Below are 57,671 nucleotides of genomic sequence, written 5' to 3'. Positions count from 1 at the left end.
CTGCCCTAAATAACGTATCACTAACAGTTGTCGAATATTGGTAATGCTGATCAACTCGCTGGCGTCATGTTGAGAAACGACCTCTCTAAGCTGCTCAATCAGTAGTGTTCTTTGCTCGCTATTGACGTGTTCGCTAGGGGCATAAGCTAGAAATGTGCCAAACACAGTATTGCCAGCTAATCCAGCCGCGTGATGTTGAATATTACTGACGGGTTCAATCAAAACTTTATCGTGATAAATCAGAATGCCATCTCGATAAAGGTTATTGAGCTGGGTAAAGCGACCTTCGGTAAAGAAATCATTTGAGCTGGGCAGACCTAAACATGTCATATCCCAACCACAATAAACGCTAGAGTTTTGCAACCTAACCTCAACATTATTCACCCCATTTGCGAGGTTATACACTATGGTTTCGAGGGGGAAATGCTCACATTTAGCATTATCACTTAAGTTAATTTGCGTGATTTGAGTTTGTTTAGGATCACCAATAGATAAATCAGTGCGAGCCCGATAAAAACGATTTGCACCTGGCGTTGTTACCAAGGTATGAGCGTTTTTTTGCACATCGATTTTCACCTGCAACTCGTCGCCAGACACTATGCCTGCTGGTGGATGTAACAAGTATAAATGTGCACAATCTCTGCCTTCTGGATAAAAGGCTTTTTGAATAGTCAGAGGCCCACAACGTTTGGTTTTTGTCAGTTGGGTACCGTAAGGTGAATATCCCAACTGCAATTCCAAGCTGGCAAACCACTGACTTTTTACTATGTCTATTGCTGCTTCGGTCATCGGTTACCTAAATTAGAGCGCTTCAAATACTAATAAGCACTGTTTTAAACGGCTAAATACTGCCCCACTAATTCATCTGTTAGCCCAGTCATAGGGCCAGACGAGATCACTTGGCCTTTTTCCATCAATACAAACTCTTCACCTACTGCGCGGGCAAAAGGCAATTTTTGTTCGACCAAAATAATGGTCATGCCTTGTTCTTTATTCAATTTCAGTAATACATCACGGATTAACTGCACTATATTGGGCTGAATGCCTTCATTTGGTTCATCCAAAATAAGTACATCAGGATTAAGCACTAAAGCTCTTCCAATGGCGAGTTGCTGTTGCTGACCACCAGACAAATCGCCGCCACGTCTATGTAACATTTCCTTTAATACCGGAAACAGTTCAAATACATGTTCGGGTATGGTTTTGCTGGTTTGACGTTTGCAATTCAAACTGACCGTCAGGTTTTCTTCTACTGTTAACTGCGGAAAAATATGCCGCCCTTGGGGCACATAGCCTATACCAATATCTGGGCGTAATTCAACTGAACTATTGCTGATATCCTTGTCACCAAAAGTCAGTTTGCCAGAGCTAATAGGTAACAATCCCATAATGGTTTTTAGTAAAGTAGTTTTGCCTACACCGTTACGGCCCATGATGCAGGTGCGAGATCCTGGCTTTATGGCTAAGTCCAAGTCCCATAATATCTGGGTGCCACCGTATTTTTGATTGACTGCATTTAAGGTAATCATACTAGCCCTGCTCCTCACCTAAATACACCCGGATAACATCGGGATTGGCTTGAATTTCTGTCATTGAACCTTCTGCCAATACTGAACCTTGATGCAATACCGATACCTTTTTGGCGATGGAGCGCACAAAAGCCATATCGTGCTCTACCACCACTACTGAATGTTCGCCTGCTAAAGAGGTCAGTAATTCCGCAGTGCGCTCGGTTTCTTGGCCTGTCATGCCCGCGACGGGTTCATCCACCAGTAATACCCTTGGTTTGGCCGCGAGTAACATACCGATTTCTAGCCATTGTTTTTGCCCGTGAGATAATCTTCCCGCAGGATAGTGGCATTCAGCAACCAAGCCAATGGTGTATAGTATTTCGCCGATGCGATCTTTTTGTTCGCCACTTAACTTGTGAAATAAAGTGGTCCAAATACCTTTGTCACCTGTTAGGCTGAGTTCAATATTTTCAAACACCGATAATTCTTCAAATACTGTGGGTTTTTGAAATTTACGGCCAATGCCGGCCCTAGCAATTTCAGACTCATCTAATTGTAATAAATCGACTTTTTGTCCGAAGTTCACCTTGCCAGTATCGGGGCGGATTTTGCCCGTAATAACGTCCATTAACGTGGTTTTACCTGCTCCATTTGCGCCAATTAAGCAGCGCAATTCGCCGTCATTAATGTATAGGTTTAGGTTGTTCAGTGCTTTAAAACCATCAAAACTTAGATTGACGTCTTCTACATATAAAATGACTCCGTGGCGAGTATCGGGAACAATGTTTTCACTAGCCGTCAATGGAGATCCTGCTTTATCAATACTCATGATTTTGCCTCCACTGGGTCAGCTGTTTTAGCAAATTTCTGTTTGATACTAGGTATTAACCCTGCAATGCCTTTAGGTAGCAATAAGGTCACTAATACAAATAATCCGCCGAGGGCAAATAACCAAGCTTCGGGCATAATGGCAGTAAAACGCGTCTTAGCGTAGCTAACAATAATTGCGCCGATAATTGCGCCGTATAGAGAATTTCTGCCACCAACCGCTACCCAGATAACCATTTCTATTGAGTTGAGAGGAGAGAACTCACCGGGATTTATGATGCCCACTTGCGGTACGTATAACGCGCCTGCTAGGCCGGCTAACATGGCAGATACAACAAATATCCATACTTTATAGTGTTCGGGTTTATACCCCACAAACCGTACCCGGTTTTCAGAATCACGAATGGCAGTCACCACTCGGCCCATTTTTGATTTAACGATAAAATGACAAACACAATAAGCTAACCCTAAGGCAATAGCCGTGGCAATAAACAGACCCAATTTAGTGCTAGGTGATTGTAACGAGAAGCCAAAGATTTCTTTAAAGTCGGTGAGGCCATTGTTACCACCAAATCCCATTTCGTTGCGGAAAAAGGCTAACATTAATGCGTAGGTCATCGCTTGGGTCATAATGGATAGGTAAACCCCGCTCACCCGCGAGCGAAACGCTAAACTACCAAAAATGAAGGCCAACAACCCTGGGCCCAAAAACACCATACATACCATCCAAACTATGCTGTCTGATCCTACCCAAAACCAAGGTAATTCTGTCCAGTTTAGAAAGACCATAAAGTCGGGTAATTCAGGATTGCCATAAACCCCACGATCACCAATCTGACGCATGAGGTACATGCCCATGGCATATCCGCCTAAGGTAAAAAATGCACCATGTCCTAAGCTTAAAATTCCGCAATACCCCCAGACTAAGTCAACGGCTAAAGCAAGCAAGGCATAACATAGATATTTGCCTAATAAGCTAACGGTATAATCGCTCACATGTAGAGCGGATGACTCAGGAAAAATCAAATTACCTAAGGTCACTAGTAAAGTGGTGATAAATAACAGGCCAATAGTAAGATGTAGTGGATCTTTACTTTGAAACAGTGACGTTTGTTTGCTGTCTTCAGTGATAGAGGTATTCATTAGTCTGCAGACCGCCCTTTTTGTGGAAATAGTCCTTTGGGACGTTTTTGAATGAACAACACCAAACCAACTAGAACAATGATATTGGCTAATACTGAGCCTGTTAGGGGCTCAAGGAATTTGTTAGTCAAGCCAAGTGACATGGCTGCCACCAAAGTGCCCCATAAATTGCCTACCCCACCAAACACCACTACCAAGAATGAATCGATGATATAGGCCTGACCTAAGTTAGGCCCAACGTTGGTTAATTGGCTTAAAACCACGCCGGCTACTCCGGCAATGCCCGAGCCAAGACCAAAAGTAATCGCATCTACCCAATCACTTTTAATACTCAATGCCCTAGCCATATCACGGTTTTGGGAAACAGCACGCACATGTAATCCTAGGGAAGTTTTTTTAAGGATCATCAACAATGAAATAAACACAAAAATAGAAAATAGAATGATGTATAAACGATTAAAAGTGAGAGAAAAAATAGGGTTTATTTGCCATGAACCACTCATCCATTCAGGGCTAATGACTTGGCGATTAAGCGGTGAGAAAATAGTTCTAACCAGTTGCTGCAAAATCAGACTTATGCCGAAAGTTGCCAGCAGTGTTTCAAGAGGTCGACCTTTTAAAAAGCGTATTACCCCACGCTCGATAAGGATGCCTACACTGCCCGACACCAAAAATGCCGCGGGTATTGCAATGAGTAATGAATATTCAATTATTGAGGGAAAGGCTAATTGAATAACGTAAGTGGTATAAGCGCCTAACATGATCATTTCGCCGTGGGCCATATTGATTACCCCCATTACTCCAAAGGTAATGGCGAGCCCTATGGCTGCTAATAGCAATACTGAGCCTAGACTTAGGCCAAAAAACACGGTTTCTACTGCGCTATAGAAGCTGGCACTATTTTCAATTTCATCCAAAGTGTGGCTTAAAGCGTCTTTAAGAGTTTGCTGCTGCGTTGTTAATTCTTTTTCAGGCAGGTTTGCTAATAAACGAACCACTTCATTTTTGACTGTCGGCTCCAATGAACCACTGAGTTGCTCTAACGCCTCAATTTTTTGTTCAAATTTACCAGCCTTAAGTTGCTGCAGGGATAAGGTAGTGGACATCAGCGTTTTCACGTCTTGGTCTTTTTCGTGGTTGATCAACTCGGTGATGATAGCTGCGGATTCTTTGCTTGGAGAGCTGAGTAATTGCTGCACGGCTTTTAGCCGAATTTGTTTGTTAGCGTCAGTTAAGTCTATTTTGGCAATGACACTGCGCAAACTGCTGCGTAATTTGTTATTGGTTTTGATTTTAGATAGCTTAGATTTTTTGACATCTGTAAGCGATTGTTGGGTCAATACATCGGTTAATTGATAAAGCTTATTTTCAGCAACCTGAGCTCGAACAACTTGTTTATTAGACTTCAAGAAATATAGCTCACCGTCGAGCATGAATTGTAATAAATTACGAGTTTGCGGCTGTTTTGTTTGGGATATTTTCTCTAAGAGCGGCGCCATTTTACGCAGTTTGGTGTTGGGTAGCTGATTAACCAAAGCGCGCAATTCTGAATTGGCTTCAACATCTATGTCTGTTTGCAACGCATCACTTTGTGCAGAAATGACCAATAACAGCATTAATAAAAATATTCGGTGCATTACCTGTTCCTTGCTAGGTGTTTGGTATGAACTAAAAAAGTTCGACTTCCCCTGAAAAAACGAGAAGCCGAACAACTAGGGACTGTATTAATTAAAAATTATCAGTCACCGTCCTTAGACATAAACCTTAGAAATTTTGACCTGAACATTTGGCTGTTTTGACATCAAAGTTTCCACAACTAACGGGAGCCGTCCAATCAGAAACTAGATTTTTAGAGCTAGGTAAAAAGTCTGACCAAGCATCACCAATTACTGTGTCTGGGGTTTCCCATACCACTTCGAATTGACCATCTTCTTGGATTTCACCAATAAGGACTGGCTTAGATAGGTGATGGTTAGCATTCATGACGGCAGTACCACCAGTTAAGTTAGGCACAGCCACACCAATCATAGCTTGTTCAACCGCATCTACGTCTGTTGTACCGGCTTTTTCTACTGCTTTTACCCACATTTCAAAACCGATATAAGTCGCTTCCATTGGATCATTAGTGACGCGTTTGTCGTCCCCAATATACTTTTTCCATTGTGCAATAAAGGCATCGTTGCTTTCAGATTCAACACTTTGGAAATAATTCCAAGCGGCTAAGTGACCTACTAAAGGTTTAGTGTCGAAACCAGATAATTCTTCTTCACCGACTGAGAAAGCTACGACTGGAATATCTTCTGCAGAAATCCCTTGGTTGCCCAGTTCTTTATAGAAAGGAATGTTGGCATCACCGTTGATAGTTGATACCACAGCAGTTTTCTTGCCTTGTGAACCAAACTTTTTGATATCTGACACTATGCCCTGCCAATCAGAGTGACCGAAAGGTGTGTAGTTGATCATGATGTCTTCAGCTTTCACGCCTTTTGCTAATAGGTAAGCTTCAAGAATTTTGTTGGTGGTACGCGGGTAAACATAATCTGTCCCTGCTAATACCCAACGAGTCGCACCTATATCATTCATCAAATAGTCAACAGCTGGAATGGCTTGTTGGTTAGGCGCTGCGCCCGTGTAAAAAACATTTTTAGAAGACTCTTCGCCTTCGTATTGTACTGGGTAAAACAATAAACCATTAAGCTCTTCGAGCACTGGTAATGCTGACTTACGCGATACTGAAGTCCAGCAACCAAAAATGACGTCTACTTTGTCTTTGGCTAATAATTCACGGGTTTTTTCTGCAAATAATGGCCAATTTGATGCAGGGTCAACCACTACAGGCTCAAGCATTTTACCTAGTACTCCGCCCTTTTTGTTTTGTTCTTCAATCATCATTAACACAGTGTCTTTCAGTGTGGTTTCACTGATGGCCATGGTGCCTGATAAAGAATGTAGGACACCTACTTTGATGGTGTCAGCAGCGATGGATACTTGTGTAACTAAGCTGCTAGCAATGATTGAGCTAGCAACTATGAGTTTTGTAAATTTCATGACTTTTTCCTATTTAGATTGTCGTTTTTATTTTGAATAAACGTAAAAGAATCCGATTTAAAAGGTGATAAGGGCTTCAACGGCTAAGTAGTTAACATCTACGTCGTTTATTTCATCCATTCGGTATTCAAAAACCATTAATAAGTTGTCGTTTACAGAGAAGCTTGGGGAAATGGTGATACCAGACGCATCTTCAAAAGAAGCGCCAGTGGCATCTTCAACTTCATAATCGTGGTAACGAGCGGTTAGGCCAAAAGAATCGAAAGCGTAATTAGCCATCAATAGAAAACCATCAGCTTCACTTCCGGCGAAAGCTGTATCTTCCGATGAGTTGTATTCAACTGCTAAGGTTAAAGCATCAGCTGAGTAAGCAGCCCAAGTGTTAATCATCTTAGTATCGCCATCTACAGAGTAAAAACCTTTAACTGTAAAGTTTTCAGTAGGCATAAAGGCCACCATAGTTTCAATGCCTGGATGCTCTGTATCTGTTGATTGAGGGCCTGCTAAATCGTTAACTACAGATACTGCGACTGCAAATTTGTCACCGCTATATAATGCAGACACGCCTTGTTGATAGTAGCCGTAGAAATACTGGGCATAACCTGTACCTGAGTACTGGAACAATCCAGTAGGCTCTTCTGTTTCCCAGCCTGAATAACTTAAAAAACGACCTGCTTTGATACTAAAGTTGTCGGATATGGCGTAAGAAATAAAGGCTTGCTCAACATCTACTCCTTCAGCGGCGTTTTGGTATTCAACATCAACAGTCGCGGTTAATTTATTGCCAAAATCATAAGCAAAATTTAATTCAACCTGATCAATGCCAGAATCATGAGTCGAACCCGCTCCATCTACACCGATAGATAAGTAAGACATATCAATAAAACCACTAACACTTAGGTTGTCTGCTGACAATTCAGCTTGTGCGGCAGTTATTGTGCCTAGTAACAGAGCAGCTGCTACAGGCGTGAATTTAGTGCAAAATTTCATATGTATATTCCAAGTGTTTTAAAGTTTAAAATTGAGTTTGGGTTATCTTTTTTGAGTGATAACTCTGCAACTGCTAGGTTTTTTGTAGCGGTGTTAAGTATCTATGCTTTGGTCAACAACAAATATGGGCAGAAGTGCGCAATGGACTACGTCAAACTACGCATATTCCTGCGCTTTGAAGTTGTGTAGACTTTAAATAACCTGTGTATAGATAAGTTGCACTTATCGCCGCCACGCTTGAGATAAAAAACCCCCTTCATGCAATCCAATAAAAAAATTCTGGCCACAAGAAGAACCTATAACAAGCTTGTTGCTAACGAGATGATGGAGGACTTTGCCTTACGTTTTACCGCTAAAAGGGCACGTATTTGGTCTTTAGGCCGCATAGCCAATACAGCATTGGGAATAGTGTCTTTTCTGGTTTTAGAGGCGATTGGTGGGGCAATCACTCTAAATTTTGGTTTTGCTAATTCAGCCTGGGCAATTTTATCGGTTATTTTTGTGGTGTTTTTGACCGGATTACCCATCAGTTATTACGCGGCTAAATATGGTGTCGATATTGATTTATTAAGCCGTGGAGCAGGCTTTGGTTATATTGGTTCAACGATTGCTTCACTTATCTATGCGTCCTTTACCTTTATTTTTTTTGCTCTTGAAGCCGCCATTATGTCTATGGCGCTGCAAATTTTATTTGGTATGCCTTTATCCATAGCTTACGTTGTCAGCGCGTTAGTGGTCTTGCCTTTGGTAACCCATGGGATTGCCTATATCAGTCGTTTTCAGGTGTGGAGCCAACCGTTTTGGGTGGTATTACAACTGACTCCTTTGTATTTTGTTTTCACTCATCCTGATAGCGATTTACAGCAGTGGTTAGGATTCACTGGTGCAGCAGGAGAGCAAGGGCAAGGGTTTAATCTTTTATTATTTGGCGGTGCGTCGGCTGTAGTGTTGTCGTTAGTGGCACAAATCGGTGAGCAGGTAGATTTTTTACGTTTTCTGCCAGAAAAGCCCAAACAGGGTCAATGGCGATGGTGGACAGCGCTTATTTTGGCAGGTCCAGGTTGGATTATATTTGGTGCCTTAAAGTTGTTTTTAGGTTCATTTTTAGCCTATTTTGCTTTAGCGCAGGGGGTGTCGGTGGACTTAGCGGATGATCCGGCACACATGTATAACCTCGCCTTTAGTCTAGTATTCGACAACCCGACCTTAGCGGTAATTGTGGCCTGTACGTTTGTGGTGATATCGCAGCTTAAGATTAATGTGGCCAACGCTTACGCTGGATCGTTGGCTTGGTCTAATTTTTTCTCCCGTGTTACCCGCAATCATCCCGGTCGTGTGGTGTGGATGGTGTTTAATGTTGCCATCGCTTTGTTGCTCATGGAGCTAGGTATTTATCAGACAATTGAGAGCATGTTGTCGGTCTATTCGGTGATTGTTTTGGCCTGGTTAAGCTCAGTAACTGCTGACCTATTAATCAATAAACCTTTGGGAATAAGCCCACCCCACATCGAATTTAAACGCTCAGGTCTATATGATATTAACCCTGTTGGCGTAGGTTCTATGTTAATAGCCACTTTTTGTGGATTTACTGCTCATTTTGGTTGGTATGGTGAGACCGCTAAGGCTTTAGGGTCGTTTATTGCTTGTGGGTTACCTTTTATTACAGTACCTCTTATAGGTTATTTAACCAAAGGCCGTTTTTATCTTGTAGACAATCAACAGGTTCCCATCATTCAAAGTACTCGTTGTCATATCTGTGAGAATACCTTCGACCATGAAGACATGGCCTATTGCCCCGCTTATCAAAAGCCAATCTGTTCTTTATGTTGCTCTCTAGATGTACGTTGCGGCGACCAATGCCGGCCAGAAGGCACTATTTCCAATCAATCTCAGCATTTCTTTCAACGTTTTTTGACCACCGATTTACTCAGAGTCATGACCACTCCAATGGCCCAATTTATAGGCGTAACACTGAGTTTGAGTGTAATAGGAGCGGGTATTTTGTTTTTGATTTATTTGCAGGTACCAGTAGATGATGTAGCTGTTAAACAAGTCTTTGCTACCACGTTGGTTAAGATATTTTTCCTATTGTTGATCATCATTGGTGTAGTCAGTTGGTTGTTTATTTTAGCGCGTATTGGCAATCGTTCGGCGCTTAAAGAGCTGCGTTCCTTAGCCAACGCATTGGTGAAAGAAAGCAGCGCCCATGAAAAAACCTCGTTGGCCTTGCAAGATGCAAAAGTAAAAGCCGAAACGGCAAATGAAGCAAAAAGTCGCTATCTAGCTGGGCTAAGTCATGAGCTAAGAACTCCACTGAATGTGATGTTAGGTTATGCCCAGTTACTCAGTCAAGATGACACTTTTCCACAGGCTCAACGTGAAACTTTGGGTATTGTTAAACGCAATGGTGAGCATCTTGCTGATCTGATAGAAGGTTTATTGGAAATCTCAAAAATCGAAGCGGGCAGGCTTACCTTGCAACGTGATGAGATCAATTTAAAGGCGATTTTACAGCAGCTGATTGATATGTTTCAAATGAAGGCTGCACAAAAAAACATCGAATTTATTTATCAGCCTTGTTCAAACCTTCCAGATTATGTAGCGACGGATAAGCAACGCTTCAGGCAGATATTAATTAACCTCATTTCTAATGCTATCAAATACACAGAGCGGGGCTCAGTGACATTAAAGATAAGTTACCGTAACCAGGTCGCAAACTTCAGTGTGATTGATACTGGCATTGGTATATCCGAACAGGATCGTGAGTCTATATTTAAACCTTTTGAACAGGTCAGAAATGCGCATACTCAGGCGATTGGAGGTGCGGGGTTAGGATTAACTATATCCCGTTCATTAACTGAGTTGATGGGCGGAGAAATCACCGTTAAAAGTACTCTAGGACAAGGATCTACCTTTAATTTTAGATTAATGCTGGTGGAATTAAATAAAAATGAAAATGCACCAGAATACACCCAAGCCAAAGCAATTGGTTATAAGGAAGAGCCGAAAACAATATTGGTAGTTGACGATGAGCAACACCAACGACAATTACTTGCAGACCTTCTCAGGCCCTTAGGATTTGAGGTTTTGCTAGCAGAACATGCAGCTAAAGGGTTGGAGATGCTAACGGAATATCAAATTTCACTAATTATTATGGATGTAAGAATGCCAAATATGGATGGTTGGCAAATGGTCAAAGAAGTCCGAGACCGTGGTTATGTTATGCCTGTTTTAATGGTCTCAGCCAATGCCCGTGATACTCAAAGTAATATGGCTGGCGAACATTTTCACAATGGATATATGGCCAAGCCTGTTAATTTGATTGCACTATTAGGAAAAGTTGGGGAGTTGATTAACATACAATGGCAATATGCAGAAACTGTAGAAAACCAAGGTGTCACGGCTGAACAAACTAACAACTCAAAAAATCCGGTTACGAATCATCAATATAAAATACTAATTTCATTGGCAGAAATTGGCTATCTATCTGGATTTAAAAATAAATTTGCAGAATTGCATACCCAATATCTATTTCCTGTGGAAGTCACCTCACAAATTAACGAATACGTTGCTTTGTGTAATTTTCCAAAAATTATCGGTTACCTTGAAGAATTGTGTAATGAATAACAAAATGAACAATGTGGTGTTGGTAGTAGATGACTCTCCTGAATCCTTGGGCATGCTCAATGTGGCTTTAAACAATCAGGGCTATACCGCTCTTGTCGCTCTGAATGGCGCTCAGGCACTTTCTATCGCCGAAAAAATTGAGCCTGATGTTGTGTTGATGGATGCCGTTATGCCGGAAATGGATGGATTTGAAACCTGTCGCCGATTAAAACTTCAGCGGCCTAATACTCCAATAATATTTATGACCGGGCTCACTGATGTCGAAGATGTAGTGAAAGGTTTCGAAGCTGGTGGGATAGATTATGTGACTAAACCTATTTCACCTGATGAAGTCATAGCGCGGATTAAAACCCATATTCAAACTGCAAAATTGGCGCTAAGTGCACAAGATGCTTTAGATCACGCAGGCAGTAATGTGTTCTGCGTGACTGATCAAGGGCGGTTATCTTGGGCAACACCCAGAGCGCACCAGCTAATCGATGATTTTGCTGGCGACGATATGAGCCCATGGGCCACGTTGTCCGACTTATTAAAAGGTTGGTTGACAACAGGCGGCCGTCAAAACCTAAAGGTGAAGTGTTTTGTGACATCTTTTGAAATTATGTATGAGCGTCAGCAAAACGATAAACATATGCTTAAGGTGGTTGAGGAGAAAATTGAAAAAGCGCCTTTAGACTTGCAGCAACATCTACCCATCACTAAGCGCGAATCTGAAGTGTTATATTGGGTGTCTTACGGTAAGACTAACTGGGAGATTTCACAAATTTTGTCTATGAGTCCACGCACAGCAAATAAACATCTCGAACAAATTTACAAGAAATTAGGGGTCGATAATAGAACATCTGCCGCGGCTATCTCGATTCGAATATTGGAGTCATAGAGATAACAGGTTGGACTTGTGGTGGCAGTTAGTTTCTTTATACTGCGCCTCAACAAAGTGAGGGTTAATGAGCGACATTACACAGCTTCTGCAAAACAACAAAGAATGGTCGGAAGAACTAAAAAGTTCCGACCCCGAATTTTTTAACGAGTTATCCAAGCGTCAAACACCTGAATATTTATGGATAGGCTGTTCTGATAGCCGTGTTCCTGCGAATCAAATTGTTGGCCTGATCCCCGGTGATATATTTGTGCATCGTAATGTAGCGAATCTAGTGGTTCACACTGATTTTAATTGTTTATCTGTGTTGCAATATGCAGTAGATGTGCTCAAAGTAAAACACGTGATTGTATGTGGCCACTATGGCTGTGGTGGTGTGGAAGCGGCGCTGCAAGATCAACAATTTGGCTTAATCGACAACTGGTTGGGGCATATTAAAGATATTGTTTATAAACACAGAGAAGAACTCTCGAGTCTCAACGAGCACGATAAGTCGGCTCGGCTTTGTGAGCTTAACGTGCTTGAACAAGCAGATAACGTTAAACGCAGCAATATTGTAAAAGACGCGCTGAAGCGTGGTCAGCCTCTGCAAGTTCACAGTTGGATTTATAGTTTACGTAATGGACGTTTAAAGGATTTATCAAAGGTAACAAAACAGGAGTAAGTTGATGTTCAAGTATTTCCTAAGTGGGTGTTTTTTGTTCATTTCAACCTTTAGTTTTGCTGAACAACAAACATGGTATTTTGTACGCCATTTTGAAAAACAGAAAAGTGATAATCCAAGCCTAACCGAAACAGGTAAAGCAAGGGCTTTAGCACTATCCGCGTTTTTTTCTGACAAATCACTGAGCAAAGTTTATTCGACTGACTACAATCGAACGCAAGAGACCGCGACTCCAGTTGCGGAGCTAAAAAGTTTACAAATAGAATCCTACGATCCCAGAAAATTAGCTGAGTTTGCTACCGAGTTAAAAACTCAAAATGATATTCTTGTGGTAGGGCACAGCAATACCACACCCGAATTGTTGGGATTAATGGGTGGCCCTAGCATCAAAATTGAAGAGACTGAATATGGCACACTCTATGTGTTGCAAAGCAAAGATTCAGTTCTAAGTTCAACAAGTTTTGAAATTTCCTTGAAATAGTATTTAACTTTTTCTACTTACCCTTGTTATACCCAAACCACCTCAAAATGTGCATTTTGAGGTGGTTTGGGTATAGAATATTGGCATTAATTTGTTTTAGGACGTTTTCTAGTGAATGGAATCATTCGTATCGGCTTTTTTGCTGCGCTAATTTTTACCTCTTGTTTTACCAACTCAAAAGAATTACCACTTGAAAGTTTTAGCCAACTTCCCAGTTATATTCGACCCAACCTGTCTCCTAGTGGTAATAAAATAGCCTACATTAGAAACTATCAATCACCTGAAATCGCAGTATTGACTACTGTTGATTTATTGACGGGTAAAAAGCAGTACATAGTCAAATCTGATAACGAAGAACGAAAAATTCGTTGGTTTACTTGGGTGAATGAAAAAACACTGATAGTCAGCATAGTATTTGCCGCAAAAAGATATGGTACAGATACAACTGAAACTCGTCTTTTGGCAATCGATATAGATGGTGAAGAGCCAGTACAAAGGCAAGTTGTGAAGACGAAAAGAGGCATTTACGATGATGGTCATGTTTCTCAGTTTCAAGATTCCGTTGTATCCTTTTTGCCAGATGATCCTGAACATGTGTTGATGGAATTGGACTTAGACGTCGCTAATTTGCCTGGCGTTTATAAGATCAATGTTAATTCAGGTAGGCAGTCACGTATTATCAAAGGGAAAATGTCAGTAAGAAGCTGGATGGCCGATCGCCAAGGTAACTTACGTTTAGGTGAAGCATTAAGTTATAAAACTGGCGAAGCTGCTATTCGAGTACGAATAGGTGATGATGAAAAGTGGCATAAAATGTTTGAGCATAATGCCCTAGAAGAGCCCGGCATTACCCCACTTGGATTCGCTAAAGACCCTAATTTTCTGTATTACAATGCTTATCAAAATGATAAAAAAGCATTATTTAAAATCCACCTTCCTAGTAAAGAAACCACTTTGGTTTTTGCTGATGAAAACTATGATGTTGATGGTTCATTAATTTATTCGAAAAAAACCAATGATGTAATCGGTGTTTTTCACTCGAATAGTGAAGACGGACGAATTTATTGGGATGACTCAATTGCAAAGTTTCAACAATCGTTAAACGCAGCGTTGCCAGATAGTGATGTTTATTTAGTTGATTTTAGCCAAGACGAGAATGTCTACTTGCTGTACACAGAAAACGACTACACACCAGGTGTGTATTATTTAGGTAACCGCAAAGATAAGTCTGTGACACCAATTTTAGAGCAATTCCCGGCATTATTGCCAGAAGTTCTGACCGAGCATAAATTTGTGACTTATCCAGCTAGAGATGTTACTGAGCTTGAAGGTTACTTAACATTTCCGCTAAATGTAGATGGGCCTGTATCAGCAATTTTACACCCACATGGAGGACCGGGCGCTCGGGAAAGTGACGGGTTTGATTATTGGACCTCATTTTTTGCTAACCGTGGATACGCCGTGTTTAGATCTAATTTTAGAGGTTCGACGGGATACGGTTACGAATTCGCTCAGAGTCAAATGAAGGGCTGGGGTTTAACAATGCAAGATGACTTGACCGATGCTGCTAATTGGTTGGTTGAACAGAAAATTGCGAAGCCTAACAGTATGTGTATTGTTGGAGCGAGTTATGGTGGTTATGCAGCTGCTATGGCTGCAGTTAAAACTCCCGACTTATTTCAGTGCGCAATTAGTTTTGCTGGGGTAACAAACTTGAAAAAATTGGTCTCAAGAAGTCGAAGGTACACCAATAGTAAATTTGTTAAAAATCAAATTGGTGATGATTCGGACGACCTTGAGGCGCGCTCGCCTTATTATCAAGCTGAAAAAGTTAAAATTCCTATGTTGTTTTTGCACGGTGAAGATGACCGAATTGTCGATGTTGAACAAAGTCGTATGATGGTTGACGAATTACAAGACTTAGATAAACCTGTGGAATACATAGAGTTTGAAAGTGGTGATCACTATTTGTCTATTCAAAGAAACAGGCATGCTGCGTTTAAGGCGATGGATGCTTTTTTGAAAAGGCATTTAGCAGACTAAATGCTTTTATAAGCACCGAGTAAAACAGTTAGCTAAAAATTCTAAGCACTTGCAATAGGCAGTGCTAAAATCCTCAGCCTTAAAAATCACTGGTACCAACATGTCATCCAATCACAATTCTACTTCAAACCAAACAAAGCCTGATATTGGCTTATTTGAGTTTGTTGCGCTTATGGCATTGATGACGTCTTTGGTTGCTTTGAGCATAGATGCAGTTTTGCCTGCAATGTCTCAAATTGCTGCTGATTTAGAAATTACTGATCCCAGGCAAAGTCATTTAATCGTCTCGCTATTTTTTATTGGTATGGCTTTTGGTCAGCTCTATTACGGACCTTTATCTGATGACAAAGGCCGGCGTTACGCCATACTTTCTGGTTTGATAGTGTTTGCCATCGGCTCAATCGTTTGTATGAATGCCGAATCGTTAGAGGTGATGTTAGTTGGCCGTGTTATTCAAGCTTTTGGTGTATCAGGGCCAAGAATTGCGACATTAGCCGTGATCAGAGATAAGTATGAAGGCGAAGCCATGGCAAGAGTCATGTCTTTTATCATGATGGTTTTTATACTTGTGCCTATGTTGGCGCCTATTTTTGGTCAAACAATTTTGTTTTGGTTTTCATGGCAGCATATTTTTTCATCATTTTTGCTTTTTGGTTTATTAACGGGCTTATGGTTTTTTATTCGCCAACCAGAAACGTTACCTAAAGAAAAGCGTCTACCTTTTAGTTGGTCGCAATTGAGGATTTCTAGTAAATTTATTCTGACCCATAAACTTGTGATGTTTTATACACTCTCGGCTGGCATTATTTTTGGTGCCTTTTTGGCTTATATCAGTTCATCGCAAACTATATTCCAACAAATTTATGATACCGGTGAATTGTTCCCTATGTATTTTGCCATGTTGGCTTTCTCAATAGGTTTGGCATCTTTTATCAATGGTACATTAGTCATGCGTTTGGGCATGCGTAAATTGTGTACTTGGGCAATGTTAGGTTGGTTACTGTTTTCTACATTGCTAACCGTTTTATGTTTGGTTAATGATGGCGTTCCGCCTTTGTGGCAGTTTGTTTCTACCTTGTTTTGTGCCTTTTTCTGCATTGGAATTTTGTTTGGTAACATCAATGCAATGGCTATGCAGCCTTTGGGTGGGATGGCTGGATTAGGCGCGGCTATTATTGGATCATTAAGCAGTATAGTTTCAGTGCTTACTGCTGTTTTGGTCGGCAGTTTTATTGAGTCTTCGATCACACCCGTAGCTTTAGGGTTTTTAGGTTTTGGCTGTTTGTCTTTTACGTTTTATTGGTACGCAAATAAATCCCGTTCAGAACTTTAAATTCATAATTTGTTCATCTTTTATTCAGCACCTTATGGTTATCTTTAAGCTGAATCGACGGTTTGATTCTTATACATCCCTTCATTGTTTGATTTTGCGCGTCTTGTAACAAGCATTACCATTTATTGGTGTTTACTTGGCGCTTTTTTATGTATACGCCAATACATCGTATAAATCTTATTTCACTAAGCGGATATTAGGTCTAGAGATTTGATTCTCTAAAATGTCGACTAGCTTTGACGATCTGTAACCATTTTTTACTCTGTCGTAGCCTATGTGTTTCATTCCCAATTGCTGACAAAACTTGTAAATAGTCATGAAGTCATCTTTACCCAAATTTTCATTGGTGTTGGATAAATGTGAATCGATAAACATTTGATGACCGTTCGCAGTTAGGCTAGCAATGGCAGAGTATGGGTCTCCATAATTTTTAGACTTTAGTGCTCTGACCATTTTAACTTCAAAGAACCAATCATCTATTTGAGAAATTCGCGTTATTGAGTTGTCCATATTTAATCCCAGTGTGTAGAGGTATTAATTAGGTTTTGCAACTCGTAGGCCAAAGTCGCAGCCCACTATAATGGCGAGATATAGATTGCAGGCGCTTAAAAGAGTCTTGTTTTTGCAACAGTGATGATATTTATGGTGGCCGTCAGCTAAAAGAGCTTGGGTTATGTTTGTTTTTTATACAAATATATCTGAAGACCTTTAGAATTAATGGTTTTGAGGTGTCTCTATTTGCATACGTGGCGCTTTGGGAAACTTTTTTTAGGTATAAAAAAGCCCAGCCAAATTGGCTGGGCAAGAGGGCTTTTATCAAGCACCTTACGACAGAAATCGTTTTAAAATATCAATATGTAGAGTCGCTTATGCTGACGCGACAATTGTTTTCATATCAGTCATATAACCACGTAGCTTAGCGCCAACTGTTTCTACACCGTGTTCTCTAATAGTTTTGTTGATATCAACAAGTTTTTTGTTATCAACACTGTTAGTCGCAGTTGTATAGGCCTTACCAATAAGGTCAGTACCAATACTAGGCATCAGTTTTTCAGCTAAAAGTGGGATAGCTGCATTGGCGAATAAGTAGTTACCGTATTCAGCTGTATCTGAAATCACAACGTTCATTTCGTATAAACGTTTACGCGCGATAGTGTTCGAAATTAATGGTGTTTCATGCAATGACTCGTAGTAAGCAGACTCTGGTAAAATACCCGCTTCAACCATGACATCGAAAGCGAGTTCAACACCAGACTTGATCATCGCCACTAAAAATACACCGTGGTCGAAATATTCTTGTTCATCAATGTTGCCATCAAATGTAGGTGACTTTTCAAAACCTGTTTGGCCGGTTTCTTCACGCCATTTAAGCAAGTTCGCATCGCCATTGGCCCAATCTTCCATCATAGTGCGAGAAAATTCACCGCTGATAATGTCGTCTTGATGTTTGCCAAAAAGAGGACGAAGTAATTCAGTTAATTGTTCAGATAATTCAAACGCTTTTACTTTAGCTGGGTTAGAAAGTCTGTCCATCATATTGGTGACCCCACCAATTTTTAATGCTTCAGTAATTGTTTCTAAACCGTCTTGGATCAATTTACCTGCATAACCCGCATCGATGCCATTAGCGACCATTTTTTCGTAGCCTAAAACTGCAGCCACTTGTTGCATACCACATAAAATAGTTTGCTCACCCATAAGGTCAGACTTCACTTCGGCAACAAAAGAAGATTCAAGCACACCTGCACGATCACCACCAGTTGCAGAAGCTAATGCTTTAGCAATATCCCAACCTTGACCTTGAGGATCGTTTTCTGGATGCACAGCAATTAATGTAGGTACGCCGAAACCACGTTTGTATTCTTCGCGTACTTCAGTGCCTGGGCATTTAGGTGCACACATCACAACTGTTAAGTCAGCGCGAATTTGTTGACCTTCTTCAACAATATTAAAACCGTGTGAATAACCTAAAGTCGCGCCTTTTTTCATAAGAGGCATAACCGCTTCCACTACGCTTGAGTGTTGTTTGTCTGGCGTAAGGTTATACACAATGTCAGCAGTAGGGATAAGTTCTTGATAGGTGCCAACGGTAAAGCCGTTACCACTAGCACGTTGGAAAGATTCACGCTTTTCATCGATTGCTGCTTGGCGCAATGTATAAGAGATATCTAGACCAGAGTCACGCATGTTCAAACCTTGGTTCAAACCTTGTGCACCACAACCTACTATGACAATTTTTTTGCCTTTCAGAAAATCACAACCTGTTGAAAACTCAGAACGCTGCATAAAACGACAACGACCAATTTGGTCAAGTTGCTGACGTAAAGATAATGTATTGAAATAATTTGCCATGGGTAAATTCCTAGTCTTAGTTAAGTGCAAGTTAGTGAGTCACTTGCGATGCTCGGATAATAGAGCTAAACCTATGTTGTTTAAAATGATATATTTGAAATATTATGTTGCATAAAACGCAACAGTATTGAAAAAAGGCAATTAGATGGATATTCGCAGCTTAGAATTGTTTCAACATTTGGCCAGTAGTTTACATTTTAGTAAAACTGCGGAATCAATGTTTGTCAGCCCTTCTACTTTGAGTCGTTCAATTCAAAGGCTTGAAGAGGAATGCGGTACTACTTTATTCGCGCGGGATAATCGTAAGGTAAAACTCACTGCTGCTGGTTCAAAACTTCTGGGTTTCTCTCAGCAAATTTTGACTGAATGGAAAAAAGTAAAATGGGAGCTACAACAGGAGCATCAGCAGTTACAAGGTGAGCTGAGTTTATTTTGTTCGGTGACTGCAAGCCAAAGTCATTTGCCCGGTTTATTGGATAATTTTCGACATAAATATCCACAAGTTGAAATTAAGTTGAGTACCGGAGATCCAGCGTTGTCAGTCAGTAAAGTGATGCAACAAGAGGTTGATGCGGCCATTGCTATTTACACGCCTGATTTTCCTGCTGAGTTGGAGTTTCTGTCATTGGGTGAAATACCGCTGTTACTCATAGCCTCCAAAGACACCTTGTTAAATCGTTTAGAACAAGTGGACTGGCGTCAACATTCGTTCATTTTACCCGAGTCGGGTCCATCCAAGCGTATTGTGCACCATTGGTTTGCTGAGCAAGGCATAAGACCTAGAGTGTATGCCACAGTGGCTGGCAATGAAGCGATAGTGAGTATGGTCGCCCTAGGTTGTGGCTTGGGCATAGTTCCCGAGGTTGTGTTGGACTACTCCACTATAGGTCAAAAAGTAAATCGCATTAAATTAGATGATATTGAGCCTTATCAGCTGGGTTTGTGCTGCCTGAAAAAAAGAGCAAAAGAGCCAGCCATCCAAGCGTTGTTTAATTGTTAATTTGTCCAGTTGCCTACCATACCAATATCCAGCGCCATGGCTTCTAAATCATCGATATAAAACATAGTAGGCGGAAGATGACCGCTTGGTGCATTCATCGTAAATGATGAACAATATCGTTCAGTCGCTCAGTTCTGCGCATGCTGAAAATACCTTAATGTAATAAGTTTCATCATTTACGCCACCTTCGATGAGTCTCCATATCTTAATCAAATTAATCAATTTATCTTAACCATGGGTGCCCTAAGTGTAAGCTCTCCTCCACCTTTAACTGACGCAGTTACGTTACCTTGGGCAGAAAACTGGAGGTCTGCAGTTTGTTTAATATTATTTCCACTTACCGTTACATCGCCCCCCGATGACCCAATATTTATTCCGGTTTTACCTTTGATTGATACCTGCTGTTCGGCTTCGATATTGATGGATTTAGGACTTTTAATAGTAATGCCATCACTGGACATTACGATGGAGTTTTGGTCTTGATCCTGAATCGTGATTTGTTTATTTTTGTCGTCTAGAACCAGCTTGTTTTTAGCAGGAGTAATAGCAGTAAGCACTTTGTTCTCATCATCAAACTGTAGTTGCAATTCACTTTTAGTAATGATCGCCTTGATGCTATTTTTTTCGTTTGTCTCAAGGGTTGAGAAGGGTTTAATTTTACTTGAATACATACTGCCTAAAATAATCGGGTAACGTGGATCGTCATTGAGAAAACCGACTATGACTTCGTCTCCGACTTCCGGAATGAAGAAGGCGCCTTGGCCGTTGGTTGAATAAAAATTACTTAACCTGGCCCACAGGCCATCACCGTTTTGGTCAAACAATGGCAAATTAATTTGAATTCTGAATTCGCTTTCCGGATCGTCAAATATTTTTTCCACTGTAGCACAGTGTAATCCATGAATGCCTGGTAAATGGCCAGATGCTGGAGGGTGAATAGCCTCTGGCTCCTGCGCGAACCCATTGGCTTCTAAACCAAATTTAACATCAGTAAACCAGTTGCCTTCGCTGATATCATGATTAACACCACTGACAAAGTAATCGCCGTTGAACCGTTCTCCCATTCTTTCAATTGTAATGTAATTACCCGGCTCAACTTTACTACTTCCTTGAATCTTGACTTCGCCGGTTATTTTCGACAATTCACTCTTGAGAATTTGCCCCTTGGCCCAGTTGCTAAGACTTTCACTGTCTAGTGCCGCTGAGGTTTGCAACTGAAAGTCATTTAGGCCGACTACTTGAGATAGAGAGTCGCTACTGATATTACCGGCACCAGCTAAGTTATTAGTAGCTTCAGCACTAACAAGTTGTTGGGTTTTGTAATCCCAGGCTGTCGCCTTAACCTGATTAAACTGCGTCAAACTATTCATCTGGGCATCAAAATTGTACATATTGACACCATAACTTATGGTCAACACTGAAGTAGTATCAGCTGTGGGTGAAAACACACACACCTTATTATTTAATGTGGTAACTAGTAGACTATTGACTTCAGCACGTGTGAGCATAAAGTCCCAGTCAGTAGCATAATACTGTTGAAGGATTGGTAAGGTTACGGTGGTAGTGGTGACATCAGCAGATATGTCACTATAGTTGCCAATCAGTGTGCTGATTACATCTGAATCTGTAGTTTCAACGAAGCTGACACTTTTACGCCCTATTGTCATTTTTACCGCTTGGTCTTTGCATTCTATATTTAGGTATGGTCCCTCTTCAGGTTGAACCTTTAATGCTTGTTTGGTAATTACTCCTTCGAAAATCAACTCACTGTCGACACCGTAACCAGCTTTAATGGTAATAGCATTTCCAGGTAAAAAAATGTCCGAAGAGCTAACTTTAAAATTTTCTTCGCTAGCACTGCCATCCAGAATTTGGATGTTCGCACAGCTAATTTTGTTTACTCCTTTTTCTGTGGTCACTGAAGCAACTTGACAGTTATCAGGGATTAGGCTGTCCTTGACGTAGATGAGCATTTTTACTTGATCACAGAATCCTAGTTGGCTCTTATCATTCATAGCTTAGCCTCTTAATTTGATGGGTCGTTAAAACCGCTGTAAATAGCAATTGCGTTCTCGACTGTAGATACTTAAATTTATTGAAATCATTAAATTGCGCCACTTGCACCATATAGTTGATAGTGGGGCTATAGGCTTGTTCAGATAGTTGGGTTATTGGATTATGTGGCTCTCACCATGTTTTTCTCCTGGCCTGTATCTAAAATAGATTCATAGATAAACGTACATTTCACTTGAGACGTACGGTTTACTTTCACGAAGCACCTTTTTCAAGCTGTCTGCTTGAAGTTTTGGCAGTATTTTTAGCAAGACTTTGTTCTATAGGTGCCACATCTGAGTTTCCAGGATTGTTGACAAGTAACAGTGGCGTTTTAACCCTTTCGCTCAAGGTAAAACGTCTATTACCAGAAGTAAACAATAAAGATGGCTCACCGTAGTGTGTAAATAAATTATGAGGATAAATTAAAATTTGCCTCAAGGTTGAGTCAGAGTAAAGTTTGCTTTAGTTTGACAGTTCGTTCTGGGTTACTGACGAACCTGCCTTTCGAGTTTTGTTTAACCGTTAGTTAACTGTGCCAACATTCTATCAAAAGCTCGATAATTAAGGGCTTCGCCTAGGTGTTGCCTATTAATGTCTGAACAATGCGCCAAGTCAGCGATAGTGCGCGCGACTTTGAGAACTCTGTGGTAGGTGCGTAAAGATAATCCCAGTTTTTCTACCGCCTGCTTTAAAAATAGCTGTTCTGTTTTTTCTAATCTGCAATATTGTTCCACTTCTTTACTACCGAGTTGGGCATTGGTTTTACCGCAGCGATTTATCTGTAATTGATAAGCTTGAATGACTCGCTCTCGCACAACCTGACTGCTTTCACCACGGCTTTTCACTTGTTCAGAAAAGTCATTGCTGGGCAGTTTGGGCACATCAACCTGCAAATCAATCCGGTCTAGAAATGGGCCAGAGATACGATTCAGGTATCGCAATATTTGTTCACAGCTGCTGCGCCCGTCGTTTAGGCTACCTGTTGGGCTGGGATTCATTGCGGCAACCAGCTGAAACCTTGCAGGGAATTGGGCTTGCCTAGCGGCTCTGGATATACAGACAGACCCTGACTCTAGTGGTTCACGCAATACATCCAACACTTTTCGATCGAATTCTGGCAGTTCATCGAGAAAAAGCACCCCATTGTGCGCCAATGAAATTTCACCTGGCCTAGGAATACTGCCTCCTCCAACCAAAGCAACGGCTGAGCTGGTGTGATGTGGATGGCGAAATGCTCGTTGTTTCCATGTGGCAGGGTCTACAGGTTTACCTACGATTGAATGAATAGCTGCTGATGCTAAAGCTTCTTCATCTGTCATGGGAGGTAGAATGGTGATTAAGCGACTGGCCAACATGGTTTTACCGGTACCTGGTGGTCCAGTAAAAAGTAGGTTGTGGCCTCCGGCTGCTGCTATTTCCAAAGCTCGCTTTCCTGCAGCCTGGCCGACCACGTCTTGTAGGTCATTGTCATATGCCACTTGTTGTTCTGAAGACTTAGCTTGGTATAAATCAAGCGTGCGTTGCCCTGCGATATGGTGAAATACATCTAATAGTTGATTGGCGGGCACAATCTTGGCGAGTTTTATCAATGATGCTTCCGCTGCATTTTCACTGGGTAATATGGCTATTCGTTTAGCTTGTGAACATGCATAAGTAAAAGGTAATGCACCGGTAATTGCACGTATTTCTCCAGAGAGTGCGAGTTCACCTACCAGTTCTATATTTTCTAATTGATTACTGGTTAGTTGGTTACTCGCAGCGATAATGCCTATCGCAATAGCTAAATCAAAACGCCCTCCTTCTTTAGGTAAGTCAGCTGGCGCTAGATTGACTGTGATGCGTTTTGCAGGAAATTCAAAACCAGAATTAATTAACGCGCTGCGCACTCTGTCTTTGGCTTCTCGAACTGAGGCTTCGGGTAAACCGACTAAGTTAAAACAAGGTAAACCATTAGCTAAGTGCACTTCAACGGTAATCAGAGGGGCGTCAATGCCAACGCTGGCTCTTGAATAAACAACGGCTAAAGACATGAAGCAACTCCTTTTGCATACAGGGTAAGTCTTAAGGCTAGCTAATCATTATAAAATTGCGAGTTATTCATCCTTGACTGAATCATGGGGGTTAAAGACAGGAAGGTGCCAGTTCCATTTCATAGCACCTAAGCGGCAGAATAAAGTGATGCAGAATCCAATTATCATGCAACTTACGGTACTTAAACCTAGCTGTATGCCTAAGATGTAACTTGCTCCTCCAAGAATACAGGCAGTGGCATATAGTTCGCCTTTTAGCACCATAGGAATTTCACGGCAAATCACATCTCGAATTAATCCACCAAATACACCTGTCATTGTGCCTAACGCAATAGCAATAAGAGGATTTGCGCCGTAAGTGAGTGCCTTTTGTAGGCCCATTACATTAAAAAAGGCTAAGCCAATAGCATCGGCAAAAAATAGATAGCGAAGTGGGAAGGTATCTTTGCTACGCAACCACATGATTGTGGAAAAGGCCGCGAGGATAATCACATAGAAAAAGCTTGGATCTTGTACCCAAAATACCGGTAAATCTAAAATCATGTCGCGCAGTGTTCCGCCACCAATCGCAGTTACAGATGCGAGCACAACAACCCCAAAACCATCCATGTGTTTTTTATAAGCCATCAGTGTGCCAGCGATTGCAAATACAGCTACCCCCGCTAAATCAACCCAATGTAACCAAGTTTCCATAAGCCCTCTAAAATTGATGTGTTTAGTATTCGATGTATATGGGTATATAACCCGCTAAAAAGGCATATAGCAATGCTTGATCAAAATATCAGCTTCATGCTATTTCTATATCCAGTGATGATAAATAAAACTTGTGATGTGATGCCCTATTCTTTTTTGCGCAATGCAGTGACAATTTACTTAGCCCAAGGGCTAGTGATTATTTTATTGCGGGGATAGTGCTTACGTCTAGTAAGAATTCTAAACCCTTCGCACGAAAGTTCGAAGGGTTTTTTGTTAATGGTACTGCTTGTTAGTAGGGTGGCCATAACAGTTAACTCAATCAGTTTAGATAATTAATTAAAGAGTAAAGACCATGCCAAAGTTACGATCAGCCACAAGCACCCAAGGACGAAATATGGCGGGGGCTCGCGCCCTATGGCGTGCCACTGGTATGAAAGATGGAGATTTTGGGAAGCCTATTATTGCTGTATCCAATTCATTCACTCAATTTGTGCCTGGGCATGTGCATCTAAAAGATATGGGCCAACTTGTAGCGCGCAGCATAGAAGCGGCTGGTGGCGTAGCAAAAGAATTTAATACCATAGCTGTGGATGATGGCATTGCTATGGGTCATAGCGGCATGTTGTATAGTTTGCCTTCTCGCGAGATTATTGCCGATTCAGTTGAATATATGGTGAATGCTCACTGCGCCGATGCCATAGTTTGTATTTCTAATTGCGACAAAATCACTCCCGGCATGTTAATGGCTTCTATGCGTTTGAACATACCGGTTATTTTTGTTTCTGGTGGGCCAATGGAAGCGGGTAAAACCAAGTTGTCTGATCAAATCATTAAATTGGATTTGGTAGACGCTATGGTCGCAGGTGTAGATGAGAATGTAAGCGACGCAGAGAGTGATCAAGTTGAACGTTCTGCCTGCCCAACTTGTGGATCCTGTTCAGGCATGTTTACCGCTAATTCAATGAACTGTTTGACTGAAGCTTTAGGTTTGTCATTGCCAGGTAATGGTTCAATGTTGGCAACACATGCCGATCGTGAAGGTTTATTTAAACAAGCAGGCACACAAATAGTAGAATTATGTCGTCGTTATTATCAAGAAGACGATGAGTCAGTATTACCGCGCAATATCGCCAACTTTAAAGCCTTTGAAAACGCGATGACGTTAGACATCGCTATGGGTGGCTCAACCAATACAATTTTGCATTTAATCGCCGCTGCTGTTGAAGGTGAAATACCTTTCACATTAGACGATATCGACAGGTTATCTCGTAAGGTACCGCATTTATGTAAAGTCGCCCCTTCGACTCCTGAATATCATATGGAAGACGTGCATCGGGCTGGTGGTGTACTGGGTATTTTAGCGGAGATAAATCGTGCAGGATTATTACATGCTGATTCGCCACACGTATTAGGTAAAACCATAGGTGAAGTGATAGCCGAGTGGGATATTACTGATCCGGCTAATGAATATGCATTGGAATTTTACAAAGCAGGGCCTGCAGGTATTCGCACCACTAAAGCTTTTAGTCAAAATTGTCGTTATCCAAGTGCCGATACTGACCGTGAAAATGGTTGTATCCGCAATCGCGCTAATGCCTTTAGCGAAGAAGGCGGCTTAGCCGTATTATTTGGTAATATTGCCGAAAATGGCTGTATTGTTAAAACTGCTGGGGTTGACGAATCTATTCATAAGTTTACTGGTCGAGCGCGTATTTTCGAAAGCCAAGATGAAGCGGTAAAGTCTATTTTAGATGATCAAGTGATAGCCGGCGACGTGGTTGTGATTCGTTATGAAGGCCCTAAAGGTGGTCCGGGTATGCAAGAAATGTTGTATCCCACCACTTATCTTAAAGCTAAAGGTTTGGGCAAACAGTGTGCATTGATTACTGATGGCCGCTTTTCAGGTGGTACGTCAGGCTTGTCTATTGGGCATTGTGCACCTGAAGCCGCCAGTGGTGGTGGTATTGGTTTGGTAGAAGAAGGCGACACTATTCTTATCGATATCCCAGCCCGTAAAATAGATATTGATATCAGCGAGCAAGCACTACAAACTCGCCGTGAAAAGATGGATGCTAGTGAAAAACCATGGAAACCGGTATCTCGTGTGCGTAAAGTCTCACTTGCCCTTAAAGCTTATGCTTTATTAGCCACCAGTGCTGATAAAGGTGCGGTGCGAGATGCATCGAAATTGGAAGATTAAATGACCCGTACAGCCAATGAATACCTAAAGAGTATATTGTTATCACCCGTTTACGATGTGGCGGTGAATTCTGATCTACAAAAGTTAGAAAAACTATCTGCTTCTTTAGGTAATGAAATTTGGCTGAAACGAGAAGATCAGCAACCCGTTAAATCCTTTAAGTTGCGCGGCGCCTATAACAAGTTAAGCCAATTATCTGATGAGCAACTCGCCAAAGGTGTGGTGGCATCTTCTGCTGGTAACCATGCCCAAGGTGTGGCTTATTCAGCTAGGAAAAAAGGTATCCATGCAACAATTGTGATGCCTGCTACAGCACCAGATATAAAGGTTGAAGCAGTACGTGATTTTGGCGGTGAGTTTGTCAATATAGTGTTGCATGGCACTAGTTTCGATCAAGCAAAAGAAGAAGCCTTACGCCTGTCTAAAGAGCACGGTTATACTATGGTTTCGCCTTTTGATGACGAAGACGTGATTGTAGGCCAAGGCACCATTGCCCGTGAATTACTTGAACAAAATCCTGATTTAGATACCTTATTTATTGCTGTTGGCGGAGGTGGATTAATCGCAGGTATTTCGGTGTTTTTGAAGCAACTTAAGCCTGAGCTAAAAATCATCGCCGTAGAGTCTGATGAGTCAGCTTGTTTGCAGGCGGCGATGTTAGCAGGTAAACCTGTACCGCTAGACCATGTGGGGATTTTCGCCGATGGTGTAGCGGTTAAAATTATTGGGGATGAACCTTTTCGTTTATGCCAACAATACGTTGACGAAGTTATCTCAGTTAACACTGACGAAATATGTGCAGCGATTAAAGATATATTTGATGACACTCGTGTTATTGCTGAGCCAGCTGGCGCTTTGTCGGTTGCTGGTATTCGCAAATATCTTAAATCACATCCTATGCAAGGCAAAAAAATTGGCGGGATTTTATGTGGCGCTAATATTAATTTCCATACCTTGCGTTATGTTTCTGAACGTTGTGAGTTAGGCGAACAAAAAGAAGCGGTGATTGCGGTTAAAATACCAGAGCGTACCGGTGCGTTTAGGGACTTTTGTGCATTGCTAGGTGGACGAGCCATCACCGAATTTAACTACCGTTATTCTACCGATCGCGAAGCCCACATTTTTGTCGGCATCAAGCTAAAAGGTGGTCGTGAAGAATTAGCCCAACTGACCGAATCTCTCACTAGCAATGGTTATAGTAGTTTCGATTTATCTGAAAACGAAATGGCTAAGTTGCATGTACGCTATATGGTAGGTGGTAGGCCACCTAGTCTACTCAACGAAAAATTATTTTCCTTTGAGTTTCCAGAGCACCCAGGTGCATTAATGAAGTTTTTAGATACTTTGGGTGAAAGATGGAATATTACCTTGTTCCATTATCGCAACCACGGGGCTGCTGACGGTTTAGTATTAGCTGGCTTTGATATAGCTGATGCTGATCGTAGCGAATTTGATAAACACTTAGCCAAATTGGGTTATTTGTATGAAGAGCAAACCGATAATCCAGCCTATAAGTTTTTCTTGTCTGATCTGAATGGTGTATTTGAGTCATAAATTCAGAAAATAGTTAATGCTATAGAAGCGCGGGATTGCCCAATGACAGTGGTTGATTACTAAACTATTTAGGATTTAGGTTACACCTTAGTCGTTTCTATCTTTTTTAAGGCTTTTTTAGTGGTCTTCTGACGTTTTGTTTTAGCCTTATTATGGACTGTTAATTTTGCAAACACTCGCACAGCTAAAGTCCGGTAAATTGACCGGTGTTTCCCGCTTAACTTTGTCAGAAAACCTCACTGTTTTTCCAGTTGAAATTTTATCACTAGCTGATTCGTTAGAAATTTTAGATTTATCCAATAATCAATTAAAAGTCTTACCTGAAGAAATCAAACAACTGCATAAGCTTAAAATTATTTTTGCCTCGAATAATCTTTTTGAGATTTTGCCTGAGTGCCTTGGGCAGTGTGAAAATTTAGAAATGATTGGCTTTAAAGCGAATAAAATTAAACAGGTACCAGCGCCGTCATTACCAGCCAGGCTGCGTTGGTTAATTTTAACCGACAACCAGATAACTCGTTTGCCAGATTCTTTAGGCGAACGGCCAAGATTGCAAAAGTTAGCTTTGGCTGGCAATCAGCTTACTGAATTGCCCGCTAACTTAGCGCAATTAAACAATTTAGAGTTGATCAGGATTTCAGCTAATCATCTCACTCAGTTTCCAGATCAATTGTTATGCTTGCCTAAGCTCGCATGGTTAGCATTTGGTGGTAATCCATTTAGTCGAATCAAAAGCGAAGTTCAATCCATACCCAACGTAGTTTATTCAAGCCTAACCTTGCACAACTTGCTTGGACAAGGAGCGTCAGGTGTGATCTCAAAAGCGGTATGGAATATACCTACTGATGATTTGCCAGATGAAGTTGCAATAAAAGTATTTAAAGGGGAATTGACCAGTGATGGTTATCCAGAGGATGAGTTGCAAGCGTGCCTAAAAGTAGGCGGTCATACCAATTTAATTAAGTCTCTGGCGCAGATAAATGAAAAAGATTGCTTAGCTTTGATCATGGAGCTTATCCCAGAACATTATGACAATCTTGGTTTACCACCAGACTTTGACACTTGCACTCGTGATACCTTTAAAGCCGGTTTTACATTATCGGTTGAGCACATCAGTAAGATAGTCGAACAAATGCAGTCGGTATTTACACACTTACATCAAAAACAGGTTTGCCATGGCGACTTGTATGCACATAATACTTTATTCGACCAAGACGCTAACATCATTTTCGGCGACTTTGGTGCGGCATCTATGTATCACATGTTAAATGAAAATCAGCAGGCGCAAATTCAAAAAATAGAACGACGGGCGCTGAATTATTTTATCGAGGATTTGTTAAGTGTGTGTGTTGAAGAAGATAAACCCAGCAATCAATATATGCTCTTAACTGGGCTTTTAGATTCTTAAGGTCACTGAGCAGATATAAGTGACTGGTCGCTATATCTGCTGTAAACGCTGGGCAATCTCAGGTGAAATCAGGTTAATCACATCCGCTTTTAATGCTTCGCTTTGCTCTGAGTGACGCAGTTGGCCATCGTCACCAGCTTCTATCAAGTCGTTCTCTTTTAGTGCGTTGATAAAGGCCCCAAGTACTTTTTTGTCGAAAAATTCGGGTGAGTTAATACCGTGAAGCGCGGCCAATCTTTCGGCAAAAAGAGCGCTTTTCTTTTCTAGCTGTGGACGACTGACTTGTTCTTGACGAGACAATAAGGTTAATACCACTGCATAACGATGCAAAGTTTCCTGAATGCTTCGATTAAGTAACCATGCAGAGTAAAACTCTTCACAATTAGCCGCCGGTGGCTGGATGTCAGAGTCATTAAGTTCTAGCAAGCCCATGGCTAACATTTTATCCAGCAATAACTCGCTATAGGATGCTGCTTGCTCAGCACTCATATAGATAAATAACTCACGTTTTAATAGGGGGTACAGTTTTTCAACTAACTGTAAAACTTGCTCTTTAGCTATACGTTTGTGCGCAAATACAATGGCTGAAATGAGCCCTGGTAAGGCAAATAAGTGCAAAATATTGTTGCGATAATAAGTCAGCGCGACGGCGCTTTTACTTTTAATCGAAATTATTTTGCCGAAACTGTCTTCAGACACTTCAAATTTTTTCAGTTTTAGGGTGTTTTCTAATAATTTTTTTCCAGAGATTTTAGGCAGTGTAGCAAGATCACTGTATGGCGCATCACTCAACAACTCATTAAAATGGTCAATTGCTTGTTCTAATTCAGACTGAGCCATAGCATGTTTTTTGGCTGACAATAGACAGATTGCACAAATTGACATGCCACTAACAGCAGCTGCTTGGTTGATTCTACCCATTACATCGTTTGCAAGTTCATTAACCACCGGCGTTAGCCATTTGGGCTTTTTGTCACCATTAGCTTCTTGTTCTTTTCGCCAATCGGGTGCTTGCTGGTCAAGGTAGTTAGTTAAATTGATCGGTTCGCCAAAATTCAGAAAGCCGTAACCATAATTTTTAAGTTTTTTAATGGCCGAAAATATTTGGAAAAAGGATTCTTTTTTCTTGCCTGTGCCGTTTAGTTCTTTGAGGTAACTCGAAACTTCCATCACATGTTCGTAACCAATATAAACTGGCACTATGCTCACTGGGCGATTAACCCCTTTGGCTAACGCCTGTAATGTCATAGCCAACATGCCAGTTTTAGGAGGTAGTAAACGTCCGGTGCGACTTCTGCCGCCTTCAGGGAAATACTTCACCGAATACCCTTTATTAAATAGCAATTCAAGGTACTCCCTGAATACGGCGGTATAGAGTTTATTGCCGGCAAAACTACGACGCAAAAAGAACGCTCCTGCTTTGCGTAATATGCCTCCCACGGGTCGAAAATTTAAATTAATTCCTGCAGCAATATGTGGAGTAACCAATCCTTGGTGGTAAATCACGTAAGTTAGCAATAAATAATCCATGTGACTGCGGTGACAAGGTACATAGATTATTTCGTGGCCGTTTTGCGCTAAGGCGCGCACTTTGTCTGCGTGTTTTACTTCAATACCGTTATAAATTTTGTTCCAAACTTTCCCAAGTATGCGTTCTGCTAATCGGATCAGGCCTTCGCGATAATCTGCGGCAATTTCATTAATATATTTTTGGGCTTGTTGTCTGGCCTGTTGATGAGTGATTTTTTTAGTCCGAGCCTCGTCGACAATTGCCCGTCTAACTGATTTTGCGCCGAGTAAACTATTACGCAACTCTTGCCTATCTAAAAGAGTTGGCCCCGTTATACTTTGCTGTCGACGATGAAAGTGCGTACCAGCCAATCGTATAAATTTATGCGCAAGTTCTTCCTCATTGCCCTTTAGGTTAGCCATTGTTTTTGAAGACACAGCTTTGCTATAACAAACAAAATTGTCGCGACCTAAAAACAGCACAATAAAAAATTTACGTAACCAACTGGGTGAGACCTGATTGGCGATGAGATCTGACCAACTGGATGATTTTTTACCAGGCGCGCGTCCCCAAAAAATTGAAACTGGGATAATTTGTATATCCAATTCAGGGTTGTGATGATGCAATTTAAATAGGCTGGAAATATCATCTGCGATATGAGTACTTTTAACGCTCTTTTTCAAAACCGAACGGGGTTCTTGCAAAAATAAGCATCTGCGGTGATCTTGGCCATCTAGCGAGATTTTTCCGGTGGGTTTTGGTAAACCAAGCGCATCAGTAGACATTTTTAATGCTAAAAGATCGGTAACTGAGTGGGTACGCAGCAGATAAATAATGTTTTTAGATTTATCGATCCCTAATTCGCTTTCTAAATCAACGGGAATGCTATTGGCTTTTACCAGCCACTTTACCGGAACTGTAATGATTGCACGGAGTATATTATCCAGCCACACCATGAAGATATTTACCTTAACTAATAAAAACCGGCGCAGCATAACATGGCGCTAAGGGTTTTGCGTACATGTGAAGTCACAGCAAGCATAAATAGCAGCCTTTAGAGCAAACTGTTAGCCCTTAAAATTATGGTCTGCCATTTATAGTTTTTTAATACTTTGATAGAACGGAATATAATTTACATAAGGTTAGCTTGTTTCACTACAGAACTATTTAATACTAAAAAGTTCGATTTTTGGCCTTGGGTTCAACTATTTTAAGGTCATGAAATAGTGCCTCTTATGCCTACATAATAGCTGGGTAGCAAAATTTATTTTAGCTATTCGAATTCCATACACTCAAACTTTAATTAAGTTTATTTGAGATCTAGTAATAACTGTATATACTCACACTAACTGTATAGAAAAACAGGCTGTTTATGCGTCCACTAACTGCACGACAAGAAGAAGTACTTCAACTAATCAAAAATACGATGTTGGATACTGGTATGCCACCTACTCGCGCAGAGATTGCTCGGGAATTAGGTTTTAAATCTGCTAATGCTGCAGAAGAACATTTAAAAGCGTTAGCGCGTAAAGGGGTCATTGAAATATTGCCTGGCACCTCTCGCGGTATTAAATTGAATACACCTCTTGAGGACCAGCTAGAAGAACTTGGTTTGCCATTGATTGGTCGTGTTGCTGCTGGTGAACCGATTTTAGCCCAAGAACATATCGAGGGACATTATCGAGTGGATCCTAGCTTGTTTAAACCCAGTGCTGACTTTTTACTGCGAGTAGATGGTATGAGCATGAAAGACATTGGTATTTTGGACGGCGATTTGTTGGCTGTTCATCGCACAACAGATGTGCACAATGGTCAGGTTGTTGTCGCTAGAGTAGATGAAGACGTGACAGTGAAGCGACTCGAGAAAAAAGGCCGACAGGTTTTGCTACATGCAGAAAATGAGGCGTTTTCTCCAATCAAGGTTGATTTGGCAACCCAGCCTTTCAATATTGAAGGCATCGCAGTAGGAGTTATTCGTAACGCCGATTGGATGTAATAAAACTGCGGCGCGTTATTTTAGAATAATGCGCTATTCCATTTTCACCTCTTTTTACCTTTTATATTGTCTTTTACCTCTTTATTTCCTTTATTTTTCATTTATTAACAATTTTGTGTTTAAAAAATAATCAGTTGGTTGTAAGTTAAATAAAAAAGCTAGACTAGACGCTATTAAATGAGCGACCCTTAACATCCCAGTAGCAAAAAATAACAATAAATTAACTAGGCGTTAACTCAAGTAACAGTTTTTACTGTTTTGGAGTGAGTGTTTTAGTGAAAAATAAAAAAGTACGTTTAACGTATATGAGGTGCCATGTGAAGAGAATTTTGTTCAAAGTTGGAACTATGCTAACTGCATTGATGACAGCGCCAGTGTTTGCAGAAACGAATGATCAAATTGAGCAATACCAGCTAAACATGACTAAAGGCGTGACAGACATCAGTGCTGGTGTTTATGACATGCATATGTTGATGTTTATAATCTGTGTAGTGATTGGCGCTGGTGTGTTTATCGCTATGTTTATCTCTATGTATTTCCATAGGAAGTCTAGAGGTGCTAAGCCTGCTAATTTCCATGAAAATGTTCAAGTTGAAATTGCTTGGACTGTTATCCCCTTTATCATTTTGATTGTTATGGCTATTCCAGCAATGAATTTACTGATTGATATGGAAGATGCAAGTGAGCCTGATGTGACCGTATTGGTGACCGGCTCTCAATGGAAGTGGCATTATAAGTATATGGATAATGACGTTGAGTATTATTCAAAAATGGCCACCCAAGCTGAACAAATTTCTGGAAAATTAGCAAAAGGCAAAAACTACTTACTCGAAGTAGACCGTCCTCTAGTTATCCCTACCGGCAAAAAAGTGCGTTTTCTTATCACCTCAGATGATGTTATCCATGCTTGGTGGGTACCAGATTTTGCAGTGAAACAAGATGCTAACCCTGGTTTTATTAATGATGCTTGGGCAATGGTCAATGAGCCTGGGGTATATCGAGGTCAATGTGCTGAGCTTTGTGGTAAAGACCACGGCTTTATGCCTATTGTAGTGGTTGCCAAAGAGCCAGCTGAATATGATAAATGGATTTCAGAACAACAAGCTATTCAGGATCAAGCGAAAGCCGAAGAACAAAGGCTTTTAGCTATGAATATGACAATGGAAGAATCCATGGCCATTGGTGAAAAAGTATATAACGCCAACTGTGCCGCTTGTCATATGCCAAACGGTGAAGGTTTGCCGGGAGTATTCCCAGCATTAAAAGGCAGTCAAATTGCTCTTGAAGACCAGCCTAAACACATCGATGTTTTGATAAACGGTGTGACAGGTACTGCTATGCAAGCCTATGCAAAACAATTAACTATGTCTGAAATTGCCGCAGTTGTGACTTACGAGCGTAATGCTTGGGGTAACAATACTGGCGACTTAGTACAAGCTAAAGACATCAATTCAGCCATGAACGGACAATAGGAGAAGGTGACCATGACAACAGCAACTGAAAACACTCACACTGATGATCACCATGATGATGGACACCATGAACATCATATTCCACCAGGCATAAAACGTTGGTTATACACCACTAATCATAAAGATATCGGTACCTTGTACTTGTGGTTTGCCTTCATCATGTTTTTGATTGGTGGCGCAATGGCGATGGTAATTCGCGCCGAGTTATTTCAACCCGGTTTACAGATAGTTGATCCTAACTTCTTTAATCAAATGACCACAGTTCATGGTCTGATTATGGTTTTTGGAGCAGTCATGCCGGCCTTTACGGGTTTAGCTAACTGGTTAGTGCCCATGATGATAGGTGCCCCAGATATGGCATTACCTAGAATGAATAACTGGAGCTTTTGGATTTTACCTTTCGCTTTTCTTATTCTTTTATCATCTTTGTTTATGGAAGGCGGCGGCCCTGCTTTTGGTTGGACTTTCTACGCTCCCCTTTCGACAACTTACAGTAATGATGGTACGGCACTGTTTGTGTTCGCGGTTCATATAATGGGTGCTTCATCCATAATGGGAGCGATTAACGTTATTGTGACTATTTTCAATATGCGTGCGCCAGGTATGACTTGGATGAAAATGCCGTTGTTTGTTTGGACATGGTTAATTACCGCATTTTTGTTGATTGCAGTAATGCCAGTGTTGGCAGGTGCGGTCACTATGGTACTGACAGATAAATTCTTCGGAACCAGTTTCTTTGATGCTGCTGGTGGCGGTGATCCGGTTATGTTCCAACATATATTTTGGTTCTTTGGTCACCCTGAAGTGTACATAATGATATTGCCAGCGTTTGGTATTATCTCGCAAATCATTCCAACCTTTGCTCGTAAGCCACTATTTGGTTACGCCTCTATGGTTTATGCCACTGCTTCTATCGCATTGTTGTCATTTATTGTTTGGGCGCACCATATGTTTACAACAGGTATGCCGGTAGCGGCTGAGCTGTTTTTCATGTTTGCTACTATGCTGATTTCAGTACCTACTGGGGTGAAAGTCTTTAATTGGGTGGCGACTATGTGGCGCGGCTCTATGACGTTTGAAGTGCCAATGTTGTTTGCAATCGCCTTTATAGTGTTATTTACCATAGGTGGATTGTCAGGGTTAATGTTGGCAATAGTGCCAGTGGATTTCCAATATCATGATACTTACTTCGTGGTAGCACATTTCCATTATGTGTTGGTAACAGGTGCGATATTCTCGATTATGGCGGCTGTGTATTATTGGTTACCCAAGTGGACTGGAAAAATGTTCCATATTGGCTTAGCTAAATGGCATTTCTGGTGCTCATTGGTTTCGGTTAATGTGTTGTTCTTCCCTATGCACTTTGTTGGCTTAGCTGGTATGCCTCGTCGTATTCCAGATTATGCATTACAGTTTGCAGACTTTAATAAGTGGATCAGTATTGGTGGTTTTGCCTTTGGTTTATCACAACTTATCTTCTTAGCATTGCTTATTAAAGCCTGTAAAAAACAAGGTGAGCCTGTGTCTGCCCAAGTATGGGAAGGAGCCGAAGGTCTAGAGTGGGAAATTCCTTCTCCAGCGCCTTATCACAGTTTTGAAACACCACCTGTTGTTAAATAAGGCAAAAGTCAGTTTTTATGAATAGTCCAAGCTCACAAAGCAAAAACAATAAAATGGTGGTTAAGTTATTAGCCATCGTTGTGGGCATGTTTGGTTTTGGTTTTGCTCTTGTACCACTTTACGACGTGCTTTGTGATGCGTTAGGTATTAATGGCAAAACGTCAGACGTCGCTGCCGTGTATGAATCGGTAGAAATTGACGAAAGCCGATTGATTACTGTTGATTTTATTACTCGCAGCAATACAGGTATGCCATGGGAGTTTCGAGCCGAAACTAGGCAAGTTAAAGTACATCCTGGACAATTAAACCAAGTTGACTTTTATGTGCGAAACCCAGCCAAAACTGCAATTGTGGGCCAAGCTGTTCCATCGGTATCGCCTGGTCCAGCGGCGATATATATGAATAAAACTGAATGTTTTTGTTTCGAACAACAAACGTTACAAGCAGGGGAGGAATTGTTGATGCCTATGCAATTTTATGTCGATCCTCAACTGCCTGAAGATATTACTTATTTTACTGTGCAATATACTCTATACAACGTCACTGCTTCAGCAGATGTTGTTGCTATGAATTGAGAACGAAGGAGAACACAATGTCAGAAAAAGAATACGAAAAGTACTATGTTCCCGCTGAAAGTCCTTGGCCTTTTATGGGCGCTGTCGCTTTATTTTTAATGGCGGTTGGGGCTGGAAATTTTGTAATTGAAAGTACCCGTGGTAAAGAGGGTTACGGCGCTTACATATTAGGTGCTGGCTTTTTAGTTTTAATATTTATGTTAGTTGGTTGGTTTAGAAATCAAATACACGAATCCATGAGCGGCATGTATAGTGCGCAATTGGGGCGTTCATATCGTCAGGGTATGGCTTGGTTTATCTTTTCTGAAGTGATGTTTTTTGGTGCGTTCTTTGGAGCATTGTTCTACGCAAGGTTTATTTCAGTACCTTGGTTAGGCGGTGCGTCTAATAACGATATGACTGGCGAAGTCTTGTGGCCAGCATTTGAAGCTATCTGGCCTTTAGTTGTTACTCCTGATGGAACAACAACAGAAGCTATGCCTTGGACAGGTCTACCTTTATACAACACTATATTACTGCTTAGTTCATCGGTCACTTGTCACTTTGCTCATGTAGCTCTTGAACAAAATAATCGTGGTAAATTGAAGTTAATGCTTGGACTAACAGTATTGCTTGGCTTTATATTTGTTGGATTACAGATACAAGAATACGTGCATGCCTATAATGACTTGAATTTGACATTAGAGTCTGGTGTTTATGGTAATACTTTCTTTCTATTGACAGGTTTTCATGGATTTCACGTTACCCTAGGTGCGATAATTCTCCTTATAATGCTAATGCGAATTATGAAAGGACACTTTACCCCAGACAATCATTTTGCCTTTATGGCCGCTAGCTGGTATTGGCATTTTGTTGATGTGGTTTGGGTGATATTATTTGCTGTTGTTTATATCTTTTAGCAACGTTTCAATTGTTTTTATGAGCCACTGCATTGCAGTGGCTTTTTATATTTATTAGTGTGGAGTTGGATTAGGTGTGATTAGTCCAGTCGCTACAGCAAGCAATATAAGGCCAACAATAATGGCCGATGTTAGAACCCTTCGACCAATAAATTTACTCATAGGGGGACTGTCGGGATCGTTTTTGAGCATTATCATCATGGCTTTAAATAAGTTGAACACCATAAATAATAGTAACCCGCCAACAAGTATTTTGATTAACATCTATTTACTCCTAAAGATATTTTGAGTTGTTATGTGGACTTTTTTAACACGTTTACCCGTTGTCGCTACCTTAATAACTTTTATCTGCGTTGTCATTATGTTTGCTCTAGGTAATTGGCAATTACAAAGAGCCGAACAAAAAACAGAGCGTTTATTGGCTATGGAACGCAGTGCTAAAACTGAGCAAGTTGGTTTACAACAAATTTTAAGCGGTAATATTGGCGAAGTACTGGATATGCCAGTTAACTTTGAAGGTGCGGCGGAATCAAATCGATATTTTTTATTGGATAATAAGATCCAACAAGGCCGAGTGGGTTACCAAGTTTTAGTGCCATTGCAAACAAGCTCAGGCACAGTAATTGCCAACTTCGGGTGGGTAGCAGCAACCAATAGCCGAGACATCTTGCCCAGTATTCTTATTGAAGCGGAAAAAGCACATTATGCGGGAGTCATATCCTTACCATTGAATAATGCCATGGTAAAAGAAACCGCGCTGGTTGATGGTGAGTGGCCAAAAGTGTTACAACAAACAGATCTCAAGGTTATTCAGCAACACTATAAACAGGAGGTATTACCTTTTGTGGTGTTATTAAATGCACAGGAAACTTCAAAATTTGTTAGAAATTGGCAGCCTGTAGTAATGGCACCAGAAAAACATATGGCTTATGCCGTACAATGGTATTTGCTAGGATTTGCTGCGCTAGCAGTATTTATTATTGCTCAAAGAAATAAGTTAAAAAGGAACAAGAAGTGAGTACCACTAAAAAAAACAATAAAATGATGATGTTGCTCCTAGCTGCGGTTTTTATACTGCCCGTATTACTGGCTAAGCTAGCATTAGATAATGGTTGGTTTAACCAAGCTGCTACCAATAAAGGTGAGCTAATATCGCCACCAGTAGACATGACTACCTTGCAAACATCAAAGCACGAACCCAAGTGGAAATTAATTTACGTATTGCCTGAAACATGTGCCGTGGATTGTGAGAATGCTTTATACAGCATCGCTCAAGTACGTAGCGCTTTAGGCAAAGAGAGTGACCGAGCTGAGGTGGTAGTCATCATCCATGAAAAGAGTAATCTTGCACAGCTAACCTTACTCAAAGAAAAAACAAACATTCGTTTATTGAATACTGACTTAAAAAGTCTGCAACAAGTGTTTAAAGAAAACCCTACAGATGGTATTTTCATAGGTGATACGCTAGATAATGTGATTTTACGTTACCCATTACACATCGATAAAGAGCAGGCGATACTGCATAGTCGAGATATTTTGTCGGATATGCGCAAGGTGCTAAAATTGTCGCGTATTGGCTAGAGGATACTTAAATGAAGAAGCTGGTGCTGTTAAGCATTCTATTAGCTATGGTTGTCATCGTACTTGGCGCATACGCGCGACTAACTGATGCCGGCTTGGGTTGTCCTGATTGGCCAGGATGTTATGGGCATCTCAGTTTTTCCCAAACCACCGAAAATATCGAAACAGCCCAGCAAGCGTTCCCTGATCGGCCTTTTGAAGAGCACAAAGCTTGGAACGAAATGATCCATCGTTATTTCGCCAGTGCTTTAGGTTTTCTGATATTAGTCATTTTTATTAACAGTCTGTTTAGCAAAGCTTATAACAAACCGGTAAAACTGCCGCTTTTTCTGGTGTTTTTAGTTTGTTTTCAAGGTGCGTTGGGCATGTGGACTGTGACTCTCAATTTATTACCGGCTGTGGTGATGGGGCACTTATTAGGTGGTTTTACCGTACTATCCTGTTTGTTTTTATTGTATTTGAGGTTAACCCCATACCGAATTCCTGGTGGTGACGCGAGGATGCGTCAATTTGGTAAATATGCCATTTTGGGCATTATCATATTAACCGGCCAAATAGCTTTAGGAGGCTGGACATCGGCCAATTACGCAGCGTTAGCTTGTACTGAGTTGCCTATTTGTGAAGGTGCTTGGTATGAACGCTTAGACTTTGCGGGTGCTTTTAGTATACCAGTGGCAGAAAATTATGAATTTGGTGCCCATGATTATGATGAGCGAATGACGATGCATATAGTGCATAGAATCGGTGCATTGATCACATTTTTGTACCTATGTTGGTTAGGTCTCAGGTTATATGCCGCCGCGAGCTCAAACATTATTAAAAAAATGTCAGCTTTAATGGTCTTGGTTATGGGAGCACAAATAATTTTAGGTGTAAGCAATGTTGTGTTCAGTTTGCCGGTTGCTGTAGCCGTGCTGCATAATGCTGTAGCGGCGTGTTTGCTGTTGGTGTTAGTGACTATTAGTTACACGCTGTATCGTAAAACTTAGGAGAAACAGGTGAGTAAGGGTGTGACCGCTGGTCAACAAAACAATCAATTTAATTTATGGTCTACTTGCCAAGATTATTATGAATTAACCAAACCCAAAGTAGTGTTATTACTGTTATTAACTGCTTTGGTTGGTATGTGTTTAGCCAGTGATAGTTGGATCGGTTGGCAAACTTTTATTGCTGGATTAACCGGTATTGGTTTTTTATCCTCGGCAGCCGCAGTGGTCAATCATGTCGTTGATAGAAAAATAGATGGCAAAATGGCGCGCACATTTAATCGCCCAGTAGCCAAAGGTAAAGTATCCCCAGAAAAGGCCCTGATTTTTGCCACAGTGTTAACTGTTGTTGGTTATATTGTGCTCGAACTATGGGTTAATCGTTTAACGGCATTGTTAACGCTAGCCGGGTTGCTAGGGTATGCGGTGGTGTATACCATGTATTTAAAGCGAGCGACACCGCAAAATATTGTGATTGGTGGTTTGGCTGGCGCAATCCCTCCTCTTTTAGGTTGGACTGCAGTTACCGGGGAGATTCATGCGCACGCGTTATTGCTGGTTCTTATTGTGTTTATTTGGACACCGCCACATTTTTGGGCGTTAGCCATTCATCGCGAAAAAGACTATGCAAAAGCAGAAATTCCTATGTTACCAGTGACCCATGGTATCGATTTCACTAAAACCTCAATTCTGCTGTATACGGTGTTACTCTGTGTGGTGTGTCTGCTGCCGTACTTAATCGGTATGACCGGTCTGATATATCTAATTGGTTCCACTTTGCTAAACGCTGGTTTTTTGTATTACGCATGGAAATTAAAATTTACTGCAACCGAAAAAACCGCCATGCAAACCTTCAAGTTTTCAATTATTCATCTGATGGTACTGTTTGTGGTGCTTTTGGTAGATCATTATGTGCGGTTTTAGCTATGAGTAAATTACAAGCAGGACTGATTGCATTTATTGCGTTAATTATTGGTGTTGTAGTGGCAATCACTATTGCGCCGCCTGGTAATGATAAAGAAACCGAATATGTTAGTTTATATCCCCAAGCTAGAGCCTTGCCAGATTTTCAACTAGTCGATCATAATAAACAGGTATTCACCCCAGAAAATTTAATGGGACATTGGAGCCTGGTTTTTGTTGGTTACACGTATTGTCCAGATATTTGCCCAACTACTTTGGCTGAGTTAAAAGGTATTTATCCAGAATTACAAAAAATACCAACAGACTCACCTATTCAAATTGTATTGCTATCCGTTGATCCTAAGCGTGATACACCAGAGCGTTTAAATGAATATATCAATTTTTTCCACCCTGACTTTATTGCAGTAAGTGCAGAACATTCCCAGTTATTTCCGTTGGTGCGCGCTATGGGTATGATGTATTCAATGTCAGAAAGCACGGATAATCCTAACTATTTAGTAGATCATAGCTCGTCTGTGGTGGTAGTGAATCCTAAGGCCCAAGTAGTTGGTCGTTTCAAGCCTGATTTTGTTGTTGGTAAGTTACCTATTAGCGAAGGGCAAAAAATACTAGCTGATATGCCAGCGATTGTTTCACTATAAACTGTAATTAGATGAAGATCAGGCAAGCAACGCTCGGTGATGTAAAAGCCCTAGCGCCGCTTATTTTTTCTTCTGCGCCTAGTGCTCTCGCTGCTATTTTTGACATTAACGACGAATTGTCGGCCTCACATTTTCTACACTCCAGCCTTTCAACTGAAGACGGTCAATACGGTTTTGCAAACCATTGGCTGGTTGAAATTGATCATCAAGTAGCCGGATGTATAAGCGCTTGGCACAGTCATTTACCTGATTCCTTCCATCAAGCGACGTTGCACAAGTTAACCGGTTTTTATGGTATCGCCCATGCATTATCTGTAGTTCAGTCTAGTCAAACCTTGCAAGACTGTTTTCCTAAACCGCAAGAACATGAATGGTGTATAGGACATTTTGCTGTATCTACAGAACATCAAAGAAAAGGTGTTGGAACTGCATTATTAGATTTTATGCACAAACAGGCATTAAGCTGTGGTAAGTCTGAGTTATGCCTTGATGTTGAAAGCATCAATACCCAGGCCATTGGTTTTTATCTAGGGCACGGGTTTGTAAAGAAACAAGAATCAGGTGTCAGTTCAAGAATGCAAACTTTAGGCATAAGCTCCCACTTTCATCTAAACAAACTAATCTAACCAGTTTCCGTCAGCAGTTGGTACAAAAAAGGGTTGTGAATACCAATAGAATCTTCCTTTGTTACGCATGCTAGGGGCAGTGCAGTTGACTCTATGTCTGCCGGGTTGAGTGATTGAATTTATTTCCACTGAAATGCTATTTTGCATTAATGACTTGTTAAGAACCTGACCATTCTGAAAGCAGTTGATTTGTTGTGGGGCAATGTCTGCAGTTTTTACACTAAAAGTCATAATTTGCTGTTGAAAAGGTAGTTCAACCTTTGGATCTTTGAAGGAAATGTCAGTCACTGGCATTGCTAAACTATTTAATTTGACTGCTAAAGTTTTGATATTACCGTACACCCCTGCGGCTGGGTATCGTGGTAATGCAGAAAAGTCACTGTATGAAGCTATGGCACCGCTATGCTGGGCAAATCCAATGAAACCTTGTGAGCTTATCCGCGTTTTTAATTGTTCATCAAACTCTCCATATGGGTAAGCAAAATATTTAAGGCTGTATCCAATGTTTTGCTCCAAAATTTTCTCTGCTTCTTCAATATCTTGCATAGTACGATTAAGCCAATCTTGCTGAGACTCCCCAACATGTTTACTGAGCATGTGAGCATGCTGTTTTCCATGATTGGCAAAACTCGCGTTTTGCATGGCCATAAGTTTTACTTGTTGCCAATCTAGTTGGTAATCCACTTCGCCAATAAGAGGTGGGTTCACAAAAATGGTATACGGAAATGCAAATTCTCTAAGAATCGGGTGGGCATTGTTATAAATATTGGCATAACCATCATCAAAGGTGATGACGACCGTTTTTTCAGGTAACGGGTTTTTGTTTTGTAGGGCTTCGATTACCTGTTTTAGAGGCAATACATTATGATTTTCTGCCAAATATTGCATATGTTGACGAAAGGTATCAGGTGAAACTGAGGTTAACTTTGGGGTGGTATCACTGACATGGTGATATAACAATATTACTGCATTGTCTGTTGCCCAAGTATTTATGCTAAACAGCGCACATGTTAAAGTCGCAACAATACTAATCCAATTTTTCCGCATGTATTTCCTAATGATTACTAAATGAAAAACAGCCCTACTTTATCAAATTTCTTGCAGATTAGTCTGCATCAAAAGATTATTGTTATTGCGATACCGATGATCTTAAGTAACGTCACAACTCCTTTGATGGGATTGGTTGACACCGCCGTGTTAGGCCATATGCAAGGATCGCATTTTCTGGCTGGGGCATCAGTTGCGGCATTGATTGTCACCCAACTATATTGGTTGTGTGGCTTTTTGAGAATGACCAGTACAGGTTTAAGCGCACAAGCTAAAGGCAGTCAAGATCCCACACAGCTCAGCCAAAGTTTGTTTCAAGGTGTCCTAATTAGCTTCGTGCTGGGTTGTTGTTTACTGTTAGTGAAAGACGGCATTTTGGCCTTGGGTTTATTCTTTGCAGATGCGACTCCCGTCATTCAAGGGGTGATATCTGAGTATTTCTCAACCCGAATCTGGGGAGCGCCTGCAGCAATAGTTAATCTAGCTCTCATTGGCTGGCTAATAGGCCAGCAGAAAGCTAAACAAGTATTGCTTATCCAAGTCTTAGCCAATCTATTGAACTTGGCGCTTAATCTTTGGTTTGTTTTTGGTTTGGGGTTAGAGGTGTTTGGCGTGGCCCTTGCTAGCGTCGTTGCTGAGTATTTTATTGCGATAGTGAGTTTGAGCGCCGCGTTAAACATTATTGGCAAACCATTAATCCAAAAAAAGTGGTTTTCACTGGCCTATTTACGACCTTTGTTATCCCTTAATGGCGATACCTTTATTAGAAATCTCATCTTACAAGCTTGTATCGCCTTTCTTATTTTTAAGGGGGTGGGTTTTGGTTCTACTTCAGCTGCAATTAATGCCATTTTAATGCAGTTTTTTACCCTAATTGCCCTAGGGTTAGATGGTGTGGCGTATGCCGCTGAAGCATTAGTTGGAGAACAAAAAGGCCAAAAAAATTCCAAAGGTATCATTCATGTCACGTTGCATGGGCTGATATGGTCTAGTGTTGTCGCTTTGCTGTACACCTTGGTTTTTGTGGTTTGGGGCAGCGAAATTATTGGCATAATTACGGATCAAGCGACTCTGCAAATAGCCATGAAAGACTACTTAATATTTGTCTATTGTTTGCCCCTAATTGCCCACTGGTGTTTCTTTTTTGATGGCGTTTTTGTGGGATTAACACGGGCCAAAGCGATGCGAAATAGTATGTTGCTTTGTGGTTTGGTTGTTTACTTCCCTGCTTTTTGGGTGTTTTTAGCTCATGCAAATCAAGGTCTATGGATGGCGATGTTACTATTTTTACTGACCAGGGGCATAAGCTTGGGGGGGTACTTTATTTATCTTTGTCGCTATCATCGCTTAACGAGTTAAGCTTAAGACTCGAAGGTGGCGGTTTAAAGCTGGCGGTCATGCGGTGCGCCAGAATACCTAGATACCCTCTGATGGAATATAAGCTACCTACTGCCAATATAATTAGGCCGGGAATTTGGATAATCGGCGCTATTTTTGCGCCAATTAAAATAACCACTGCGCCTAAGCAAAATATGCCTAGGCCTCGTTTGAAAAAAGCCCAACTTTTATTTGGATCATTGGCAAACCGCTGCAACCAGTTAATGTTCGTATCCTTTGCTGAGCTCTTATTAAATAGGCAATTTAGTAGTAAGAGTGTTCGCCTGCTTGGTGTTCGGTCGCATCTTTAACCGCGGTTAATTCACCAGAAAACTGTTCTAACATTTGTTTTTCGATGCCGTCTTTTAAGGTGACATCTACTTGTGCACAACCGTTACAGCCGCCACCAAATTGTAATACCGCTTCTTTTTCTTTGGTGATTTCGACTAAGGTTACTTTACCGCCATGGCTAGCAAGTTGCGGATTAATTTCGGCCTCAATCATATAACTTACACGTTCAGCTAAAGGTGCATCGCTATCCACTTTTCGGGCTTTGGCATTCGGTGCTTTAAGTGTTAGCTGTGAGCCCATTTGGTCTGTAACAAAATCAATTTCTGCTTCTTCAAGAAATGGCGCGCTTTCTAAATCGACTACTGCATCAAAACCATTAAATTCCAACACTGTGTCTGATTCTTCTACCGCATCTGGTGGACAGTAAGATACACCGCACTCTGCGCTAGGCGTGCCAGGGCTAACCACAAACACTCTGATGTTAGTATCGGGCTCTTGGTTTGCTAGCAGCTTACAGAAATGTGCTTGTGCTGTTTCTGAAATGTTTATCATGGGCTATCTACCTCTAAAATATGTCTTGTTAGATAATAACAAAATTACTTGACTAAAACACTCAAGTAATCGTTTTTGCGTATTAATTCGAACTAAAACGTGCGACCATTTTTACAAATGTTGACTGACTGGACTAATTTTTATGAATTTAGTATTTCGAATGTTTATTTTTTGCTTGTTGATCATCAGTACCAAAGCAGCATCTGTGGTGGATACCGCATATTTACCTGTAAATACTCAATATAAAACTGAGATTACTACGCCTACTCAAGCATTAGGTTCATCAGTGGGCGAATGGCACGTTCGTCATGATCAAATTGCCAGCTATATGCAAGTGCTAGCTGCACAATCAGACCGCGTCAGTTTAGTTGAAACAGGTCGTACTCATGAAAATCGCCCACTTTATCTATTGGCTTTTAGCTCTGCTGAAAATCAGCAAAATCTAGCCGCGATCCAAGCCAGACATATTCAAAACTTAGGTCAATCTACTGATAAAAATGCCCCGCTCATTGTATGGATGGGTTACAGCGTACATGGTGATGAACCATCAGGTTCAAATGCTGCTTTATTAATTGCATATTATCTCGCTGCCGGTGAAAGCGAATTAATAAACCAATTGCTTAAAGACAATATTATATTGCTCGATCCAAGTGTGAATCCAGATGGACTCTCGCGATTTGCTCAGTGGGCCAATATGCATAAAAGTAAGAACTTGGTGTCTGATCCAAATCACCGTGAGCACAAGCAAGCTTGGCCTTCAGGTCGCACTAATCACTATTGGTTTGATTTAAACCGAGATTGGTTGCTGTTGACTCATCCAGAGTCCCGGGCGCGTATCAAGCAATTTCATCAATGGCGTCCTCACGTATTAACCGACTTTCACGAAATGGGCACTAATAGCACTTACTTTTTCCAGCCCGGTATTTCTTCTAGAAAAAACCCATGGACACCGTTAAAAAATGTTGAATTAACAGCCGCAATAGGGGATTTTCATGCAGCAGCGTTAGATAAAACTAAACAGCTGTATTTTACTCAAGAAAGTTTTGACGATTTTTATTATGGTAAAGGTTCAACTTATCCCGATGCCCACGGCAGTATTGGAATATTGTTTGAACAAGCCAGCAGCAGAGGACATTTGCAAGACTCAGTTCATGGCCCGTTAAAATTCTCCGACACTATACAAAATCAAGTGACAACATCCCTATCAACTTTTACGGGTGTGTTAGCGCATAAAAAAGCCATTCTTGACTATCAAGTTGACTTCGCCAAACAAACTAAAGAGTTAGTCAAAGATGATGATTTAGCCGGGTACATATTGAATGAGAAATTTGACCAATCCCGTTTCTCAAAAATGTTAAGCATTTTAGCCTCACATAAAATTCAATATTGGCCATTAAGCAAGGATATAAAGGTAAATGGACAAAATTTTGATTCATTGAATAGTATATTTGTACCACTCGATCAGCCTCAATATCGACTGATAAAATCACTTTTCTCAACCCGTAAATCATTTGACGATAATACCTTTTACGATGTGTCGAACTGGAACCTTCCCTTAGCATTCAATATCCAATATCAAGCGGTTAAAAGATCACCAAAGCTAGACAAACAGGCTGTTAACAAATCCAAACCTGTTAATCCTAAATTGTTGCCTGGCGCTTACGCTTATGCTTTTTCTTGGCAAGATTATCAAGCGCCTAAACTATTACAGCGTTTATTGGCGAATAAGGTGAAAGTAAAACTTGCTGGTGATGCGTTTTTTGCGCAAACCGCACAAGGTGGTATGAGCTTTTCAGCAGGAGCGGTGATTGTGCCAATCGCCTTAGAGCAGCCTGAAAATTTGTTAGGTATCATTGTGCAACAGAATAAGGAACTAAATATTCCAGTTCATTCGGTTACGTCTGGATTAACTCGTCAAGGTATTGATTTTGGTAGTCGTAAAATGCTTAACATTACACTGCCTAAAGTATTGTTAGTGGGAGGGCGAGGTACCTCTCAATATGAATTGGGAGAAGTATGGCACTACTTAGATCAGCATGTTGATATGCCTGTTTCAATCACTGATTTAGATCAACTGGGTCAACTTACTTTAGATAGTTATAGCCATATGGTGTGGGTTGAAGGCAGGTATAAAAACGTACCTGAAAAAACCGTCAAAAAAATTGAAAGCTGGTTAAATTCAGGCGGCGTACTTATTGGCCAAAAGTCTGCGGCCAACTGGTTTTCTGATAAACAATGGCTAAAAGCTGACTTTATAAGTAAAAGTGAGATTAAGTTAGCGTTTGAAACAACAGGTTTAACTTATAAAGACCAAGAAGCGCTTACCGCTAAACAAAGAATAGCTGGGGCAGTATTTGAGACTGAGTTGGATTTAAGCCATCCATTAGCTTTTGGTTTTACGTCCTCTACCTTACCTATGTTTCGTAATAGTGCATTGGTGATGAGCCAACCCGATAAACCATTTGTTACTGTAGCTGGGTATGTTAAATCGCCACTTATGGCAGGTTATACTGCTGATGAATTGCAGAAATTGATTGGAGGCAGCGCTGCAATTGTGTCGCACAATTTTGGTAAAGGTAAGGTGATTGGTTTTGCGACTAATGTTAATTTTAGGGGCGTTTGGTATGGCACTAGCCGTTTGATGAGCAATGCCATATTTATGGCTGACTTTATTGATGCTCCCTAACATTAATGCACTAGCGTAATACAAATACTCCAAATATCGATTCGCAAATTAGAGTTGTGCTTACGTAAACAGTGGTAAGCACAATTCATTGTACTTCCGGTGGTGATAACATCGTCGAACAGAGCGATATGATTATAACCTTTCAATCGTAATTCAGATGCTTCACTTACTTCAAATGCATTACGTAGATTTTTATTTCTTTGGGCGGCAGATAAGTCTGTTTGCGCAGAGGTAGATTTACATCTGGTAAGAATAGACGTGTCCATGTCTAACTGACCTAATTTACAAATGTGTTTGGCTAACTCTATGCTTTGATTGAATTTTCTATTTAAATATCGGTTTTTGTGCAACGGTATGGGAATAATTAACTGAGGCAATTCGGGGATTGAATTTAAGCAGTATTTTACAAAAACAGCCGCCAGAGCTTGCGCATTAGGCACATGTTTAGAGAATTTTAATCCGATTAATAACTTCGATAATGGCCATTGATAGTCAGCAAGAGCCAACACTTGTGGAAAGTCTACCTTTGCTAAACTCCTGTGCACGTTTGGTGAAAACATTAAATTGTGTTGGTATCGGTCAATATCAAATAGTGTAAAATCATCAACACAATAGTGGCATATTGAAGTGTTACTGGGTTGTTTACAAACTAAGCAACGTTGACTCAGTATGATTTTCATCTTGTTGTTATCCTTGTACTCAATGTAAAGAGCGGTTTTCCTTAAGTTAAGTGTAGAAGAAATGTCAGTGAGATTAAAAATATCAACTGTGGGTAGTAGTGGTAAGTCGCTTGTTTTTTTGCATGGCTGGGGTATGAATAGTGGTGTTTGGCAGTCGTTGATAGACATACTTAAAGATCAATTTTGTATTACCACTATCGATTTACCTGGATATGGGTTAAACCATCAACAGTTACCCGTTCCTTATAATTTGCAGAATATTTCGACAGTAGTGGCAGAACATCTTCCTGCAAACTGCACACTTATTGGTTGGTCTTTGGGTGGATTAGTGGCGCAGCAGATAGCCAACTCTCATCCAGAGAAACTTAAACAACTGGTGTTGATTTGCTCCAGTCCAAAATTTTCTAGAAGTACAGATTGGCCTGGAATTGATCCCAAAGTGCTGGATTTTTTTACTCAGCAGCTCGAGCTAGATTTCTCTAAAATGATAGTGCGTTTTTTGGCTATACAAGCCATGGGTAGTGAGAATGCCCGGCAAGATGCAAAAACAATTAAACAGGCGCTACAAAAATATCCACTCCCGTCTTCAGTTGCATTAGCTGAAGGTTTAAAGCTGTTGCAAGATACTGATTTACGTGAACAATTTAAAACCTTGTTGATGCCTTGCCAAGTGTTTTTAAGCCACTTTGATACCCTAGTGCCTGAAAAAATCGCTCCCATTATTCAACAACTTAACCCCAAGGTCACGATAGACCTTATCTCTGATGCTGCTCATGCTCCTTTTATTTCAAACACCGAGGACTTTGCTAAACGTCTAGTTGAATCACTGGTTTAATGACTAATACCTAGTTGGTGTGGGTATAAAGCAAGGTAAAGCTTTATAAAAACCTGAAAATGGTTAATAATTGAACACGAGAGGTTAAAGTAGTAGAGGTGTAAAAGTGAATATTACTAACAATGTAAATTCTGCCATTGTCAGCGGCACTATTGGCATTCAAAGAGCATCTAATGGCATTACACAAAATGCCTCAAATTTAGCTGGCTTGTCAGCTTTTTCTGCGCCCTCTCGCGACCCTCAAGAGTTTTTGGCAAACGCTACGTTAAACCAACTCAGTGCAATCAAACAAACACTTCCACAAGCTAGTGAAGGAATTACCTCGAATCTAGTTGGATTATCAGTCAATCTTACTAACGCACAAGCGTCTGCAAAAGTAGTAGATACAGCTAGCGGTACCGTTGGAACAATACTGGATATTCTGGCCTAGCCTTATGAATATTCTTCCTCCCGTACCCACTCCTACAGTATTTAACGTTGGCACCGTTAATACCGAGTCTGTGCGCAGAGATAATACTCAACGAGAAGCGGTGCCACAGTTAGTTGCGAATGAAAAATCAGCAGCTGAAACAGGTGTGGGTTCTGAAGCGGATAAGGTTAAAACACCTGGGCAAGCTCCCCCACCGCTTACTTATGAAAAGCCGGTTCCTCAGGGAGGCCAACAGCTCAATACGCAAAATGATTCTGCTAAAGACAATGGGCAGGATGCGAGTGCGGGTAAAGAAAATGCGGAAGAGCAACAACAGCAACAACAAGCCGAACAACAGCAAATTACAGAGCTAAAACAACGAGACGCCGAAGTAAGAGCCCATGAACAAGCTCATGCATCTTTGGGTGGTCAATATGCCAGTTCACCTCAATATGAATATGAAAGAGGGCCAGACGGCAGACGATATGCAGTAGGTGGCGAAGTTTCAATAGATATATCAGAAGCTTCTACACCCGAGGAAACTATTCGCAAGGCACAACAGGTTAAAGCCGCAGCTTTAGCTCCAGCAGAGCCTAGTGCGCAAGATTTAAGGGTCGCAACCGAAGCCACACAAATAACCCTAGAAGCGCGTAGTGAAATAGCACGTGAGAATGCTAAAGAAGCACAAGAGGCATATAACCAAGCTGTTCCAGACATTCAGAATACCGAGGAAGAACAACAAAACTCTATTATTGGGGCGACCCCTTCACTTGAAGACATTGTTGATGCTTTAGATGTCGGCATACCTACCCGTTCACTGGATATTAGTCAGTCGCAGGTTGATGAAAATAATTTCATTGACCTAGAGATTGATTTGGATGGTGCGAGTCAATTTCTGGCAAACAGAGACTTAGAAATTACACGTAGAGTATCAGTGATTGAAAGTTTTTATACTCAAGTGTCAAGCCCACGTGCTGACGGATTGCAGCAATCCGCATAAACCAGCTAAAAATAAGCTTTATCTCAGAATGAAAAAAGCCCTCGAACGAGGGCTTTTTAGTTTCTAGGGATAAGTTATTTTTTGGCTTTGGCAAAAGCGTCAGCAAAAGCATTACCCATCATTTGATTCGACTGTTTTGGCTGAGTCTTCTGATGATTGGTCTTAGCTGGGCGATTATTGGGCTTTTTATCTGCACCATGTTTTTGTGCAGCTGGTTTTGATGCCTGATTAGGCGTATCGCCCATCCGCATAGTGAAAGAGACACGTTTTCTTTCAACATCCACTTCCATCACTTTAACTTTGACAATATCGCCTGTTTTGACGATATCTCTAGGGTCAGCAATAAACTTGTCGGTCATGGCGCTGATATGAACGAGGCCGTCTTGATGGACTCCTACATCAACAAACGCTCCAAAATTGGCAACGTTGCTCACGACACCTTCTAAAATCATGCCTACTTTTAGATCTTTTAAAGATTGCACGTCATCTTTAAAGTTTGCTGTTTTAAATTCTGGGCGAGGATCTCGACCGGGTTTATCAAGCTCGCTGATAATGTCGGTTATTGTGGGTAAACCAAAGGAATCGGTGACAAAGTCTTCAGGTTTAAGTTTTTGCAACACTTCGGTGTTGCCGACTATATCATTCATCGCAATACGAGCATGATCGACAATTGAATTCACTACTGGGTAAGCTTCAGGGTGCACGGCTGATGCGTCAAGAGGATCATCACCACCCATGATACGTAAAAACCCTGCAGCTTGTTCATAAGCTTTTGGCCCTAATCGGTCAACGCTAAGCAATGATTTACGGCGCTTAAATGCCCCATGCTGATCACGGTAACTGACGATATTATTTGCTAGAGTGCGGTTTAGTCCCGATACATGACTAAGCAAAGCACCAGAAGCAGTGTTGATATCTACACCTACCGCATTCACACAGTCTTCAATCACTGTGCTGAGTGATTTACCTAAATTGCTCTGGCTCACATCGTGTTGATATTGGCCTACGCCTATGGCTTTAGGTTCAATTTTAACTAATTCTGCGAGTGGATCTTGTAGTCGTCTCGCGATCGAAACTGCGCCACGTAATGACACATCCATATCCGGCAATTCGTTTGACGCTAACTCTGATGCAGAATAAACAGAGGCTCCTGCTTCACTGACAATAATTTTGCTCACGCCCAAGTCGGGGTTGGCTTTGATCATTTCGGCCGCGAGCTTATCGGTTTCTCTTGAACCTGTGCCATTGCCGATACTAATAAGTTGTACTTTGTGTTGTTTGCATAAAGTTGACAGGGTGCGAAGTGACTTGTCCCATTGATTCTGTGGCACATGAGGAAATATAGTAGCAGTGGCTAATACCTTTCCTGTTGGGTCTACAATCGCTATTTTCACACCTGTACGAAGACCAGGGTCTAAGCCCATAGTAACTTTGGGGCCAGCGGGTGCTGCCATCAACAAATCATTTAGATTCTTAGCAAATACATTAATTGCGTCTTGTTCTGCTTGCTCACGTACGGCACCAAATAATTCGTTTTCCATATGCAACATTGTTTTGACTCGCCATGTCCATTGCACTACCGATGCTAACCAAGTGTCAGCTGGTCTATTGGCAAATTTAATGTTGAAGTGTTCGGCAATAATTTGTTCGCAATATGAACTTCTGTCTCCTTCATCCTTCTCTGGATCTGCATCTAGACTGACTTGTAGGATGCTTTCGTTTCTTCCCCTAAACATTGCTAGGGATCTATGGGAAGGAATTTTTTTCAAGAACTCGGTATGTGAAAAATAGTCTTTGTATTTACTGCCTTCGTTTTCTTTGCCAGCTATAACTTGGCTTTTTATGTGGGCGTGTTTGTTTAAATGTTGACGAATCTTTTGCAACAACTGTGCATCTTCAGCAAATCGCTCCATTAAAATATATTTTGCGCCATCTAGAGCTGCTTTAGTATCAGATATTTCTGCATTTTCTTTTACGAATGTTTGAGCCTCAGACTCAGGATCAAGTTGCGGGTTGTCAAATAGTGCATTAGCTAAAGGTTCAAGCCCTAACTCAATGGCAATTTGCCCCTTGGTGCGGCGTTTGGGTTTAAACGGTAGGTATATATCTTCTAATTCTGTTTTATTTTCGGCGCCTAACAAACTGCTTTTTAATTGCGGCGTCATTTTTTCTTGTTCTTCAATCGATTTAATAATGACTTTTCGTCTGTCTTCTAAATCCCGCAAATACGTTAAGCGTTGCTCTAATTTTCTCAATGCTATGTCGTCTAGTCCATTGGTCGCTTCTTTTCGATAACGAGCTATAAAAGGTACGGTCGACCCTTCATCCAACAACTTTACCGCTGCCTGAACTTGTTGCGCTTGCACTTGTAACTCTTGCGCAATTTTTTCCACTATCATCATCGAAGACCCTGTATGTCATTCATTTTCATCTAGGCACTTATATAGGGGTGCGAGAGAGAAATTACCAGCGCTTGATGAATAAAAGTGGTAATTAAATTCATTCTTTCTCAAAGGCTTCTTGATACTTAATGGAGTTTATAAACCACTCCTTTGTGCCGCTTGGCGTTTTGACCATGCAAACATCGTCTACACTCTTTTTGATTAAGGCTCTTGCCATAGGTGAATCAATGGATATGAAGTTTCTATCTTCACCATAAATTTCTTCTGGGCCAACAATGCGAAAAGACTTAACTTCACCCTCATTATTTTCAATCTGTACCCAAGCGCCAAAAAACACCTTGCCGTCTTGTGCAGGCGAATGGTGAACTACCTGCAGCTCTGGAAGTAGTTTTCTTAGAAACCTAACGCGCCTATCTATTTCTCGTAACAATCGCTTGTTGTATTGATAATCTGCATTCTCCGATCTATCTCCGAGACTCGCTGCCCAGCTAACAATTTTTGTGATTTCAGGCCGCTTTTTCATCCATAAATGTTCATGCTCATCATAGAGTTTTTTGTAGCCCTCAGGTGTTATTAGCTTTGTTTTCAATCTTGAATCTAACCCAAAGTGTTATTTGATTGCGCTGAGTATAGATTTTCTAAGGCATTTACCAAAGCGTCTATTGTTCAAATAGGAAAACTTGTGTCCGTTTCACCATGAAAAGTAATTTATCAACCCTAAAGTAAGCGACACCTAGATGTGTGAGAATTATGTAAAAACAAAATTAGTCGTGGTTTACCAAGGGTCACAGCTCTGATCTAAAATGCGGTAGACGATGACAAAAAAGTTGCAACATCAAGAGGTAATAAAAACCATTTTGTTAGCGCAATTTAATCCAAAAAATAATGACTTTTTGCCGTGTAAAAACATGGTTTTAGACTACGCTTAATAGTAATCAAAGTGAAGTAGGGTTTTTAACAAAAATCACTGCAAGGTCATATTTGATAGACACTTTGAGGAACCCTGCGTTAAAGAGAGTTGCCCTTTTTTACGCTCTTTATAGAGTCAACTGAAATAAGAGAGCAAGTCATACTACCTTTAAACTTGGCAACACTTGATTTGAGGTAAATAACGACATCCAAACATTTAAAGTTGAAATAAAATTTAGTCGAAAAGACAACAAATTACAGTTTAAATTACCCGGTTAATTCGGGATAAATAGCCCTTTTGAAGGGCAACAGAGTGAAGGGAATAAGGTTCAGCAGGGAGAATAGCTGATTATCAAAGTGATAAACCTAAGCCGAGCAAGGTTACTTGTTCGGCTTTTTATTTGAGTGGTCACTTATTTCTGCGCATTGGTATGAGTGATATTTTATCTATTTAGTTGGCATGGTCTATTTTGATTATTTCAAGCAATTCCACTTCAAATATTAAGGTTGAGTGACTCGGTATTTTGCCTGTAGAACGGACTCCGTAGGCTAAAGCTGAAGGCACATAAAACTTATATTTAGCTCCTACATTCATCAATTGAACTCCCTCAGTCCAACCTTTAATGACTCGGTTTAGTGGAAAGCTTGATGGCTTATTGCGTGAATAAGATGAATCAAATTCTGTTCCATCTAATAAAGTACCAAGATAATGAACTTTTACCGTATCAGAAGCATTAGGTTTACTGCCTTTGCCATTTTTTAGTACTTCATACTGTAAACCTGAGCCAGTGGTAGTCACGCCGGGGCGTTTAGCATTTGTGGTTAAAAAGTCTATGCCTTTAGCTCTATTTTCATCTGCCCTTAGCGCTTTTAATTCGACTTGCTTTTCTCTTACCAGTGACTCAACCGCACGAGTAATAGAATGAATTTCGTCGTTATCTAATTGTGACTGATTCTGTAAGGCTGCAATAAAACCTTTTACTAATAAGTTTTGGTCGTATTCAAAACCTACTTCTTTTTGATGGGTGATTTTACGTTCTACAATTTGACCCATGCTAGCGCCCAGCGCATAAGATTGTTTTTGTTGTTCTGTATCAAGGGCTAATATTTCAACTTTCATATTATCAACAGGCGGGGGCTGACAAGCACTTAAGATTAAGGCTGAGACAATCAAAACAGTGATTGAGGTATTTTTCATTATAATTTTCCAACAAGCAGTATGTGATTGGTTGGCAAACGCATATACTAAATGCATATGACAAAAGAGAAACCAATTGAATAAACATACTAATATCATCTATTTTGTTTTGTCGCTAAGTGTTTTAACACTTATGGCTTGCGGTGGTTCAAGTAATGTCCCTGTAAGCTCAGTTCGCCATGCTGAAGGTGGTTCTCACGCGTCCCACATATCTGCAGACAATACGATTACGGTTGTTTCTACTATTGAAAATGGCATTACCGTTTGGGATTTAGCCAAAAACGAACAGCGATTTGTGTGGCGACATCAAGATGATGGCAATAACTCAGTGACTAACATTCACATCGCCTTTGATAATTCTTACGTTGTGACTTCTGATCGAGAAGCATTTGCTTTGTGGAACTTAGACATTGGTGAGCCAGAAGGTTTTTGGCGAATAGATGAAGCAAGTATTCGAGACATAGCCGTCTCAAACCAAGGACGAGGTATTTTGGTTGGGCGTGGAAATGGTAAAGTGATGTTTTTTGAGCCTAAAACAGGTAGGCGATTGGAATTTTTGGGTCACCAAGAAAAAATTAACAGTGTGGATATTTCACCTAATGGTTTTTATGCATTAACAGGTGGCAACGACTATTTAGCCTATTTATGGGATACTCGAACTGGTCAAGTTATTCATAAATTCGACCATACTAGTCGAGTCACTAAGGTCGCTCTAGATGACAATGGACGCTACGCATTTACCGCTGACAGCAAGCGAGATGCGCGGGTTTGGGATTTGGTTACAGGTAAAGAAGTTAGCAACTTAAGGTTTTCTGCAAGACAACGAATATTCACTGCAGCCGTGTTTTCAGATGATGGTAAGTATTTACTAACAGGCTCACCAGCAAGACGCATAAATCGCTGGGATGTGGAAACAGGTAAAGAGTTAAACGAATGGCGAGTATCCGCCCGTGAAGGTAGTAAGCCAGCATCTGCCGTAGTGCATGATATAGGTTTTACTAGCGAAAACGAAATTATTTCAGAAAGTAGCAGTGGTTTACTAGAAAAGTGGAAGATTGAAAATTAATGAGCACAGTACAAACAGATATCGAACAATTACAAATGAAAATGGCTTTCCAAGAAGACACTATAGAAAGCCTTAACCAAGCGCTAATCCAACAACAAAAACAAATGGATGATTTGCAATTTCAGCTCAAACAACTGGTGTCAAAAATTAGCGCAATTGAACCAAGCAATATGGCGTCAGAGAAAGAAGAGTCTCCACCACCACATTATTGATTTATTAAGTGGCGTTGGAATGTGCTAAATCTCAATGTGAAGGTCTAAATGGGAATTACACACAAACAACACATCACTCCGGCTTAAACACTCCAATTACGCTTTCACTGGCACGCGTTGCTTTGGCGACTTTTTTATCTGCTTGGGATTCTGAATAATGGCACTTAACGCATTGCAATTTTTCCACGTTATTTTCGAAATACAACATAATGGTATCTAGTGCTCGACATTTTGGGCAGGTTGCACCTGCGACAAAACGTTTTTTAATTTTATTAACCATGGTTTAAGAGATTTTTTCGGTTGCTCATCTTGGTATGATACCCCCATTCAAATT

At 40.8% G+C, this 57,671-nt stretch carries 50 protein-coding genes (1 of these 50 running past the window's edge); 28 read left to right on the top strand and 22 right to left on the bottom strand.

Annotation, left to right across the window (positions count from 1 at the left end; all coding sequences use genetic code 11):
- From QZ488_RS03590 to QZ488_RS03560, 7 genes are all read right to left on the bottom strand, one after another.
- Window positions 1–789, bottom strand: partial view of an urease accessory protein UreD gene (locus QZ488_RS03590; protein WP_293746313.1) — the 5' portion only. It extends 102 nt beyond the left edge of the window; only the first 789 of its 891 coding nucleotides appear in the window; the start codon lies at window positions 787–789; its stop codon lies off the left edge, out of view.
- A 44-nt stretch (window positions 790–833) separates the two neighbouring features.
- Window positions 834–1,529 carry an urea ABC transporter ATP-binding subunit UrtE gene (urtE, locus tag QZ488_RS03585; RefSeq protein ID WP_293746311.1) on the bottom strand — a complete coding sequence of 232 codons (696 nt, stop codon included), beginning with the start codon at window positions 1,527–1,529 and terminating at the stop codon, window positions 834–836.
- A gap of 1 nt (window position 1,530) precedes the next feature.
- Window positions 1,531–2,340 (bottom strand): urea ABC transporter ATP-binding protein UrtD, encoded by an 810-nt coding sequence (gene urtD, locus QZ488_RS03580; protein ID WP_293746309.1) that lies wholly within the window; start codon window positions 2,338–2,340, stop codon window positions 1,531–1,533.
- Entirely contained in the window at window positions 2,337–3,482 is a 1,146-nt protein-coding gene (gene urtC, locus QZ488_RS03575; RefSeq protein WP_293746308.1) for an urea ABC transporter permease subunit UrtC, read from the bottom strand. The genes urtD and urtC overlap by 4 nt, the downstream gene beginning before the upstream one ends.
- Window positions 3,482–5,119, bottom strand: a complete 1,638-nt coding sequence (gene urtB / locus QZ488_RS03570; protein ID WP_293746306.1) for an urea ABC transporter permease subunit UrtB — start codon at window positions 5,117–5,119, stop codon at window positions 3,482–3,484. Before urtB ends, urtC begins: the two co-directional genes overlap by 1 nt.
- 127 nt (window positions 5,120–5,246) lie before the next feature.
- Window positions 5,247–6,530, bottom strand: coding sequence for an urea ABC transporter substrate-binding protein (urtA, locus tag QZ488_RS03565; protein WP_293746304.1), 1,284 nt, complete (start codon window positions 6,528–6,530; stop codon window positions 5,247–5,249).
- Between the two features lie 57 nt (window positions 6,531–6,587).
- A complete protein-coding gene (locus tag QZ488_RS03560) occupies window positions 6,588–7,520 on the bottom strand; it encodes a porin (protein ID WP_293746302.1) in 933 nt (310 codons plus the stop codon).
- Window positions 7,521–7,778: 258 nt separating this feature from the next.
- Between QZ488_RS03560 and QZ488_RS03555 the strand changes: the two genes are divergently transcribed.
- The 6 genes from QZ488_RS03555 to QZ488_RS03530 all read left to right on the top strand — a co-directional run bounded on the left by QZ488_RS03555 (window position 7,779) and on the right by QZ488_RS03530 (window position 16,548).
- Entirely contained in the window at window positions 7,779–11,147 is a 3,369-nt protein-coding gene (locus QZ488_RS03555; RefSeq protein ID WP_293746300.1) for an ATP-binding protein, read from the top strand.
- The gene (locus QZ488_RS03550; protein ID WP_293746298.1) at window positions 11,140–12,027 is read left to right on the top strand and encodes a response regulator transcription factor; all 888 of its coding nucleotides are present in this window, start codon (window positions 11,140–11,142) and stop codon (window positions 12,025–12,027) included. The genes QZ488_RS03555 and QZ488_RS03550 overlap by 8 nt, the downstream gene beginning before the upstream one ends.
- 67 nt (window positions 12,028–12,094) lie before the next feature.
- The gene (gene can / locus QZ488_RS03545; RefSeq protein WP_293746296.1) at window positions 12,095–12,691 is read left to right on the top strand and encodes a carbonate dehydratase; all 597 of its coding nucleotides are present in this window, start codon (window positions 12,095–12,097) and stop codon (window positions 12,689–12,691) included.
- A gap of 4 nt (window positions 12,692–12,695) precedes the next feature.
- Complete coding sequence (locus QZ488_RS03540) at window positions 12,696–13,172, top strand: histidine phosphatase family protein (RefSeq protein WP_293746294.1); 477 nt, start codon at window positions 12,696–12,698, stop codon at window positions 13,170–13,172.
- A 111-nt stretch (window positions 13,173–13,283) separates the two neighbouring features.
- The gene (locus QZ488_RS03535; protein ID WP_293746292.1) at window positions 13,284–15,215 is read left to right on the top strand and encodes a prolyl oligopeptidase family serine peptidase; all 1,932 of its coding nucleotides are present in this window, start codon (window positions 13,284–13,286) and stop codon (window positions 15,213–15,215) included.
- A gap of 100 nt (window positions 15,216–15,315) precedes the next feature.
- Window positions 15,316–16,548, top strand: coding sequence for a multidrug effflux MFS transporter (locus QZ488_RS03530; protein ID WP_293746291.1), 1,233 nt, complete (start codon window positions 15,316–15,318; stop codon window positions 16,546–16,548).
- Window positions 16,549–16,725: 177 nt separating this feature from the next.
- On the opposite strand, the gene QZ488_RS03525 is transcribed toward QZ488_RS03530, so the two are convergent.
- Together QZ488_RS03525 and ilvC are read right to left on the bottom strand one after the other, a co-directional pair.
- Window positions 16,726–17,058 (bottom strand): hypothetical protein, encoded by a 333-nt coding sequence (locus QZ488_RS03525; protein WP_293746289.1) that lies wholly within the window; start codon window positions 17,056–17,058, stop codon window positions 16,726–16,728.
- Between the two features lie 357 nt (window positions 17,059–17,415).
- The gene (ilvC, locus tag QZ488_RS03520) at window positions 17,416–18,900 is read right to left on the bottom strand and encodes a ketol-acid reductoisomerase (protein WP_293746287.1); all 1,485 of its coding nucleotides are present in this window, start codon (window positions 18,898–18,900) and stop codon (window positions 17,416–17,418) included.
- Between the two features lie 145 nt (window positions 18,901–19,045).
- Between ilvC and ilvY the strand changes: the two genes are divergently transcribed.
- Entirely contained in the window at window positions 19,046–19,900 is an 855-nt protein-coding gene (ilvY, locus tag QZ488_RS03515) for an HTH-type transcriptional activator IlvY (RefSeq protein ID WP_293746286.1), read from the top strand.
- A gap of 218 nt (window positions 19,901–20,118) precedes the next feature.
- Here ilvY and vgrG read toward each other — a convergent pair whose 3' ends face one another.
- The 3 genes from vgrG to QZ488_RS03500 form a co-directional block, all read right to left on the bottom strand.
- On the bottom strand, window positions 20,119–21,915 hold the full coding sequence (gene vgrG, locus QZ488_RS03510) for a type VI secretion system tip protein VgrG (RefSeq protein ID WP_293746284.1): 1,797 nt from the start codon (window positions 21,913–21,915) through the stop codon (window positions 20,119–20,121).
- Window positions 21,916–22,470: 555 nt separating this feature from the next.
- The gene (locus tag QZ488_RS03505) at window positions 22,471–23,985 is read right to left on the bottom strand and encodes a YifB family Mg chelatase-like AAA ATPase (RefSeq protein ID WP_293746282.1); all 1,515 of its coding nucleotides are present in this window, start codon (window positions 23,983–23,985) and stop codon (window positions 22,471–22,473) included.
- A 63-nt stretch (window positions 23,986–24,048) separates the two neighbouring features.
- Window positions 24,049–24,678: a trimeric intracellular cation channel family protein gene (locus QZ488_RS03500; protein WP_293746280.1), complete on the bottom strand. Its 630-nt coding sequence runs from the start codon at window positions 24,676–24,678 to the stop codon at window positions 24,049–24,051.
- A gap of 355 nt (window positions 24,679–25,033) precedes the next feature.
- Here QZ488_RS03500 and ilvD point away from each other — a divergent pair, with 355 nt between their 5' ends.
- The 3 genes from ilvD (at window position 25,034) to QZ488_RS03485 (ending at window position 29,843) form a co-directional block, all read left to right on the top strand.
- Window positions 25,034–26,881 carry a dihydroxy-acid dehydratase gene (gene ilvD / locus QZ488_RS03495; protein ID WP_293746278.1) on the top strand — a complete coding sequence of 616 codons (1,848 nt, stop codon included), beginning with the start codon at window positions 25,034–25,036 and terminating at the stop codon, window positions 26,879–26,881.
- Window positions 26,882–28,435, top strand: coding sequence for a threonine ammonia-lyase, biosynthetic (gene ilvA / locus QZ488_RS03490; RefSeq protein WP_293746276.1), 1,554 nt, complete (start codon window positions 26,882–26,884; stop codon window positions 28,433–28,435).
- Between the two features lie 166 nt (window positions 28,436–28,601).
- Window positions 28,602–29,843, top strand: a complete 1,242-nt coding sequence (locus QZ488_RS03485; protein ID WP_293746274.1) for a leucine-rich repeat-containing protein kinase family protein — start codon at window positions 28,602–28,604, stop codon at window positions 29,841–29,843.
- Window positions 29,844–29,873: 30 nt separating this feature from the next.
- Here the strand turns inward: QZ488_RS03485 and plsB are convergent, their stop codons facing one another.
- Entirely contained in the window at window positions 29,874–32,309 is a 2,436-nt protein-coding gene (plsB, locus tag QZ488_RS03480) for a glycerol-3-phosphate 1-O-acyltransferase PlsB (protein ID WP_293746272.1), read from the bottom strand.
- 416 nt (window positions 32,310–32,725) lie between these two features.
- Here plsB and lexA point away from each other — a divergent pair, with 416 nt between their 5' ends.
- The 5 genes from lexA (at window position 32,726) to QZ488_RS03455 (ending at window position 37,915) form a co-directional block, all read left to right on the top strand.
- The gene (gene lexA, locus QZ488_RS03475; protein WP_293746270.1) at window positions 32,726–33,349 is read left to right on the top strand and encodes a transcriptional repressor LexA; all 624 of its coding nucleotides are present in this window, start codon (window positions 32,726–32,728) and stop codon (window positions 33,347–33,349) included.
- A 362-nt stretch (window positions 33,350–33,711) separates the two neighbouring features.
- Window positions 33,712–34,821, top strand: coding sequence for a cytochrome c oxidase subunit II (gene coxB, locus QZ488_RS03470; RefSeq protein WP_293746328.1), 1,110 nt, complete (start codon window positions 33,712–33,714; stop codon window positions 34,819–34,821).
- Between the two features lie 12 nt (window positions 34,822–34,833).
- Window positions 34,834–36,441 carry a cytochrome c oxidase subunit I gene (gene ctaD, locus QZ488_RS03465; protein WP_293746269.1) on the top strand — a complete coding sequence of 536 codons (1,608 nt, stop codon included), beginning with the start codon at window positions 34,834–34,836 and terminating at the stop codon, window positions 36,439–36,441.
- A 17-nt stretch (window positions 36,442–36,458) separates the two neighbouring features.
- Window positions 36,459–37,016, top strand: a complete 558-nt coding sequence (locus QZ488_RS03460; RefSeq protein ID WP_293746268.1) for a cytochrome c oxidase assembly protein — start codon at window positions 36,459–36,461, stop codon at window positions 37,014–37,016.
- A 17-nt stretch (window positions 37,017–37,033) separates the two neighbouring features.
- A complete protein-coding gene (locus QZ488_RS03455; protein WP_293746267.1) occupies window positions 37,034–37,915 on the top strand; it encodes a cytochrome c oxidase subunit 3 in 882 nt (293 codons plus the stop codon).
- Between the two features lie 54 nt (window positions 37,916–37,969).
- Here QZ488_RS03455 and QZ488_RS03450 read toward each other — a convergent pair whose 3' ends face one another.
- Window positions 37,970–38,179, bottom strand: coding sequence for a DUF2909 domain-containing protein (locus tag QZ488_RS03450; protein ID WP_293746266.1), 210 nt, complete (start codon window positions 38,177–38,179; stop codon window positions 37,970–37,972).
- Between the two features lie 31 nt (window positions 38,180–38,210).
- Between QZ488_RS03450 and QZ488_RS03445 the strand changes: the two genes are divergently transcribed.
- From QZ488_RS03445 to QZ488_RS03420, 6 genes are read left to right on the top strand one after another with little or no spacing between them, the layout of a single operon-like run.
- Window positions 38,211–38,933, top strand: coding sequence for an SURF1 family protein (locus tag QZ488_RS03445; RefSeq protein ID WP_293746264.1), 723 nt, complete (start codon window positions 38,211–38,213; stop codon window positions 38,931–38,933).
- Complete coding sequence (locus tag QZ488_RS03440) at window positions 38,930–39,496, top strand: hypothetical protein (protein ID WP_293746262.1); 567 nt, start codon at window positions 38,930–38,932, stop codon at window positions 39,494–39,496. The genes QZ488_RS03445 and QZ488_RS03440 overlap by 4 nt, the downstream gene beginning before the upstream one ends.
- An 11-nt stretch (window positions 39,497–39,507) precedes the next feature.
- Window positions 39,508–40,485, top strand: coding sequence for a COX15/CtaA family protein (locus QZ488_RS03435; protein WP_293746260.1), 978 nt, complete (start codon window positions 39,508–39,510; stop codon window positions 40,483–40,485).
- Window positions 40,486–40,494: 9 nt separating this feature from the next.
- On the top strand, window positions 40,495–41,406 hold the full coding sequence (cyoE, locus tag QZ488_RS03430) for a heme o synthase (protein ID WP_293746258.1): 912 nt from the start codon (window positions 40,495–40,497) through the stop codon (window positions 41,404–41,406).
- Window positions 41,407–41,408: 2 nt separating this feature from the next.
- Window positions 41,409–42,047 (top strand): SCO family protein, encoded by a 639-nt coding sequence (locus tag QZ488_RS03425; RefSeq protein ID WP_293746256.1) that lies wholly within the window; start codon window positions 41,409–41,411, stop codon window positions 42,045–42,047.
- An 11-nt stretch (window positions 42,048–42,058) separates the two neighbouring features.
- Window positions 42,059–42,673: a GNAT family N-acetyltransferase gene (locus QZ488_RS03420; protein ID WP_293746254.1), complete on the top strand. Its 615-nt coding sequence runs from the start codon at window positions 42,059–42,061 to the stop codon at window positions 42,671–42,673.
- Here the strand turns inward: QZ488_RS03420 and QZ488_RS03415 are convergent.
- Window positions 42,665–43,720, bottom strand: a complete 1,056-nt coding sequence (locus QZ488_RS03415; RefSeq protein WP_293746253.1) for a polysaccharide deacetylase family protein — start codon at window positions 43,718–43,720, stop codon at window positions 42,665–42,667. The genes QZ488_RS03420 and QZ488_RS03415 overlap by 9 nt on opposite strands.
- A 21-nt stretch (window positions 43,721–43,741) precedes the next feature.
- On the opposite strand from QZ488_RS03415, the gene QZ488_RS03410 reads away from it, so the two are divergent.
- Window positions 43,742–45,079, top strand: a complete 1,338-nt coding sequence (locus QZ488_RS03410; RefSeq protein WP_293746252.1) for an MATE family efflux transporter — start codon at window positions 43,742–43,744, stop codon at window positions 45,077–45,079.
- On the opposite strand, the gene QZ488_RS03405 is transcribed toward QZ488_RS03410, so the two are convergent.
- Window positions 45,042–45,314: a hypothetical protein gene (locus tag QZ488_RS03405; protein WP_293746250.1), complete on the bottom strand. Its 273-nt coding sequence runs from the start codon at window positions 45,312–45,314 to the stop codon at window positions 45,042–45,044. The two genes, QZ488_RS03410 and QZ488_RS03405, sit on opposite strands and share 38 nt — an antisense overlap.
- Window positions 45,315–45,361: 47 nt before the next feature.
- Entirely contained in the window at window positions 45,362–45,940 is a 579-nt protein-coding gene (nfuA, locus tag QZ488_RS03400; RefSeq protein WP_293746248.1) for a Fe-S biogenesis protein NfuA, read from the bottom strand.
- Window positions 45,941–46,082: 142 nt separating this feature from the next.
- Between nfuA and QZ488_RS03395 the strand changes: the two genes are divergently transcribed.
- Window positions 46,083–48,626 carry a M14 metallopeptidase family protein gene (locus tag QZ488_RS03395; RefSeq protein WP_293746246.1) on the top strand — a complete coding sequence of 848 codons (2,544 nt, stop codon included), beginning with the start codon at window positions 46,083–46,085 and terminating at the stop codon, window positions 48,624–48,626.
- Window positions 48,627–48,628: 2 nt separating this feature from the next.
- Here QZ488_RS03395 and QZ488_RS03390 read toward each other — a convergent pair whose 3' ends face one another.
- Window positions 48,629–49,306 (bottom strand): ComF family protein, encoded by a 678-nt coding sequence (locus QZ488_RS03390; RefSeq protein WP_293746245.1) that lies wholly within the window; start codon window positions 49,304–49,306, stop codon window positions 48,629–48,631.
- 61 nt (window positions 49,307–49,367) lie between these two features.
- On the opposite strand from QZ488_RS03390, the gene bioH reads away from it, so the two are divergent.
- The 3 genes from bioH (at window position 49,368) to QZ488_RS03375 (ending at window position 51,550) form a co-directional block, all read left to right on the top strand.
- Window positions 49,368–50,141, top strand: a complete 774-nt coding sequence (gene bioH, locus QZ488_RS03385; protein ID WP_293746243.1) for a pimeloyl-ACP methyl ester esterase BioH — start codon at window positions 49,368–49,370, stop codon at window positions 50,139–50,141.
- 106 nt (window positions 50,142–50,247) lie between these two features.
- Window positions 50,248–50,571 carry a hypothetical protein gene (locus QZ488_RS03380; RefSeq protein WP_293746241.1) on the top strand — a complete coding sequence of 108 codons (324 nt, stop codon included), beginning with the start codon at window positions 50,248–50,250 and terminating at the stop codon, window positions 50,569–50,571.
- Between the two features lie 4 nt (window positions 50,572–50,575).
- A complete protein-coding gene (locus QZ488_RS03375) occupies window positions 50,576–51,550 on the top strand; it encodes a putative metalloprotease CJM1_0395 family protein (protein ID WP_293746239.1) in 975 nt (324 codons plus the stop codon).
- A gap of 74 nt (window positions 51,551–51,624) precedes the next feature.
- Here QZ488_RS03375 and QZ488_RS03370 read toward each other — a convergent pair whose 3' ends face one another.
- From QZ488_RS03370 to QZ488_RS03360, 3 genes are all read right to left on the bottom strand, one after another.
- Window positions 51,625–53,949, bottom strand: a complete 2,325-nt coding sequence (locus QZ488_RS03370; RefSeq protein ID WP_293746326.1) for a Tex family protein — start codon at window positions 53,947–53,949, stop codon at window positions 51,625–51,627.
- Window positions 53,950–54,049: 100 nt separating this feature from the next.
- Window positions 54,050–54,541, bottom strand: a complete 492-nt coding sequence (gene greB, locus QZ488_RS03365) for a transcription elongation factor GreB (RefSeq protein WP_293746237.1) — start codon at window positions 54,539–54,541, stop codon at window positions 54,050–54,052.
- A gap of 771 nt (window positions 54,542–55,312) precedes the next feature.
- Complete coding sequence (locus QZ488_RS03360; protein WP_293746235.1) at window positions 55,313–56,059, bottom strand: FKBP-type peptidyl-prolyl cis-trans isomerase; 747 nt, start codon at window positions 56,057–56,059, stop codon at window positions 55,313–55,315.
- Window positions 56,060–56,192: 133 nt separating this feature from the next.
- Here QZ488_RS03360 and QZ488_RS03355 point away from each other — a divergent pair, with 133 nt between their 5' ends.
- Both QZ488_RS03355 and QZ488_RS03350 read left to right on the top strand, forming a co-directional pair.
- Window positions 56,193–57,125 (top strand): PQQ-binding-like beta-propeller repeat protein, encoded by a 933-nt coding sequence (locus tag QZ488_RS03355; RefSeq protein WP_293746324.1) that lies wholly within the window; start codon window positions 56,193–56,195, stop codon window positions 57,123–57,125.
- Window positions 57,125–57,337: a SlyX family protein gene (locus tag QZ488_RS03350; RefSeq protein ID WP_293746234.1), complete on the top strand. Its 213-nt coding sequence runs from the start codon at window positions 57,125–57,127 to the stop codon at window positions 57,335–57,337. The genes QZ488_RS03355 and QZ488_RS03350 overlap by 1 nt, the downstream gene beginning before the upstream one ends.
- A 73-nt stretch (window positions 57,338–57,410) precedes the next feature.
- On the opposite strand, the gene QZ488_RS03345 is transcribed toward QZ488_RS03350, so the two are convergent.
- A complete protein-coding gene (locus QZ488_RS03345) occupies window positions 57,411–57,617 on the bottom strand; it encodes a YheV family putative zinc ribbon protein (RefSeq protein ID WP_293746233.1) in 207 nt (68 codons plus the stop codon).
- Window positions 57,618–57,671: the final 54 nt, after the last annotated feature.

The sequence above is a fragment of the uncultured Paraglaciecola sp. genome (genome assembly GCF_913020055.1).
Classification (GTDB): domain Bacteria; phylum Pseudomonadota; class Gammaproteobacteria; order Enterobacterales; family Alteromonadaceae; genus Paraglaciecola.
Note: the sequence above shows the minus strand (reverse complement) of the source record. Positions and strands in the feature narration are given on the sequence as shown.

What these genes read in the sequence shown, in the direction of transcription:
- urtE (WP_293746311.1), bottom strand. Translation starts at nt 1,529, where the DNA reads ATGATTACCTTAAATGCAGTCAATCAAAAATACGGTGGCACCCAGATA.
- urtD (WP_293746309.1), bottom strand. Translation starts at nt 2,340, where the DNA reads ATGAGTATTGATAAAGCAGGATCTCCATTGACGGCTAGTGAAAACATT.
- urtC (WP_293746308.1), bottom strand. Translation starts at nt 3,482, where the DNA reads ATGAATACCTCTATCACTGAAGACAGCAAACAAACGTCACTGTTTCAA.
- urtB (WP_293746306.1), bottom strand. Translation starts at nt 5,119, where the DNA reads ATGCACCGAATATTTTTATTAATGCTGTTATTGGTCATTTCTGCACAA.
- urtA (WP_293746304.1), bottom strand. Translation starts at nt 6,530, where the DNA reads ATGAAATTTACAAAACTCATAGTTGCTAGCTCAATCATTGCTAGCAGC.
- QZ488_RS03560 (WP_293746302.1), bottom strand. Translation starts at nt 7,520, where the DNA reads ATGAAATTTTGCACTAAATTCACGCCTGTAGCAGCTGCTCTGTTACTA.
- QZ488_RS03555 (WP_293746300.1), top strand. Translation starts at nt 7,779, where the DNA reads ATGCAATCCAATAAAAAAATTCTGGCCACAAGAAGAACCTATAACAAG.
- QZ488_RS03550 (WP_293746298.1), top strand. Translation starts at nt 11,140, where the DNA reads ATGAATAACAAAATGAACAATGTGGTGTTGGTAGTAGATGACTCTCCT.
- can (WP_293746296.1), top strand. Translation starts at nt 12,095, where the DNA reads ATGAGCGACATTACACAGCTTCTGCAAAACAACAAAGAATGGTCGGAA.
- QZ488_RS03540 (WP_293746294.1), top strand. Translation starts at nt 12,696, where the DNA reads ATGTTCAAGTATTTCCTAAGTGGGTGTTTTTTGTTCATTTCAACCTTT.
- QZ488_RS03530 (WP_293746291.1), top strand. Translation starts at nt 15,316, where the DNA reads ATGTCATCCAATCACAATTCTACTTCAAACCAAACAAAGCCTGATATT.
- QZ488_RS03525 (WP_293746289.1), bottom strand. Translation starts at nt 17,058, where the DNA reads ATGGACAACTCAATAACGCGAATTTCTCAAATAGATGATTGGTTCTTT.
- ilvC (WP_293746287.1), bottom strand. Translation starts at nt 18,900, where the DNA reads ATGGCAAATTATTTCAATACATTATCTTTACGTCAGCAACTTGACCAA.
- ilvY (WP_293746286.1), top strand. Translation starts at nt 19,046, where the DNA reads ATGGATATTCGCAGCTTAGAATTGTTTCAACATTTGGCCAGTAGTTTA.
- vgrG (WP_293746284.1), bottom strand. Translation starts at nt 21,915, where the DNA reads ATGAATGATAAGAGCCAACTAGGATTCTGTGATCAAGTAAAAATGCTC.
- QZ488_RS03505 (WP_293746282.1), bottom strand. Translation starts at nt 23,985, where the DNA reads ATGTCTTTAGCCGTTGTTTATTCAAGAGCCAGCGTTGGCATTGACGCC.
- QZ488_RS03500 (WP_293746280.1), bottom strand. Translation starts at nt 24,678, where the DNA reads ATGGAAACTTGGTTACATTGGGTTGATTTAGCGGGGGTAGCTGTATTT.
- ilvD (WP_293746278.1), top strand. Translation starts at nt 25,034, where the DNA reads ATGCCAAAGTTACGATCAGCCACAAGCACCCAAGGACGAAATATGGCG.
- ilvA (WP_293746276.1), top strand. Translation starts at nt 26,882, where the DNA reads ATGACCCGTACAGCCAATGAATACCTAAAGAGTATATTGTTATCACCC.
- plsB (WP_293746272.1), bottom strand. Translation starts at nt 32,309, where the DNA reads ATGGTGTGGCTGGATAATATACTCCGTGCAATCATTACAGTTCCGGTA.
- lexA (WP_293746270.1), top strand. Translation starts at nt 32,726, where the DNA reads ATGCGTCCACTAACTGCACGACAAGAAGAAGTACTTCAACTAATCAAA.
- coxB (WP_293746328.1), top strand. Translation starts at nt 33,712, where the DNA reads ATGACAGCGCCAGTGTTTGCAGAAACGAATGATCAAATTGAGCAATAC.
- ctaD (WP_293746269.1), top strand. Translation starts at nt 34,834, where the DNA reads ATGACAACAGCAACTGAAAACACTCACACTGATGATCACCATGATGAT.
- QZ488_RS03460 (WP_293746268.1), top strand. Translation starts at nt 36,459, where the DNA reads ATGAATAGTCCAAGCTCACAAAGCAAAAACAATAAAATGGTGGTTAAG.
- QZ488_RS03455 (WP_293746267.1), top strand. Translation starts at nt 37,034, where the DNA reads ATGTCAGAAAAAGAATACGAAAAGTACTATGTTCCCGCTGAAAGTCCT.
- QZ488_RS03450 (WP_293746266.1), bottom strand. Translation starts at nt 38,179, where the DNA reads ATGTTAATCAAAATACTTGTTGGCGGGTTACTATTATTTATGGTGTTC.
- QZ488_RS03445 (WP_293746264.1), top strand. Translation starts at nt 38,211, where the DNA reads ATGTGGACTTTTTTAACACGTTTACCCGTTGTCGCTACCTTAATAACT.
- QZ488_RS03435 (WP_293746260.1), top strand. Translation starts at nt 39,508, where the DNA reads ATGAAGAAGCTGGTGCTGTTAAGCATTCTATTAGCTATGGTTGTCATC.
- QZ488_RS03425 (WP_293746256.1), top strand. Translation starts at nt 41,409, where the DNA reads ATGAGTAAATTACAAGCAGGACTGATTGCATTTATTGCGTTAATTATT.
- QZ488_RS03420 (WP_293746254.1), top strand. Translation starts at nt 42,059, where the DNA reads ATGAAGATCAGGCAAGCAACGCTCGGTGATGTAAAAGCCCTAGCGCCG.
- QZ488_RS03415 (WP_293746253.1), bottom strand. Translation starts at nt 43,720, where the DNA reads ATGCGGAAAAATTGGATTAGTATTGTTGCGACTTTAACATGTGCGCTG.
- QZ488_RS03410 (WP_293746252.1), top strand. Translation starts at nt 43,742, where the DNA reads ATGAAAAACAGCCCTACTTTATCAAATTTCTTGCAGATTAGTCTGCAT.
- nfuA (WP_293746248.1), bottom strand. Translation starts at nt 45,940, where the DNA reads ATGATAAACATTTCAGAAACAGCACAAGCACATTTCTGTAAGCTGCTA.
- QZ488_RS03395 (WP_293746246.1), top strand. Translation starts at nt 46,083, where the DNA reads ATGAATTTAGTATTTCGAATGTTTATTTTTTGCTTGTTGATCATCAGT.
- QZ488_RS03390 (WP_293746245.1), bottom strand. Translation starts at nt 49,306, where the DNA reads ATGAAAATCATACTGAGTCAACGTTGCTTAGTTTGTAAACAACCCAGT.
- bioH (WP_293746243.1), top strand. Translation starts at nt 49,368, where the DNA reads ATGTCAGTGAGATTAAAAATATCAACTGTGGGTAGTAGTGGTAAGTCG.
- QZ488_RS03375 (WP_293746239.1), top strand. Translation starts at nt 50,576, where the DNA reads ATGAATATTCTTCCTCCCGTACCCACTCCTACAGTATTTAACGTTGGC.
- QZ488_RS03370 (WP_293746326.1), bottom strand. Translation starts at nt 53,949, where the DNA reads ATGATAGTGGAAAAAATTGCGCAAGAGTTACAAGTGCAAGCGCAACAA.
- QZ488_RS03360 (WP_293746235.1), bottom strand. Translation starts at nt 56,059, where the DNA reads ATGAAAAATACCTCAATCACTGTTTTGATTGTCTCAGCCTTAATCTTA.
- QZ488_RS03355 (WP_293746324.1), top strand. Translation starts at nt 56,193, where the DNA reads ATGGCTTGCGGTGGTTCAAGTAATGTCCCTGTAAGCTCAGTTCGCCAT.
- QZ488_RS03350 (WP_293746234.1), top strand. Translation starts at nt 57,125, where the DNA reads ATGAGCACAGTACAAACAGATATCGAACAATTACAAATGAAAATGGCT.
- QZ488_RS03345 (WP_293746233.1), bottom strand. Translation starts at nt 57,617, where the DNA reads ATGGTTAATAAAATTAAAAAACGTTTTGTCGCAGGTGCAACCTGCCCA.